The sequence below is a fragment of the Mucilaginibacter flavidus genome (assembly GCF_024055575.1).
Taxonomy (GTDB): Bacteria; Bacteroidota; Bacteroidia; order Sphingobacteriales; family Sphingobacteriaceae; genus Mucilaginibacter; species Mucilaginibacter flavidus.
Map to the genome: position 1 here is coordinate 57,672 of NZ_JAMXOE010000019.1, position 57,252 is coordinate 114,923.

General features: G+C 43.2%; 57 protein-coding genes (2 of these 57 running past the window's edge). 31 read left to right on the top strand and 26 right to left on the bottom strand.

Going from position 1 to position 57,252, the window contains the following annotated elements:
- On the bottom strand, window positions 1-403 hold the 5' portion of the coding sequence (locus NAF19_RS22605; protein ID WP_252792618.1) for a protein tyrosine phosphatase family protein. 59 nt of this gene lie to the left of the window's left edge; only the first 403 of its 462 coding nucleotides appear in the window; it begins with the start codon at window positions 401-403; its stop codon lies off the left edge, out of view.
- A 335-nt stretch (window positions 404-738) separates the two neighbouring features.
- On the opposite strand from NAF19_RS22605, the gene NAF19_RS22610 reads away from it, so the two are divergent.
- The 3 genes from NAF19_RS22610 (at window position 739) to NAF19_RS22620 (ending at window position 3,638) form a co-directional block, all read left to right on the top strand.
- Entirely contained in the window at window positions 739-1,512 is a 774-nt protein-coding gene (locus NAF19_RS22610) for a hypothetical protein (RefSeq protein WP_252792619.1), read from the top strand.
- Window positions 1,513-1,766: 254 nt separating this feature from the next.
- Window positions 1,767-2,540, top strand: a complete 774-nt coding sequence (locus NAF19_RS22615) for a hypothetical protein (protein ID WP_252792620.1) — start codon at window positions 1,767-1,769, stop codon at window positions 2,538-2,540.
- 312 nt (window positions 2,541-2,852) lie between these two features.
- Window positions 2,853-3,638 carry a hypothetical protein gene (locus NAF19_RS22620; protein ID WP_252792621.1) on the top strand — a complete coding sequence of 262 codons (786 nt, stop codon included), beginning with the start codon at window positions 2,853-2,855 and terminating at the stop codon, window positions 3,636-3,638.
- A gap of 88 nt (window positions 3,639-3,726) precedes the next feature.
- On the opposite strand, the gene NAF19_RS22625 is transcribed toward NAF19_RS22620, so the two are convergent.
- From NAF19_RS22625 to NAF19_RS22635, 3 genes are read right to left on the bottom strand one after another with little or no spacing between them, the layout of a single operon-like run.
- A complete protein-coding gene (locus tag NAF19_RS22625) occupies window positions 3,727-5,646 on the bottom strand; it encodes a GMC family oxidoreductase (RefSeq protein WP_252792622.1) in 1,920 nt (639 codons plus the stop codon).
- 39 nt (window positions 5,647-5,685) lie between these two features.
- On the bottom strand, window positions 5,686-6,156 hold the full coding sequence (locus tag NAF19_RS22630) for a hypothetical protein (RefSeq protein WP_252792623.1): 471 nt from the start codon (window positions 6,154-6,156) through the stop codon (window positions 5,686-5,688).
- A gap of 27 nt (window positions 6,157-6,183) precedes the next feature.
- Window positions 6,184-7,515 (bottom strand): hypothetical protein, encoded by a 1,332-nt coding sequence (locus NAF19_RS22635; protein ID WP_252792624.1) that lies wholly within the window; start codon window positions 7,513-7,515, stop codon window positions 6,184-6,186.
- Between the two features lie 273 nt (window positions 7,516-7,788).
- On the opposite strand from NAF19_RS22635, the gene dctA reads away from it, so the two are divergent.
- The 5 genes from dctA (at window position 7,789) to NAF19_RS22660 (ending at window position 12,473) form a co-directional block, all read left to right on the top strand.
- Window positions 7,789-9,027, top strand: a complete 1,239-nt coding sequence (dctA, locus tag NAF19_RS22640; RefSeq protein WP_252792625.1) for a C4-dicarboxylate transporter DctA — start codon at window positions 7,789-7,791, stop codon at window positions 9,025-9,027.
- A 20-nt stretch (window positions 9,028-9,047) separates the two neighbouring features.
- Window positions 9,048-9,248 carry a hypothetical protein gene (locus NAF19_RS22645; RefSeq protein ID WP_252792626.1) on the top strand — a complete coding sequence of 67 codons (201 nt, stop codon included), beginning with the start codon at window positions 9,048-9,050 and terminating at the stop codon, window positions 9,246-9,248.
- A gap of 331 nt (window positions 9,249-9,579) precedes the next feature.
- Window positions 9,580-10,452, top strand: a complete 873-nt coding sequence (gene sucD, locus NAF19_RS22650; protein WP_252792627.1) for a succinate--CoA ligase subunit alpha — start codon at window positions 9,580-9,582, stop codon at window positions 10,450-10,452.
- Window positions 10,453-10,589: 137 nt separating this feature from the next.
- Window positions 10,590-11,459 carry an FkbM family methyltransferase gene (locus NAF19_RS22655; protein WP_252792628.1) on the top strand — a complete coding sequence of 290 codons (870 nt, stop codon included), beginning with the start codon at window positions 10,590-10,592 and terminating at the stop codon, window positions 11,457-11,459.
- 21 nt (window positions 11,460-11,480) lie between these two features.
- A complete protein-coding gene (locus tag NAF19_RS22660; RefSeq protein WP_252792629.1) occupies window positions 11,481-12,473 on the top strand; it encodes a hypothetical protein in 993 nt (330 codons plus the stop codon).
- Between the two features lie 240 nt (window positions 12,474-12,713).
- Here NAF19_RS22660 and NAF19_RS22665 read toward each other — a convergent pair whose 3' ends face one another.
- Entirely contained in the window at window positions 12,714-14,525 is a 1,812-nt protein-coding gene (locus NAF19_RS22665; protein ID WP_252792630.1) for a MutS-related protein, read from the bottom strand.
- 285 nt (window positions 14,526-14,810) lie between these two features.
- Here NAF19_RS22665 and rlmH point away from each other — a divergent pair, with 285 nt between their 5' ends.
- The 3 genes from rlmH (at window position 14,811) to NAF19_RS22680 (ending at window position 17,359) form a co-directional block, all read left to right on the top strand.
- Window positions 14,811-15,284, top strand: a complete 474-nt coding sequence (gene rlmH / locus NAF19_RS22670) for a 23S rRNA (pseudouridine(1915)-N(3))-methyltransferase RlmH (protein WP_252792631.1) — start codon at window positions 14,811-14,813, stop codon at window positions 15,282-15,284.
- A gap of 106 nt (window positions 15,285-15,390) precedes the next feature.
- Complete coding sequence (locus NAF19_RS22675; protein ID WP_252792632.1) at window positions 15,391-16,317, top strand: aspartyl/asparaginyl beta-hydroxylase domain-containing protein; 927 nt, start codon at window positions 15,391-15,393, stop codon at window positions 16,315-16,317.
- A 118-nt stretch (window positions 16,318-16,435) separates the two neighbouring features.
- Window positions 16,436-17,359 (top strand): cation diffusion facilitator family transporter, encoded by a 924-nt coding sequence (locus NAF19_RS22680; protein WP_252792633.1) that lies wholly within the window; start codon window positions 16,436-16,438, stop codon window positions 17,357-17,359.
- A gap of 177 nt (window positions 17,360-17,536) precedes the next feature.
- On the opposite strand, the gene NAF19_RS22685 is transcribed toward NAF19_RS22680, so the two are convergent.
- The 4 genes from NAF19_RS22685 to NAF19_RS22700 all read right to left on the bottom strand — a co-directional run bounded on the left by NAF19_RS22685 (window position 17,537) and on the right by NAF19_RS22700 (window position 19,197).
- Complete coding sequence (locus tag NAF19_RS22685; RefSeq protein WP_252792634.1) at window positions 17,537-18,043, bottom strand: DUF5606 family protein; 507 nt, start codon at window positions 18,041-18,043, stop codon at window positions 17,537-17,539.
- Window positions 18,044-18,130: 87 nt separating this feature from the next.
- A complete protein-coding gene (locus NAF19_RS22690) occupies window positions 18,131-18,568 on the bottom strand; it encodes a peptidylprolyl isomerase (protein WP_252792635.1) in 438 nt (145 codons plus the stop codon).
- 137 nt (window positions 18,569-18,705) lie between these two features.
- Window positions 18,706-19,029, bottom strand: coding sequence for a hypothetical protein (locus tag NAF19_RS22695; protein WP_252792636.1), 324 nt, complete (start codon window positions 19,027-19,029; stop codon window positions 18,706-18,708).
- Window positions 19,030-19,038: 9 nt separating this feature from the next.
- Window positions 19,039-19,197 carry a hypothetical protein gene (locus tag NAF19_RS22700; RefSeq protein ID WP_252792637.1) on the bottom strand — a complete coding sequence of 53 codons (159 nt, stop codon included), beginning with the start codon at window positions 19,195-19,197 and terminating at the stop codon, window positions 19,039-19,041.
- Between the two features lie 261 nt (window positions 19,198-19,458).
- Between NAF19_RS22700 and NAF19_RS22705 the strand changes: the two genes are divergently transcribed.
- Window positions 19,459-20,640, top strand: a complete 1,182-nt coding sequence (locus NAF19_RS22705) for an asparagine synthetase B (protein ID WP_252792638.1) — start codon at window positions 19,459-19,461, stop codon at window positions 20,638-20,640.
- Between the two features lie 165 nt (window positions 20,641-20,805).
- Here the strand turns inward: NAF19_RS22705 and NAF19_RS22710 are convergent, their stop codons facing one another.
- From NAF19_RS22710 to NAF19_RS22740, 7 genes are all read right to left on the bottom strand, one after another.
- Window positions 20,806-22,914 carry a putative porin gene (locus NAF19_RS22710; RefSeq protein WP_252792639.1) on the bottom strand — a complete coding sequence of 703 codons (2,109 nt, stop codon included), beginning with the start codon at window positions 22,912-22,914 and terminating at the stop codon, window positions 20,806-20,808.
- Window positions 22,907-23,728, bottom strand: a complete 822-nt coding sequence (locus NAF19_RS22715; protein ID WP_252792640.1) for a purine-nucleoside phosphorylase — start codon at window positions 23,726-23,728, stop codon at window positions 22,907-22,909. Before NAF19_RS22715 ends, NAF19_RS22710 begins: the two co-directional genes overlap by 8 nt.
- Complete coding sequence (lpxK, locus tag NAF19_RS22720) at window positions 23,691-24,824, bottom strand: tetraacyldisaccharide 4'-kinase (RefSeq protein WP_252792641.1); 1,134 nt, start codon at window positions 24,822-24,824, stop codon at window positions 23,691-23,693. The genes NAF19_RS22715 and lpxK overlap by 38 nt, the downstream gene beginning before the upstream one ends.
- Window positions 24,825-24,907: 83 nt before the next feature.
- A complete protein-coding gene (locus NAF19_RS22725) occupies window positions 24,908-25,243 on the bottom strand; it encodes a hypothetical protein (RefSeq protein ID WP_252792642.1) in 336 nt (111 codons plus the stop codon).
- Between the two features lie 37 nt (window positions 25,244-25,280).
- Window positions 25,281-26,036: a Type 1 glutamine amidotransferase-like domain-containing protein gene (locus NAF19_RS22730; RefSeq protein WP_252792643.1), complete on the bottom strand. Its 756-nt coding sequence runs from the start codon at window positions 26,034-26,036 to the stop codon at window positions 25,281-25,283.
- Between the two features lie 17 nt (window positions 26,037-26,053).
- Window positions 26,054-26,506 carry a hypothetical protein gene (locus NAF19_RS22735; RefSeq protein ID WP_252792644.1) on the bottom strand — a complete coding sequence of 151 codons (453 nt, stop codon included), beginning with the start codon at window positions 26,504-26,506 and terminating at the stop codon, window positions 26,054-26,056.
- Entirely contained in the window at window positions 26,503-26,700 is a 198-nt protein-coding gene (locus tag NAF19_RS22740) for a hypothetical protein (protein WP_252792645.1), read from the bottom strand. Before NAF19_RS22740 ends, NAF19_RS22735 begins: the two co-directional genes overlap by 4 nt.
- Before the next feature lie 340 nt (window positions 26,701-27,040).
- Between NAF19_RS22740 and NAF19_RS22745 the strand changes: the two genes are divergently transcribed.
- The 3 genes from NAF19_RS22745 (at window position 27,041) to NAF19_RS22755 (ending at window position 29,546) form a co-directional block, all read left to right on the top strand.
- Window positions 27,041-27,772 (top strand): hypothetical protein, encoded by a 732-nt coding sequence (locus NAF19_RS22745; protein WP_252792646.1) that lies wholly within the window; start codon window positions 27,041-27,043, stop codon window positions 27,770-27,772.
- Window positions 27,773-27,917: 145 nt separating this feature from the next.
- A complete protein-coding gene (locus NAF19_RS22750; RefSeq protein WP_252792647.1) occupies window positions 27,918-28,619 on the top strand; it encodes a PspA/IM30 family protein in 702 nt (233 codons plus the stop codon).
- 174 nt (window positions 28,620-28,793) lie between these two features.
- Complete coding sequence (locus NAF19_RS22755) at window positions 28,794-29,546, top strand: hypothetical protein (RefSeq protein ID WP_252792648.1); 753 nt, start codon at window positions 28,794-28,796, stop codon at window positions 29,544-29,546.
- Between the two features lie 117 nt (window positions 29,547-29,663).
- On the opposite strand, the gene NAF19_RS22760 is transcribed toward NAF19_RS22755, so the two are convergent.
- The gene (locus tag NAF19_RS22760; protein WP_252792649.1) at window positions 29,664-32,093 is read right to left on the bottom strand and encodes an ABC transporter permease; all 2,430 of its coding nucleotides are present in this window, start codon (window positions 32,091-32,093) and stop codon (window positions 29,664-29,666) included.
- Window positions 32,094-32,657: 564 nt separating this feature from the next.
- On the opposite strand from NAF19_RS22760, the gene NAF19_RS22765 reads away from it, so the two are divergent.
- Window positions 32,658-33,566 (top strand): serine hydrolase, encoded by a 909-nt coding sequence (locus NAF19_RS22765; protein WP_252792650.1) that lies wholly within the window; start codon window positions 32,658-32,660, stop codon window positions 33,564-33,566.
- A gap of 66 nt (window positions 33,567-33,632) precedes the next feature.
- Here the strand turns inward: NAF19_RS22765 and NAF19_RS22770 are convergent, their stop codons facing one another.
- Window positions 33,633-33,980, bottom strand: coding sequence for an MmcQ/YjbR family DNA-binding protein (locus tag NAF19_RS22770; RefSeq protein WP_252792651.1), 348 nt, complete (start codon window positions 33,978-33,980; stop codon window positions 33,633-33,635).
- Between the two features lie 143 nt (window positions 33,981-34,123).
- On the opposite strand from NAF19_RS22770, the gene NAF19_RS22775 reads away from it, so the two are divergent.
- From NAF19_RS22775 to NAF19_RS22790, 4 genes are all read left to right on the top strand, one after another.
- The gene (locus NAF19_RS22775; RefSeq protein WP_252792652.1) at window positions 34,124-34,930 is read left to right on the top strand and encodes an alpha/beta fold hydrolase; all 807 of its coding nucleotides are present in this window, start codon (window positions 34,124-34,126) and stop codon (window positions 34,928-34,930) included.
- A 103-nt stretch (window positions 34,931-35,033) separates the two neighbouring features.
- The gene (locus NAF19_RS22780) at window positions 35,034-36,251 is read left to right on the top strand and encodes a BamA/TamA family outer membrane protein (protein WP_252792653.1); all 1,218 of its coding nucleotides are present in this window, start codon (window positions 35,034-35,036) and stop codon (window positions 36,249-36,251) included.
- Window positions 36,252-36,381: 130 nt separating this feature from the next.
- Entirely contained in the window at window positions 36,382-36,738 is a 357-nt protein-coding gene (locus NAF19_RS22785) for a response regulator (protein ID WP_252792654.1), read from the top strand.
- A 965-nt stretch (window positions 36,739-37,703) separates the two neighbouring features.
- The gene (locus tag NAF19_RS22790; protein WP_252792655.1) at window positions 37,704-38,066 is read left to right on the top strand and encodes a response regulator transcription factor; all 363 of its coding nucleotides are present in this window, start codon (window positions 37,704-37,706) and stop codon (window positions 38,064-38,066) included.
- A gap of 44 nt (window positions 38,067-38,110) precedes the next feature.
- Here the strand turns inward: NAF19_RS22790 and NAF19_RS22795 are convergent, their stop codons facing one another.
- Entirely contained in the window at window positions 38,111-39,205 is a 1,095-nt protein-coding gene (locus NAF19_RS22795; protein ID WP_252792656.1) for a hypothetical protein, read from the bottom strand.
- 272 nt (window positions 39,206-39,477) lie between these two features.
- Here NAF19_RS22795 and NAF19_RS22800 point away from each other — a divergent pair, with 272 nt between their 5' ends.
- From NAF19_RS22800 to NAF19_RS22840, 9 genes are all read left to right on the top strand, one after another.
- On the top strand, window positions 39,478-42,594 hold the full coding sequence (locus NAF19_RS22800) for a tetratricopeptide repeat protein (protein ID WP_252792657.1): 3,117 nt from the start codon (window positions 39,478-39,480) through the stop codon (window positions 42,592-42,594).
- A gap of 14 nt (window positions 42,595-42,608) precedes the next feature.
- On the top strand, window positions 42,609-44,441 hold the full coding sequence (locus NAF19_RS22805) for a porin family protein (RefSeq protein ID WP_252792658.1): 1,833 nt from the start codon (window positions 42,609-42,611) through the stop codon (window positions 44,439-44,441).
- Window positions 44,442-44,501: 60 nt separating this feature from the next.
- Window positions 44,502-45,551 carry an HU domain-containing protein gene (locus tag NAF19_RS22810; RefSeq protein WP_252792659.1) on the top strand — a complete coding sequence of 350 codons (1,050 nt, stop codon included), beginning with the start codon at window positions 44,502-44,504 and terminating at the stop codon, window positions 45,549-45,551.
- Window positions 45,552-45,554: 3 nt separating this feature from the next.
- Window positions 45,555-46,265: a MotA/TolQ/ExbB proton channel family protein gene (locus tag NAF19_RS22815; protein WP_252792660.1), complete on the top strand. Its 711-nt coding sequence runs from the start codon at window positions 45,555-45,557 to the stop codon at window positions 46,263-46,265.
- The gene (locus NAF19_RS22820) at window positions 46,262-46,660 is read left to right on the top strand and encodes an ExbD/TolR family protein (protein WP_252792661.1); all 399 of its coding nucleotides are present in this window, start codon (window positions 46,262-46,264) and stop codon (window positions 46,658-46,660) included. Before NAF19_RS22815 ends, NAF19_RS22820 begins: the two co-directional genes overlap by 4 nt.
- A gap of 90 nt (window positions 46,661-46,750) precedes the next feature.
- Window positions 46,751-47,557, top strand: coding sequence for an energy transducer TonB family protein (locus NAF19_RS22825; protein WP_252792662.1), 807 nt, complete (start codon window positions 46,751-46,753; stop codon window positions 47,555-47,557).
- A 162-nt stretch (window positions 47,558-47,719) separates the two neighbouring features.
- A complete protein-coding gene (locus NAF19_RS22830) occupies window positions 47,720-49,027 on the top strand; it encodes a bifunctional folylpolyglutamate synthase/dihydrofolate synthase (RefSeq protein ID WP_252792663.1) in 1,308 nt (435 codons plus the stop codon).
- 258 nt (window positions 49,028-49,285) lie between these two features.
- Window positions 49,286-50,275, top strand: coding sequence for an L-glyceraldehyde 3-phosphate reductase (gene mgrA, locus NAF19_RS22835; RefSeq protein ID WP_252792664.1), 990 nt, complete (start codon window positions 49,286-49,288; stop codon window positions 50,273-50,275).
- Window positions 50,276-50,364: 89 nt separating this feature from the next.
- Window positions 50,365-51,342, top strand: coding sequence for a Gfo/Idh/MocA family protein (locus tag NAF19_RS22840; RefSeq protein WP_252792665.1), 978 nt, complete (start codon window positions 50,365-50,367; stop codon window positions 51,340-51,342).
- Between the two features lie 138 nt (window positions 51,343-51,480).
- Here NAF19_RS22840 and NAF19_RS22845 read toward each other — a convergent pair whose 3' ends face one another.
- Window positions 51,481-51,657: a DUF6496 domain-containing protein gene (locus tag NAF19_RS22845; protein WP_252792666.1), complete on the bottom strand. Its 177-nt coding sequence runs from the start codon at window positions 51,655-51,657 to the stop codon at window positions 51,481-51,483.
- A gap of 202 nt (window positions 51,658-51,859) precedes the next feature.
- On the opposite strand from NAF19_RS22845, the gene NAF19_RS22850 reads away from it, so the two are divergent.
- On the top strand, window positions 51,860-52,969 hold the full coding sequence (locus NAF19_RS22850; protein ID WP_252792667.1) for an AI-2E family transporter: 1,110 nt from the start codon (window positions 51,860-51,862) through the stop codon (window positions 52,967-52,969).
- Window positions 52,970-53,050: 81 nt separating this feature from the next.
- Here the strand turns inward: NAF19_RS22850 and NAF19_RS22855 are convergent, their stop codons facing one another.
- Window positions 53,051-53,644: a tetratricopeptide repeat protein gene (locus NAF19_RS22855; RefSeq protein WP_252792668.1), complete on the bottom strand. Its 594-nt coding sequence runs from the start codon at window positions 53,642-53,644 to the stop codon at window positions 53,051-53,053.
- Between the two features lie 162 nt (window positions 53,645-53,806).
- On the opposite strand from NAF19_RS22855, the gene NAF19_RS22860 reads away from it, so the two are divergent.
- A complete protein-coding gene (locus NAF19_RS22860; protein WP_252792669.1) occupies window positions 53,807-54,418 on the top strand; it encodes a porin family protein in 612 nt (203 codons plus the stop codon).
- A 91-nt stretch (window positions 54,419-54,509) separates the two neighbouring features.
- Here the strand turns inward: NAF19_RS22860 and NAF19_RS22865 are convergent, their stop codons facing one another.
- The 5 genes from NAF19_RS22865 to NAF19_RS22885 form a co-directional block, all read right to left on the bottom strand.
- The gene (locus NAF19_RS22865) at window positions 54,510-55,040 is read right to left on the bottom strand and encodes a GNAT family N-acetyltransferase (protein WP_252792670.1); all 531 of its coding nucleotides are present in this window, start codon (window positions 55,038-55,040) and stop codon (window positions 54,510-54,512) included.
- Between the two features lie 45 nt (window positions 55,041-55,085).
- Window positions 55,086-55,469 carry a VOC family protein gene (locus tag NAF19_RS22870; protein WP_252792671.1) on the bottom strand — a complete coding sequence of 128 codons (384 nt, stop codon included), beginning with the start codon at window positions 55,467-55,469 and terminating at the stop codon, window positions 55,086-55,088.
- 254 nt (window positions 55,470-55,723) lie between these two features.
- Entirely contained in the window at window positions 55,724-56,101 is a 378-nt protein-coding gene (locus NAF19_RS22875) for an AraC family transcriptional regulator (protein WP_252792672.1), read from the bottom strand.
- A gap of 3 nt (window positions 56,102-56,104) precedes the next feature.
- The gene (locus tag NAF19_RS22880; RefSeq protein ID WP_252792673.1) at window positions 56,105-57,169 is read right to left on the bottom strand and encodes a DNA polymerase beta superfamily protein; all 1,065 of its coding nucleotides are present in this window, start codon (window positions 57,167-57,169) and stop codon (window positions 56,105-56,107) included.
- Window positions 57,166-57,252: the 3' portion of a nucleotidyltransferase domain-containing protein gene (locus NAF19_RS22885; RefSeq protein WP_252792674.1), read on the bottom strand. The gene runs 669 nt beyond the window's last position; the window shows 87 of its 756 coding nt (coding positions 670-756); its start codon lies beyond the right edge, outside the window; it ends in the stop codon at window positions 57,166-57,168. The genes NAF19_RS22880 and NAF19_RS22885 overlap by 4 nt, the downstream gene beginning before the upstream one ends.

A 57,252-nucleotide genomic window follows, 5' to 3' on the forward strand; every position in this document is an offset into this window, starting at 1 on the left:
AAATGTCGTCGGGTTGCCAAACGTCTTCAATAAACGATTGCATTTGCATGGTATCCAGTTCGCCCTTGTTAAAAAGATAAAGCCCGGTAAATGCCGATGCACGGTAATTTGCTGCACAGTGCACCATTATTTTTTTACCTGCGTGCTGGTCCATATAATCGAAAAAGGCTAACAGCTCGCTCAATTGCGGGTCATCAAACACAACGGGAATTGGCAAATAGTCAATTCCGAGCCCGGCAACAATAGTTTCTTCACCTGGCAATGCAAACTTACCCGTTGGCATCGCCAGGTTTATAATTACCTGGTAGTTTTCATCAGCCAGTTGCTTTAACTGGATTTCGGTAGGTTGCCCGGCGCAGGTCAGCGAATTGTTTACCTGTTTAAAATTATAAATGCTGCTCATGTTACAAATTTAGTGTTTTCTAAAGCTGGTTACAGGTCAGCAGTCACGTCTAATTGGTTTTTGGTGATTTTATTGTTTTCTACTGATAAACAGTATTTTAAATTGGTTTCCTAACGGTGCAATTCTGTTTCTCACCGCGTTTTACTTCCAACTGCTCACCTCACAACTGCCAACTTCCCTAATCGTTTGCCCAATGGTAAAACATTAGTTATCTGTCGGTTAAATGTTATAATTATTAAGTATTGAAAGACTTTTTTTTACAAATAATTTATAATTATCGGAGTTTATGATTATTTTTATTTCGATAAATTATTACAAACTAATCTACAAAGGGTATGAAACTAAATTTACGTAAAGCATTGCCATTGCTAATGGTAGTTGCATTATTTTACTCGGCTTGTAAAAAAACCGAAAATAAACCGGCTACTGCCGCCAATACTACCGACGCAATTGGTGCAGCTATCGCAAAAAATCTTGTACAGTCATTATCGGGTGCCTACGGTGGTGCCAGTATTAAAGATGGCGTAGGCGCTTCATCGGCAATTGCCGCCGCTTCGCCTAAATTGAAAACCCAGGCAATAGGTTGTGGTTTTTATATTGATAACAGTTTAGACGTTAAGTTTAACCAGGGCGACTCTATAAAATCGCATACTGTTGGTACAGTAAATTATTTCTTTCTTTGCGACAACCAAAGGACTACAGGTTACAACTTGTACGATTCGCTATCGACAACCGGCAAAGGCCCCGGCTACGATTTCTTTTTTGCACTTGTGCAGGATTTTAAAGTACGCGGTTTAAATGTCGACAATTCAAACTTTACTTTGAATGGCCGTTTGAAATCATATGTTGATTTTGATTACAAAATCAAACCAAAAAGTTCATCATCGGTTCACAATATATTTCACTTTATTGATGCCCAGGTTCATGCAGCCGACAATTATGATATTGTTGACGGTAGTGCAACTTTCGAATCAATTGGCGAAACCAGTACAGGTGCATGGGATTACAGCGGTACTATCAAGTTCCTGGGTAACCATAAAGCTAAATTAACTTTCCTTAGCAAAGTTTATCTTATTGATTTGCTAACTGGTGATGTAACCCCGGCTTAATCAACCTCAATTAAATAAAAAAGCCCTTACCGGAAAACCGGTAAGGGCTTTTTTTATTTACCAGTGTCGTCCTGAGAGTGGCGCCTTTTAAAATAAAGGCTGATAATACCGGACAGGCATTTAAGAACGTACACGAGTTTAGCAACCTGCTTTGGGAATTTGACTCCCCAAACAACGACTGCTTATTGGCAAAACGGTATGCTTATTGCAACACCTCTGTCAAATACTAATTAAAAACCAAATCAGTAATTATTATGAAACTAAACCTACGCAGCGCATTGCCATTGCTTATCATCATGGCATTGTTTTACTCAGCTTGTAAAAAAAACGAAAACAAACCGGCCTCGGGCCCGGGCAATGATGAAGTTAGTGCGGCTATTGCCAAAAACCTTGTGCAGTCGTTGTCAGGCGCATATGGTGGTGCCAGCATCAAGGATGGTGTTGCTCCATCTGCAGCTATCACAGCTTCGTCGGCAAAGCTCAAAACACAATCAGAAATTGGCTGTGGCTTTTTTATCGATAACAGCCTCGACCTTAAATTTAACCAGGGCGACACCATTAAATCGGAAACTGTTGGCTCTGTGAATTACTTCTTTCTTTGCGACAACCAAAGGACCACAGGTTATAACCTTTATGATTCATTATCAACCACAGGCAAAGGCCCTGGCTATGAATTCTTTTTTGCCCTTGTGCAGGATTTTAAAGTACGTGGCTTAAATGTTGACAATTCGAACTTTACATTAAACGGCCGTTTAAAATCGTATGTTGATTTTAATCATAAAACAAAGCCAAAAAGCTCATCATCTGTACATAACATATTTCACTTTATTGATGCCCAGATTCATGCTGCCGACAATTATGATATTGTTGACGGTAGTGCAACTTTCGAATCAATTGGCGAGACCAGCACCGGTGCATGGGATTACAGCGGTACCATCAAGTTCCTGGGTAACCATAAAGCTAAATTAACTTTCCTGAGCAAGGTATACCTTATTGACTTGTTAACAGGTAGTGTTACTCCTGCTTAACTTGTAAGTGGTTAAAATAAAGAAAAACGTTTCCGCAAGTGCCGGGGAGGGGCTTTTTTATGGTGATGTGATCAACAAACGTTTATATAATTGTAGAAATGGGGAATTGGGGCAAGGAAAATATTTCCCATTACCCACGTCTTTTTTAGTTTAAAAGTGCAGATTTGTGCGGTGGCTGCAATGGTGTATTTTTGCTTGTAACGATGTTGTTGACAAAAAGAAATAAGTCGAAAAGGTTTGAATAGATTTTTTTACCGACCTTTACAACACGAAAGACCAAAGTTTACTTTATCACAATTTTAATTCTCCCAAATGAAATTAAGAGTTCTATTTTCTATTATGCTGCTTGCAGGTATGGCAGTGGTTTATACAGCCTGTAAAAAATCAGATGCCGCAGCTTCGGGCCCGGCGTTAACCGCGCCGCAGGTTGCCAGTCAGGTGGCGCTTGACATCACAGCCGACCTTTTCGGGGGCTACGGCGGACTTGATTTTTCCGGCGGATTGCAAGCGCCAACAGGTTTCGGCGTTAAACAACACGCTCAGGGCCGTTTATTACATGCTATGAGCAATCCTTTTTGCGGGTTGGTGATTGACACTGCTTTAAACGCCACCGAAACTGTAGGAGTTGATTCGACCGTGTCGGTGTCGGGTCATATTTATTTTGCGTTTAGCTGCACAAACGATAATGTTACCGGCTTTATCACCAAAGATGATTTAAATATTGGGGTAACAACACCGCAATTTTCTATCGTCGCTAAAATAAACGAAAACCTGACCGTTGCATCTATCGACCCAACAAACGATAATTCAAAACTATCTATGAATGGTTCGCTTGCATCAAGCGGAACTTATAACTATAAAACAGCTAAAAAAAGCGGCACAAAATCATTTAACTATGTGCTTACCCGTTTAGTGCTTGATCCGGACAATGATGGCGATATCACAAGCGGCTCCGCGTCCTTTATAACCAAAGGTACGGGCTCGAACGGCAGCTGGAGCTACACTGGTACAATTACCTTTTTAGGGAACCATAAAGCTACCATAACCATTAACGGCAAAACTTATAATGTTGACCTAAGAACAGGTGCGACGAGTTAAACAAGCCAGTAATGACATCAACAAACAAAAGCCCTGTTCAAAAATATTGAGCAGGGCCTTTTTGTTCCATCGCATATCTCAAACTATCTTAAGCGAAACTTTGTATAATGGCATCTGCCGCTTTAAAAGCGAGCGCCGTCATGGTTAAGGTAGGATTTGACGTTGCTGTGGTAGGCATCGAGCCGCAACCTACAATGTACAGGTTGTCGTGGTCCCAGCTTTTCATATTTGCATCGGTTACGGAGTCGTCCCTGGTAGTGCCCATGCGGTGCGTACCCATAACGTGACCGGCGCCCTGTGCATAATATTTTACACCTTCATATTCAAACACTCCGCCGTTCCCAACTGGTACGCCGGTGTTATTTTCCACGCCTAGCGTATTGAAAATAAAGTCGGTTGCAGCGGCCGCGGCTTTAAAGCCTTCCATGGTGTAAACGTCGAAATCGTAATATATCTCGGGCCGTGGCACGCCCAGGTTGTCGAAACAGGTTTTAGAAGGCACGATATAACAATTGTCTGCATCGGGCAACTGCTCAATCAAAAAACCGATACGGAACTGGCGCGTAAAATTACTTTGTATACTTTGCCTTAACGCGGTGCCGAATATTCCTACCGTTGGCGCGCCCGATTGGTCGGGCGGCATTGGGCTTACCATATCAATTACCTGGTTATAAGGCGCACCGCCGGGCCAGTTCCATCCCTCGTTACCTATTTCTATACGGAAAGAGGCGCGCTCACTGCGGAATGCGCCGTCGCGGGTGCCCTCAATGCCCGACGTCGACAATGGTCCCCTGAAAGGGTATACCGGCTTTGGCATGAGGCCCCAACCCAGGTACATAGGGTGGTCCATCAGGTTTTTACCTACCTGGCCGCTGTAATTGGCAACACCTGCCGGTATTTGCGTGTTGGACATCAGCAGTAGTTTTGCAGCCTCGATAGCGTGGGCCGCAACTATGTATTTGGTACCCGTTGCGGTAAATGTACCGGTGCAGGGGCCGCCGGTGGTTTCGTATGTTTTGTACTCCACACCGGTCACCTCCATCGTGGTCATATCCAACGTGATATTGGTTGCAACCGCCTGGTAAATAATATCAACATTGCCGGTCATTAGCGCTTTGGCCATTGTTACGGTAGCATCGTATTTAGCCTGAATAGGGCAAATGGGTGTGCAATTGGTATTACCCTGGCACTGGCGGCGGCCATTATCATAAAACTCGCCGTTTTTCATTTGGTTGGGTACGCCGTTTCGCCCCGCCGGGGTGCCTGTTACTTTTAACGAACTGCCGTCAAAAGTTTGGTCGGCCAGGCCTGCATCCATCGTATTATCAAGTATGGTAGCCGGTATTTTAGCCATAGGATAAACGTATCCCTCGCTAAAAGTTATACCGTGAATTTGCTGCTCGTCAACGTCGGCCGATACGCCGATTTCAAACTCGGCCTGGTCGTAATAATCAGAGAGATCCTCATAACCTATGGGCCAGTCCACCGCCTGGTTATACACCGTTTTTAATTTAAAATCGTTGGGGAGCATGCGCAGTGAGGTGCCCAGCCAGTGCCATGACGTACCGCCGCCCCGCCGCTCGTACGTGCTGCCGAAGGGTACGGGACCGCGCTGGATAAAGTAACCCTTATCTATAGATGTTTTTGGATCTGCACAATCAATAGTGGCCGGAGGTGGCGCACCGGCAGGAAGCTGCGCCGGGTTATTCAGGGTAAATGGCGGAATTGGTTGTATATCTAAAACCGCAGGCCGTGGCGCATTATAATTCTGCACATATGGCGATTCGGGTGTTTTGGCCATGGCCATAAAAAAATCGTTCATAAATTCGGCGCGATTACCTGTTACCAATTGGTTTTCGTCAGGGTTGGTAACAAGCCCATCAATAGCAATACCCGCTTCAAGCACCAGTACCTTTTTATTGGCCGATGCAAGCCTGTATGCCAATGCGCTCCCGGCCCATCCGCCGCCTACTATCACCGCATCATATTGTTTGGTTGAATTATCCATGGTTTAAATATTTTATAGGTTAGGTTGTAATTTGCTTGGTTAATTTATCTGTGGCAGGGTTGGGATATTGGCCCAATAACCATACTCGCCTACGCTGTAACCCATAGGGTGTGCACCCATTTCGCCCCAAACCAGGCCGTTGGTATACGCCAGCGGCGAAACAACATGGTCGATATTTGGTGATGTGAATGAATTGGGGTTTTTAGCGAGATCGTACCAGGTACCAAAAAACCAAAGGTATATGATGTTTTGCGCCAGCCGGGTTATCGCAAGGTTTTCAATTATCTTTACCTGCACGGCAGCCGGCAGGCTGGGTGGCGGTGTTGCTGATATGCTATTCCATACCTGCGTCAGCTCATCGAGTTGGGCCGCGGGTATATTATTGCTGGCAAGGCTTAGCTCTGCAAATAACGTTTCCGATATTTGCTGTGGATCATTTTGGGGTTTCAAGGTTGCGGCCGGATAGCCGGTTAATGCAGCAGAAAGGCTTACAAATTCATCAAGTGTCATATGGATAGGTTTTAGACAGTAAAAGGTTTATTTTTTTAAAGATTTCGCCGTTTTTAAAAGATAGGTAAAGTCCGATGGCCTCCCCGCCCAGGTTACCGAGGCATTGTGGCAGCCAATGCAACTTGAAGTAACGCCGGGGCTGTACACGATTTTTCCATTCACTACACTGCCCTGGTCATATGTTTCTAATGTGGCATTTGCCATATAAACCGGGAAAGGGTCGCCGGTATTGCTTTGGGTAGGGTGTACGGGCCATTGTGTGCCAATCAGCTCGTAATATTGCCACACGCTATGAGGGTTAATAGCCACCAATATTTTGTGGATGGAGTCGTTAAGCGCATTTGTGCCGGTATCGATAGGGGTAAGCCGTGCCACCTGGCTTGATATTTGGCCGGGTATGCCGGGGTTCCAGGGCTGAGCCGGGGCTTTATTAAGCGCTTTATCGCCCGCTGCCGTGTTGTAATAGTTATAATGTTTGCCGCTTACAGCTTTGCCATAATCGGGCGCATTATCAACCTGCTCAAAAGTCGACCATATCCATTGAGGGGATATCGTCGTTCTTGTGCCGATATGGAAGCCTACCAGGCCAACCCATGCTTCATAGCTGCTATCCCGGATACCTCTTGATGGCAATGCCGGGATGTGGATGATGGCTTTAACTTTGTGAAACCGCGAGGTGTCATCGCCTTTGCCCAGTATTTTCCAGGAGGCTTTTACCATTATCGCCCCATACGTTTTTTTGGTATTATCGCCTTGAGGGAATAAAACTGAATCTGTAAAAGCCTGCTGGCCCTGTATGTTGTAGAGTTTATGCGTATCGATGTAATCAAACATTTCCTTGTTCATGGCAATTTCGAAGCGGTTGTATTGCCCGTTCTGGTCAATTAGCGGGCCTGTTAGGAAAGGCTGGAAAATGGCGGTCATGTTAGCCGGGGTTTTGCCTGTTTGCGACAGGTTTGCTTCTTTGCCTTGCAGTGCTGTGTCCCACGGGGCAGGTGGCAGGCCGTTATCAAGAAATACTTCGTAGTTCTTTTTCCAGGTTTCCCATACGGTAGGGTTATCACCAAACTGGCCGATTACCCCATGGCCCTGCGCAGGCCAGCAAATGGCGATGAATGAATCCCACGAAAAAACGTCGAAACTTCTGCGTATTGTCGTTTCGAGTACTCCTGTTCCTTTCGGGGGGAGCGTTACGTCAAAAGGCAATACCGGGCTGAGTGGTGTTTTTACCTGGCCCGAGTCTGCAACGGCAACGTTTGTTTTGCTGCCGCCTGTGTTGTTCCCGCAGGAAGCAGAACCGATATAAGCTACAATAGCGGCAAAGGCAATTAATAAGGCGATAGTTTTGGTCTTTCTCATCAGGTTAGGTTAATTAATATTAATGAAGTGCAGACTGTAATTTACCGACGGCAAATTACGCTGGTTAGTTATGTTGCAAATAGTTTGGGATATGCCAGAAATATTGATTTCTTTCATAGTGATAAAGTTATTTAGGTGTCGATTAGGTTTTAATCTTAACCAAATCTAATTAATAATTATTGATATTTAACAGGCTGTCTTATTTTTTATCAACACTGCTACAAACTTTTTCCGGAATCATCATAACACAACGAATATTCGTATTATTGGGTGATGAAGAAACTACTCCTTAACCTAAATTTCCAGGTAATTGCAGCCATTTTGCTGGGTGTTATTGTGGGCTTCTTTTTTAAATCGTTCGGGCCTACCGCCCAAACCATCAGTAAGATGTTTATCAGCCTGATAACTATGCTGATAGCGCCGATTATATTTTTAACAATTGTGCTGGGCATTGCCGGAATGAGCGATATGAAAAAGGTAGGCAGGGTAGGCGGCAAGGCGTTGTTGTATTTTGAAATTGTGAGCTCGTTTGCCCTGATAATAGGTATTATAGTTGCCAACCTGGTAAAACCAGGAGCGGACTTTATAAATACCACCAAAGTTGACGCTGTTAAACTGGCCGGCTTCCAAAAGGCCGCTGCGGAAATGCATTGGGTTGATTTTGTAACCCACATCATTCCATCAAACGTATTTGATGCATTTGCTAAAGGCGATATTTTACAGATACTGTTGTTTGCCATATTATTCGGCTTAGGGCTTAGCAAAATGGGCGAAGGCGGTCAAACAGTCATCAACCTGTTCGAAAAAATATCAAAAGTATTTTTCAATATAATGCACATGGTGATGCGGCTGGCACCAATCGGTGCATTTGCGGGGATGGCTTACACAATAAGCACTTATGGCGTTAAAACACTGCAGCCGCTTGGGTTATTAATGGCCTCGGTTTACATTACCATGTTCCTATTTATATTTGTGGTGCTTAACATTATCTGCTACCTGTATAAGTTCAGCCTTTGGGAATATTTAAAATTTATAAAGGACGAAATATTGTTGGTATTGGGCACTTCTTCCTCCGAGACAGCCTTACCGGGCATGATGGAGAAGATGGAGAAGTTTGGCTGCTCAAAGCCTGTCGTGGGGTTGGTAATACCAACGGGCTATTCATTTAACCTGGATGGCACCACCGTATACCTCTCTATGGCGGTCATATTTTTGGCCCAGGTATTTAAGGTGCCGTTATCGCTGGAACGGCAAGTAATGCTAATAGGGATATTGATGATAACATCAAAAGGTGCGGCTGCAGTAACTGGCGGAGGTTTTATAATACTTACCTCTACTTTGGCGGCATTAAAATTTATACCGGTCGAGGGTGTGGCGATATTGTTCGGGGTGGATAGGTTTATGTCAGAAGCGCGGGCTATTACTAATATGATAGGGAATGGGATAGCGACGATTGTTATTGCGAAGAGTGAGGGGGAGTTTGCCCCCCGGCCCCCTAAAGGGGGAGTTTGACGCGATTTGACTTTTTAGATATGACCTATTTAATAATAACGATATTGAAACTTCCAATAGGGATTGCCGGCGTAGGGTTATCCCTTGTTTATTTTATCCCTGGACTAACCAACAAAGACCAGAAGAAAACCAGGACAGGAATACTAATATTTGTGTCGATAGTATTATTGTTTGTTATGATAACAATAATTGAATTTGTGGTAGCATTGAAACATAGCTGATCAACAATTGTTAACATATCCCGCCAGACCAACAACTGCCGAAATGGTATTTACATTTTTTTGCATGTAAAATAACATAAAATATTGATTGTTAAGCTTTTAAAATTAAAATAGTCTTAAAACGTGTCAACCCCTAGTATTATCTACTACGCATATTGGCACGGCTGCTTAAGCACCCATTAATGATTTGCACAATAGCAGCGCACCGGTCATATCCGCCCTTTATTTTAAATACCTAAACGCCAAGGTTGGTCAATTGTAAAATTGTTCTGCTATTGCAGGGTATGGGGGCAAATTTTTTTTAGCTTTGCGCTACAAATAAAAAAATCCAATGAGTGTACTCGTAAATAAAGATTCTAAAGTAATAGTTCAGGGTTTTACAGGTAAAGAAGGCAGTTTCCACGCTTCGCAAATGATTGAGTACGGAACGCAGGTTGTAGGTGGTGTAACGCCGGGCAAAGGCGGTCAGCAGCACCTGGACAGGCCTGTATTTAATACCGTAGCCGATGCAGTTGCTGAAACAGGTGCCAACGTATCCATCATATTTGTACCCCCGGCTTTTGCGGCAGACTCTATAATGGAAGCAGCCGAAGCAGGTATTAAAGTTATTGTTTGTATTACCGAAGGTATCCCTACAAAGGATATGATTATGGTAAAGGAATATATTAAGGGTCGCGACACCCGTTTGATCGGTCCTAACTGCCCCGGCATTATTACTGCGGACGAGGCGAAGATTGGCATTATGCCGGGCTTCATCTTCAAAAAGGGTCATGTTGGCGTAGTTTCAAAATCGGGTACCTTAACTTACGAAGCAGTAGACCAGGTGGTGAAAGCCGGCCTAGGCATCACTACAGCCATCGGTATTGGCGGCGACCCGATCATAGGCACAACCACCAAAGAAGCAGTTGAACTGTTGATGAACGATCCCGAAACACACGGCATTATTATGATAGGCGAGATTGGTGGCGGTATGGAAGCTGAAGCAGCACTTTGGATCAAAGCAAATGGCACTAAGCCGGTTGTAGGCTTTATTGCCGGCCAAACAGCGCCTCCGGGCCGCAGAATGGGCCACGCAGGTGCAATTGTTGGCGGCGCCGACGACACTGCAGCAGCAAAAATGAAAATTATGCGCGAGTGCGGTATTCGCGTGGTGGAATCACCAGCTGAAATTGGTGCAGCATTGGCAGAAGAATTGGCTAAATAGAGGCCCCCTAACCCCCTAAAGGGGGAACAAAAAAGATAATTTAATCCTGGCTTTGGCCGGGATTTTTTTTGCGAAAATTTTGCGCCGGTGAATCGTTTGCAACCAAATTAATCCATTAGTATCATTACTTTTACGGCATGGGCAATAATCTGTTTAACAAGTTTGTAAAATCAATCGACAGTAATAATCGCGGCGGTTTAGGCTGTTATTTGAGGCGCGTGCCGGTTTTACCGGCTATTTTGCTGCAGAAACTTAATGTTAACAAGGTGGTAAAAGTGCCTTTGTTTTTTGGCGAAAATATGCACGTGGTTACCGGCGAGACGGTATCGTCGCATATTATTTCGTTTGGCTACGCCGAAATAGCTTTAACGGCTTTGATGTTAAAGGCCCTGGAGGATGGTGATACCTTTGTTGATGTGGGCGCCCATTTTGGCTACGAGGCGTTATTGGCTTCAACCCTTGTAGGAGCGAAAGGCAACGTTACCTCGTTTGAGCCAAACCTGTTTTCACATAGCATTGCTACACTGAATTTAAAAAACGTCAATACCCGCTTATATAATTATGCTGTTGGCAGTTACGATGGCGTGGCAAAAATGCTTAATCATGACGTTTCCGGTTCGGCTTTTAACAGCGTGGTTAGCGACACCACAGCCGGAAATGTTGTAGAAGTACCAATAAAAACCCTCGATACGGCGCTTGCAGGCCGACCAAAACCCATAGATTTTATTAAATGCGATGTTGAAGGGTTGGAAGTAGAAGTTATAAACGGCGCCGCCGGTATACTTAAACAGGATAAACCCCTGGTAGTGCTGGAAGCCGACATGCCCGAAGATGGCAAACCATCAGCCCGTGCGCTGGATCTGGAAAAACTTATGGGGCAATACGGGTACCTGGCTTATAACTTCGAGCTGGATGGCGAAGTGTTTAAAGTTGGTAAGCTTGGGAGCGTGCCTGCCAGTCATGCTAATATTTTGTTTATGCATGAGAGTAAGCGGGTAAATTTTTAATAACCAATACCAATAATAACAATGTCAACAACCCGTATCAGATGCCCTAAATGTGATTGGGAGCCAATTGCGCACCCAATTTGGATGTGCAGTTGCAGTCATCGTTGGAATACGTTCGATACCGCCGGCCAATGCCCGGCCTGCGGCAAAACATGGAAGGACACCCAATGTTTGTCATGCCATAATTTTAGCCCCCATATCGATTGGTACGAAACTGTTGAAACACCTAAACCGAAGGATAAGGAAAAATTCGTTTGGTTCTGGCAAAAGAACGACAAGCCGCCAATTACCGAAGATGACAGGTTGTGGATAGAAGAAAATTTACTGTGGCTTGTGGAATTGTTTACACCGGAAGTGTTCCTTTCGATGAAAACGGTTACGCCTGATAAGCAATACTTCGATCGGAATTTTACCGGGACAGAAGAAGATGTTGAGTTCATACTTAAAAAGGTGGCAGCAATAATGAATATCAAGCCATGGGAAATTCAGCTGATGTTCTTTTCAGATATGCCGACCAAATTTTCAGCAGGGATAGTTGCCACGCCGGCTAAGGAATTAAAAGGCGGCTGGACCAGTAAAGGCAGTGAACTGCTAGACAAAGGCTTTGGTAATAAAGAAATATGGATATCAATGGGGCAAATGAACGACCCTATAGGTTTGATTGCCACCATTGCGACTGAACTTGCTAAATACAAACTGCAAAGCGAATACGCTATTGACGACGATGTTGATATAGTGGCTGATATAGCGGCAATGGTATACGGCTTTGGAATTTTTAAAGGCAATTCCTATTTCAAGTTTGCACAATGGCAGGGGAATACCCGCCACGGCTGGCAAATGCAAAAAAGAAGCGGTTTACCAGAACCTATAATAGCTTATATAATGGCCTGGCTTGCCTATCACAGCAACGAGGACACTGGCTGGAAACAATACCTCAATAAAACCATGGAAAAGCATTTTGAGCAGTGTTATAAATATATTGAGGAAAATTGGGAAAAGGTGAAGTGGGAGTGAATTAATTTGGGTGTAACCCTATTTCGTTTTTACCGATTACCCCCTCAAGGCATTGCGAACAAGGAACGAGCGTGGCAACCGCGAACATTGCATAGCGGCTTTGCATAGTTCGTGATTGCTTTCCCGAAACAAGTTCGGGACAGGGCTGTACCTCAATGACATGAGGGTTTGGCTACTGCTCACTGCCAACTGCTAACTCACTACTGCCAACTGCTACTGCCTACTGTCCACTGCTACTGCCTACTCCTCCCCCACATCAATCCCAATCTGCTTAAGCAACAGTGAAGCGTTGAAGGTTTTACACTCGCCGTCCTTAATTTTATAATCAAAAACCATTTCGCCGTTTATAACCTGTATGTCGAAGTAAAAGTTGCGAACATAGTTCGGGTGGGATTGTTCAAGTTCGGCGATCTGTAAATCGTGGGTGGCAACCATGCCCACGCCTTTCTTTTTTATCAACTGCTCTATAACAGCTTTCGAGCCGCGGTATTTGTCAACCGAGTTTGTACCCCGCAGCATTTCATCTATCAAAAAGAAAACTTTGTTTTCCGTCTCCACCGCTCCCAGCAGCATTTGCAAACGGTCGAGCTCTGCTTTAAAGGTAGAGGTACTTTCGTTCAATGAGTCCTTTATACGCATGTACGTGATAACGGTAATAACCGATACCTTCATCTCCGTAGCACAAACCGGGGCGCCGCAAAGTGCCAGCACCGTATTAATACCTATGGTACGTAAAAAAGTACTTTTACCGGCCATGTTTGAGCCGGTGATGATATCGATTTTAAACGTATCTGTAAGTTCATAATCATTAGCTACACGTTTGTCTGCGCCTATAAGCGGGTGGGCCAGGCTTTTGGCCGTAAGGGTGTAACATTCGCCCTCGACAATTTGCGGGATGCACCATTCCGGGTAGTTTATTCTCAGGCTCGACAGACTTATCACGGCCTCAAATTCGGCAACAACATTAAAAGCTGCCTCAATATGCACCAGGTTGCTTTTCTTCCAGTTTTCAATGGCTATCAGTTGGCGAATATCCCAAAGAAAAATTGCATTTAAAATAACCAGCATAACCATGTTAAGCCGGTAATTAAGCTTATTTATCAATTGCGAAAGCTGCTCCACTTTGCCTGATATACTTTCCCCATTTTCGTTTTTTATTTGTATTGCCAGGCCTTTTAAATAAGGCGATTGCCATTCCTCGTTCTCGATACATTTAAACGCAAGCACAAAATGATGCAGCGTAGTACCTATCTTACCGGCAATTAAATCCGCCTTTTGCACCAGCGATGCCTTTGAGCTTACTATACGAAAATTAACAAGCATTATAAGCGGCGGAATATAGCGTGCAGGTGCATAAAATATACTGGCAATTGCTAACGCCAGTAAAATATAGGGCGAAGCCTGGCAATAAATAGCAAGCAGCTTTTCGCCCTGCAGGGTAACGGGTATTTTTAAATAAGCAACCAGGTTTTTTATTTGCTCGCGGCTTTGTTTCAACGAAAATAACAGGTGCGCCTGTATATCCAGCTTCCAGTCGTTTTTACCGGCAATTTCATCAACCGCCTGCTGGCGCTCAATTATAACGTATTTAGCGGCAGGCTGGTGCAACCACGAAGCCAGCTTAGCCATACCGGGGAAGGTTGCAGCACGGTTTACCAGCTGGTATAACGAGTAACTGCCAAATATATCGAGGTCGGCGGTGTAAATATGTTTGTCATCGTTAAACATCGCCCCATCGTCGTAAATATTTTTGCAGCTTTCAATAGAACCAATTTCATTCTCATTAACCCGTTTAATATCTAAAAAATAGTTCTTCAGGGTTTCAAAGCCATTTTGCTTGTTCACCAGCCAGCTAAAGCAAATCACTAAAATAACCAGTGCAACAGCAGCTATCGCAATTTCATCGGTGCTTACGGCTATACAAACCGCAGCTATGAAAAGGCCGAAAGCCACGAGCCTGAGCAACGAATAATTATTGGCCAGCTCTTTATATTTATCGGCTTCCTTTTGAGCAAAATCGGCGCGCTGCCGGTAGTCGGTTAGTATATCCATTTTTTGTTGAAAGGTTGAAATGTTACAAGGTTGTAAGGTTTTAGCCCCCATTTATTGCCTTGAAATATTCGAGGCGCAATTTATAACATTCCAACTTTACAACCTTACAACATTTCAACAATATCCGTTTTTGTTGTAAAGTTGAAATGTTACAACGTTGTTAGGCTCCAATTTACATCAACCTTGCAGTATCCGGGCAAATTTATATCAGTCCAGCTTTATAACATTTCAACATTACCCTAACTTTGCAACGTTTCAACTTTACAACATTTCAACATCCTGCAAATGAAAATTACTTTCCTAACCGTTGGCAAAACCGAAGATACTTACCTCAAAGACGGCATTGAAAAGTATGTAAAGCGTTTAAAACATTATACAAAGCTGGTATTTGTTGATATTGACGAACTTAAAAACACCAAGGCGCTAACCCAGGAGCAGCAAAAAGCTAAGGAAGCTGAGTTAATACTAAAAAAAATAACAGCACTTGATTATGTTATCCTGCTTGATGAAAAGGGTATGCAGTTAACGTCGCAGCAGTTTGCAGCTTATATCGATAAAAAAGCAGTAGGATCAGTAACCAGCCTTGTTTTTATTGTTGGCGGGCCGTATGGGTTCGATCAATCTGTTTATGCCCGGGCTAACGATAAACTGTCGCTATCGGCCATGACCTTTTCGCACCAAATGGTACGCCTGTTTTTTATCGAGCAGCTATACCGCGCATTCACCATTATTAAAGGCGAACCTTATCATCATTCCTGACTTATCAACAGACAGTCAGTAAACTGTAAAAAACGCACTAATTGCAGGCAAAAACGCCCTCTGTGTAGCGTATAGCCCTATTTTTGGTAAAAAATGCGTTACAGTTATGCAGCATCTTCTTATCGAACTCGTTTCCTTCAAGTTTATATTGTTCTACATATTAATTATTTCAACAATAATAGTTCATTACCGCGGTAAGGTTAGGTTTAAGTTTTTCAGGCAGTTAACCGACCATTCAACCTTTATGGCGCCGATAAATATGCCCATGTACGCTTTCACTGCTGTAGAGAACAAGCCCTACATTGCAGCTGATAACTTCCCGCAGCTTAACCAGCTAAAAGACAACTGGCAAACTATACGCGACGAAGCCTTGCAGCTTGAGCGTGAAGAACTGATAAAAGGGTCGGATAAGTATAATGATATGGGTTTTAACTCCTTTTTTCGCAGGGGTTGGAAGCGTTTTTATTTAAAATGGTATGATGATTTTCATCCTTCAGCCAAAAAGTATTGCCCGCAGACTATCGAGTTGATAAAAGGAATCCCCGAAGTAAAAGCCGCTATGTTTGCCGTGTTGCCTGCCGGCAGTGAATTGCTGATGCACCGCGACCCTTATGCCGGCTCATTACGTTACCATTTAGGGTTGATAACCCCCAACTCCGATGCCTGCCATATTGTGGTAGACGGCCAAAGTTATGCCTGGCGCGATGGCGAACATGTGCTGTTCGACGAAACCTACATCCACTACGCCGAAAACAAAACCGACACTGACCGCATCATTCTATTCTGCGATGTGCAGCGCCCGGTAAAAAATATGTTTGCCCGCGGCTGGAATGCATTTTTTGGCTGGTTTATTATGGCAGCTGCCGTATCACCAAATATGGGCGAGGACAAAACCGGTAATATCAATAAAGCTTTCAGGTACGTATACTCAATACGGCTGCTGGGCAAGCGTATAAAGGCTTACAACCGTAATTTGTATTATGCGGTTAAGTATTTGCTGATGTTGGGGATACTGTATTTGATCTTCTTTTAATGCGTTTTTTACCTGCAAGCGGGAGACGCGAAGCATCGCGTCTCTACATCTTTTTTATATCAATTTACTTCAGACTTTCGGACTTCCGACTTTCGGACTAAATCCTTACTTTTGCGGCATGTCAGCAGGTCACGATCATTCAGGTCACCACCATCACGATCATGCCCCCAAGCTTGATCATCTTAATGCCGCATTTATATGGGGCATCATTTTAAATTCGGCATTTGTTGTTATCGAAGTGGTTGCGGGTCTGTATACCCATTCGCTATCGCTATTAACTGACGCCGGCCATAATTTAAGCGATGTAGCCAGCCTGGCCCTTGCTTTATTAGCTTTTAAACTTACAAAAGTAAACGCTAACGATAATTATACTTACGGCTATAAACGCTCCACTATAATAGTTTCCTTTTTTAACGCGGTAATACTATTTGTGGCGGTTGGCTTTATTATTTACGAAGCCATAATGCGTTTTATGCATGCTGAAGTTGTGTCTGGTGGCACCATGGCCTGGGTTGCCTTTATTGGGATAGGTATAAATGCCTTTACCGCCTGGCTTTTTGTTAAGGATAAGGATACCGACCTGAACGTTAAAGGCGCCTACCTGCACATGGCAGTTGATGCTATCGTATCGTTCGGCGTTGTTATATCGGGACTAATAATTTATTTTACGAAGTTATATTGGATTGACAGTGCAGTATCATTGATTATCGCCATCGTTATTTTAAGGGGAACCTGGAGCCTGCTTAAAGATAGTCTTCGATTAGAGATGGACGGCGTACCCAAAGCCATGGAGCTTGAAAAAATAAAGGCCGAACTGATGAAATGCAAGGGTATTATTGATGTGCACCACATGCACGTTTGGGCCCTAAGCACCACAGAAAACGCGCTGACCGCCCACCTGGTTATTAAACCCGAGCTACTGCCAACCTTCAACAGTATCAAAAAAGACCTCAGGCACCGCCTGCAGCACATGGATATTAACCATGCTACATTTGAGCCCGAAATTGAGGAAGAGGATTGCAAGCAATTGAATTGTGATTGATATCTGAACCTTGATTCGCTTGATTAAAGGATTTTCTTGATTTTTATTTGTTATTTGCCTGCGTCAGGCATCCTTTAATCCCATAATCAAGCGAATCATGGTTTAGACAAAAAAAGCCTGAGAAATTCCCCGGCTTCCTCCAGAGACACAAGTATTGTGTCTCTACAAAATAAATCTTTATGCTTTCTTAGCAGCTGCTTTTTTCGCTTTTGGCTTTGCGGGCGCTTCTTCGGTTGCTGCAACTGCTTCAACCGGCGCTGCTGCTGGTTCTTCGGCAGCTGGGGCAGGTTCAGTTGCGGGATCGGCCTCGTTGAACAACGGAAAATCCTTTAATACCTGGTACCAGCTGATAATTTTTTTCATATCAGATGCATACACTTTTTCCTCGTCATGATCCGGCGCTACTTCGCGGAAGAAGGTACGTAGTGCCTTGCCGTCAGCCTTGGCATCCGGTACGCTTGCGGCGGTTTTCATCCGCTCAAAAACATCAACCAGCTTAATATCGTCCTCAAGTCCGAAGATGGTTATCTCGTGCAATGCAGCAAGCTTAGCAGTTGATAAGTTTGCAATCAATTTGGCGCGCTGTGCATCTAAACTCTCTAAAATATAGCCGGTTTTATTTTGTGCCAAAGCTCTCCACAAACCAGGCTTACCTGATACAGCTACAATTCCCTGTAAATTCATTTATATGTATTTATGTGAGTGGTGAGTTGAGAATGGTGAGTAGTTTTTGAATTGCCAAACCACTCACTACGCTCCACTCTTTATTCACTATTCCTCAATAACGTCGATTCCTAATATTTTATCACCTTGTTTAATGGCGTCAACCACTTCAACATTTTCAACCACTTTACCAAATACGGTGTGGTTGCGGTCTAAATGGGCAGTGTTATCGCGGCTATGGCAGATAAAAAACTGCGAGCTGCCTGTGTTGCGGCCTGCGTGAGCCATTGATAAAACACCGCGGTCGTGGTATTGGTTGTCGCCTGTAAGCTCACAGTCGATACGTGTGCCAGAACCACCTGCGCCTGTACCTGTTGGGTCGCCGCCCTGTATTACGAAATTAGGGATAACCCTGTGGAATGTAACGTTGTTATAAAAGCCCGACTTTGCCAGGCCCAGAAAGTTTGCAACCGTGTTTGGTGCATCCTTGTCAAAAAACTCAACGGTCATGTCGCCTTTTTCGGTTTTGATAATTGCTTTGCTCATCTTTTTTAAAAATAGTAGGCAAAGGTAGTAAAAAAGGTAAAAGGAGGAAAGGTTTTTTGGGTGAGAGATTAGTGGTTAAAGGCGGAAGGTTTTTTTGAAAATACTAACTTATGCATGCAACCAAGTATTCAATACGTTTAGTTTGTTTGCATTGCAACATGCATTGATGACTTGCTCGTTTCAAAATATTCTAGAATTGTGCGGTATAATTCATCGGTATTGAAAGCAATATAATTGGGGTATATACTGGCATCGTTACCACCATCTGTTATTCTAAAAGTTATTAAAGGACCAACATGCGGCAATGATGAATATTCTATAGATCGTATGTCTTTCCAAAAAATAATTTCCCTGGTATATTGAAGTTGCATCCAACCTTTTACAAAATATTGAATCTTTTCCCTGTCCAGTTCCAACGCTACCTTTCCCTTTAAAAAAGGCACCCCTGCCTTTATCAACATATAGGAGAACTAGCTAACCAGGACTAAAATCCCGCAGCCAACATAAATCCAGTTTGTTGAAGGTGCAATATTTGTGGTTACCAGGTAGAAAAGAAATGAACAAAACAAAATTTTTGCCATACTGTACGCCATCGGCAAATAACTGTATTTATATTTTTTAGTCTCCATATTTAAGTTTTTCAATTGATTGGTAAATCCTGCCACAGGCTATTTAAGGTGAATATATTACTTTTGATTGACAAGAGCTTGCAATAATAATAGCTTCACCAATTATTCGTTACATTTGATCATCAATACCGAAAAGTGTTCAATAAAATGCGTAGACAAATCTCCTCCCCTTTTTCCTTTCGCCTTTCAGCTTTCACCTTTCTGCTTTTAGCTTTAACCCATTTACCAATCCTCACACGGGCTGCCTCTATCCTAATCCCTATGGATGAGGAACAAAAGGATCACCTAAAATCGTACGGCATAGCTTTCTGGACGCTTAAAAACGGCGAGGAAATTGACTGGCTGCTTAACTACCGTGGCGGCAGCTTTATGATGAAGTATGATAAAAAGATTGAGGACGAATGTAAAATACGCGGTGTAAGTTACCAGGTTTTAGCAGATGCAAAAGCGGACCAGATATTAACAGAAGTGAGCGATCCATCCGTAAATATGGATGTGGTTAAACTGGAGAAAGCGCCTAAAATGGCAGTGTATTCGCCAAAAAACAAACTACCCTGGGATGATGCCGTTACGCTGGTATTAAAATACGCCGAGATACCTTACGATGTTGTTTATGACGAAGAAGTAATTAAAGGCGATTTACCCAAGTACGACTGGCTGCACCTGCACCACGAGGACTTTACCGGGCAATACAGTAAGTTTTACGGCGCGTTCAGGTACGAACAATGGTATAACGATGATATACGCATACAAGAACAAACTGCGCATAAACTTGGCTTTAAAAAGGTGTCGCAAATGAAACTGGCTGTTGCAGAGCATATCCGCGACTTTTGCGCCGGTGGTGGCTTCCTTTTTGCCATGTGCTCGGGTACAGATACGTTTGACATCGCCCTGGCATCAGCCAATACCGATATCTGCGAACAGATGTTCGACGGCGATGCCGCCGACCCTGCCGCACAATCAAAGCTTGATTTTAGCCAAACTTTTGCTTTTAAAAATTTTACGCTGGATATGAACCCGATGTCGCACCAGTTTAGCAATATCGATGTTACTTCAACCCGGCAGGTAGAGCGCACACGGGACTTTTTTACCTTGTTTGATTTTTCGGCCAAGTGGGATGTAGTGCCAAGCATGCTTACCCAAAACCACGACAAAGTGATAAAAGGCTTTATGGGCCTTACCACCGCCTTCAATAAAAACTACCTTAAGCCCGGCGTAACCATCATGGGCGAAACGAAAAGCAATAACGAAGCCCGCTACATACACGGTGAATATGGCAAAGGCCAATGGACATTTTACGGTGGCCACGACCCCGAAGACTACCAACACATCGTTGGCGACCCGCCAACCGACCTGAAGCTGCACCCCAACTCGCCCGGCTACAGGCTTATTTTAAATAACGTGTTGTTTCCGGCTGCGAAGAAGAAGAAGCAGAAGACGTAGCCCCCAGCCCCTAAAGGGGAGCAGAACACCGTTATACGGCTAAATATCGAACTCTGAATAACTAATGTCCAATAATGAAGTAGCAAACTTCGAAATTCATCATTCAACATTCGATGTTCGATATTGCTTTCAACGCCCCCTTCAGGGGGCCGGGGGGACTCGCCGCTAGTTATAAAACGCCCACGATATCCCAATCTTCAGCATATGATCCTGCTGCGGGTAGCGGTTTACGGTGTAGTAGCCTTTGCTGAACAGCCCCTGGTTGGCGTAATCGTACATTACAAACAGGTTGGTGCGCTGCAGGGTGGCTTTCAAAAATATGGTTGCCACAGGGTATGATGAAAAGCTTACGTTTGCTCCATTGTAAAACTGACCAAGGCCAGGTGCATATGAAGGGGCTGTGTACGATGTATTGTAACGTACGTCCATACCTATGTTCGAATACAGCACTTTAAATAAAAGGGCCTTATAATAGATGCTGGTATAGTTATAAAACTGTGGTGTGCGCAGGGTTTTCTCGTAATCGGTTTTTTGGTAGACCAGGTAGGTATCAAAATGCCAGCGGCGCCAGGCTATACTTTTACCTACACTTAGCTTTATCAAATTGATAGGACTGTTTAACTGCGCAGGATGGGCGTCGATACCATTGTTTTGGGCGGTAAAATACAGATAGTCGGATATTAAAAAGTATTCAGCCTTAAAATCGAACTTTAGCGGTGCATTTACATAGTTAAACGACACGCTGTTGGTTTTTTGATTGCTGAACTTGTTATGAAAAATAAAGTGATTGGATATCCAGCTGGTGTACACCAGCGGCGCCGAACTGCTTTGGGAATACCCCTCCAAAATTATTTTGCCTGCCTTATTATTACCGGCAAGTGTTACTTTGGCATCGTATAAAAAGTCGCCGAAATCGCGGCCCTGGAAAACTTGCTGAACATTGGCTTCCAGGAATGCCCTGTCGCTCAGTTTATAGCTTAGCTTCCCTTTAGCCGTCAGGTCCTGGAAGGAATTTTTTTGTACGCGGTAAGGCAACACAACTTTTGCTCCATATTGGTTTAATACTGTATCGCTTACAAACTGGCCGTAACTAAAAATATCCTGGGTAAGCCCTACATCAAGCTTCAATTCGTTTTTAACAGCCTTTTCGCTTTTACTGCGGAGGTAAAAACTATATGAAAAGTCGTTTTGCAGGTGCGTGACAGAAAGCGAGTCGCGCGAGCGGTTGGAGCCATAGTAATAATCGGGAAACACATTATACTGATCGGCGCCATTTTGCAAAAACTCATATTTCGTCGCGTCGTACTTGAAAGTAAATGCCACGCGCTGCGTCGGCAATATCGATGCTTTGCCTTTGCCGGTGCTTACGCTATCGATATGCCCTATGTAATAAAACTGTTTTAAATAAAATGAGCCGCCTTTCCAGTTTTCAAATGCCGACTGCAGCCTCACAGGTTCGGAGCTTTTATCGATCGACCCGGTTACAAAAATAGAATCGTTTAATATCGAACCGGTTACGGGCGCCTTAAGGTTATTATAAATTAAGTTGGATAACAAGTTATACCGCTTGCTTTTTGATTCGTACCAGGCAAAAGCGGCAGCATTAACATCGCTAACATTTTGCGCCAAAACATTGTTGTAGGCATAGTAACCCCTCGAACCTGTAAAATTTAAATTGAACCCAACGTTAAGCTGCGGGTTAACGTTTTGCGTATGCAATATTTTAAATATCTGCTCTTTAACCCCGGTGTAGCCAACCAGGTAAAGCTGCGTGTAGGCCACCCGGGCCCGGTAATAATTTATATTTTCGGGCCGCAGCATATAAGGATCGAGCTCGTGCAGGCCAGTCTCGAAGCCAATAGTACGCGATGGCTCAAACAATAAACTGCGCGCCGAGAGCCCGGTATTACCGAGGCTTATTTTGGGCGAACGCGGCTGTAAAAGCGGGCTGTAATTTTCATAGTTATACAGCGCGGTATCCAAAGCAAATAATACCGTGCTATCGCGCAAAAAACGTTCGCTGGTAACCCTGATGAATTTCGAGTTAAAAACAACGCTGTCTTTTTTTCGCTCTTGTTTTTTACGCAGCGAATCGAGTTGCTGGTCAGTGGTCAGTATTTTGCCGCCCCGGGTACTGGTATCGCGCAAATTTGTCTGCCCATCGCCCTGCTGCTGACCGGGATAATTTTGGTTACCGCGCCTTATTTGCGAAAAAGCAGCCTGCGTACAAACGCAGATAAGTAATAATAAGATGTATTTCAGTTTATCAGGCATTAAAACCGGCTATCAATTCTTTAAGTATCAATGTCATTTTTGGTTCGGCAACGTGTGCAACGGCCAGTATTTCTTCCAACGATACCGGCTTTAAAACTTCGGGAAAACCCTCATCAGTTAATACCGAAATGGCAAAAACTGTTAAGCCCGCATGCCTTGCAACAATCACTTCGGGGACAGTACTCATCCCAACGGCGTCGCCACCTATTATACGTAAGTACTTATACTCGGCTTTTGTTTCAAGGTTAGGGCCCGTAACCCCAACGTAAACTCCCTTGTGGCAGGTAATATTGTTTGCTCTTGCAATATTTAATGCTTTATCAATTAAATCACGCTCGTAAGGTTCGCTCATGTCCGGGAACCGGGGGCCGAGTTCTTCCTCGTTGCGGCCGGTAAGCGGGTTGTGGGGCTGCAGATTTATATGATCCTCAATGACCATCAAGTCGCCTTTTTTAAAGTCGGGGTTTAACGAGCCGCTGGCGTTCGACACAAATAGTGTTTTTATACCCAGCATTTTCATCACCCTAACCGGGAAGGTAATTTGCTGCATGTTATAGCCTTCGTAATAATGAAGCCTGCCTTGCATGGCAACCACTTTTACGCCGTTTAGCTTGCCAAAAATTAGCTTGCCGCTATGAAACTCCAAAGTCGAGATCGGGAAGTCGGGGATGTTTGAATACATCAGCTGCTTTTCAACTTCAATTTCGTTAACCAGGGCGCCCAGGCCGGTGCCTAAAATTATACCCACTTCGGGTTCAAAATCACCAATGCGGCTTTTAATGTATGCTGTGGTCCTTTGTATGCTCTCTAACATAATCTAAAACAATTTTATCAAATTGGCTGCCGCTGTTATTTAAAAACTCAACCTGTATCGGCATTACAAAAACAGGCAGTTTTTCGTCGTTTTGCCCGCCCTGTTTTAACCACGATTCTTCTAAACGCTGTGCATCCTTTTCTGTTGTAATAATTATTTTTTTTTGCGATGGATGGGCAGCGTATTCAGCGGCAAGTTTAGCAATATTTTTTAAGGTAAACGGGTGATGATCGGGATAATTATGGTGGACAATGTTCGGGGTGTTGTTACTTAAATATTGTAACAGCGGCTGCGGATTGGCAATACCGGTTAGTAAAAACACAGTAGTGTCCTTATCGACAGTTATATCCGCCTCATTTCCGTTCAAATCATGCAGACCCTGATAAGCTATCGATGTAAAAAATAATTGCTGATATGGCAATGGTTCTATCTTATGCGCCAACTCAACCTGCTCGTCATGGGTGATAGATGCAGGGCATTTGGATATAATAATAACCTGCGCCCTCCACCTACCGCTGAAAGGCTCGCGCATGTTGCCGGCCGGCAACAAAAAGTGGGGCTGGTTAATGCGGGTATAATCAAATAGCAGGATGCTCAAACCTGGTGTAACCGCGCGATGCTGGTAAGCATCATCCATTAATATTAAATCGTGATTGAGGAGTAATTTAATTAATCCCGCTACCCTATCCTCGCAAACCGCAACCGCAATGTCCGGAAATTTTTGATGGAACTGGGCGGGTTCGTCGCCGATTTTTTGAGAAAGTCTAAAGTCTTGAGTCGAAAGTCCTGAGTCTTTTTTTTCTTCTTGATTCTTGACTCTTGACTCTTGACTCTCTGCGACTAAATATCCTTTTGTTTTTCTCCCGTAGCCCCTGCTTAATGTAGCAAGTTTATAATCTGACTTTAACAAGCGGATAAGATACTCCGTCATCGGGCTTTTGCCTGCGCCGCCAACTTCGAGGTTGCCGACCGAGATAATGGGTTTGGTGAACTTATAGCTTTTAAATAATCCCGCATCGTAAAACCAGTTGCGCATAATAACGACCAATCCGTACAGTAATGAAAAAGGCAGCAACAGCCAGCGCAGGTATTTCATAGTTGGGTGCAAAGATAACCGGGATTAATGGATTTTAAGGATTTGAGGCGGATGTATTCTAAAATTACGCTTGATGAGATGAGTTATGAGGTTATAAAGATAAGCCACTCTTGTAATAGTTCCTTATAGTCCTCAATTCCTAAAAACGTGTCACCCTCTCCAACTTCAACGGTGTTGTTGCTGGCATAGATATAGAGCGGTGAACCAAAAACTTCGCCCCAAAAACCGTCTGCTTTATATCCATTTCGTACCCTGTCGAGTGCATTTATTTGGCTGACCGTGTGAATTTTATCGCTTTGGCTGATATGGATCGCCAAATCAAAATAATCCTCTAATTCGCTTCTCGCCTCAAAAAATATTGTTCCGCTTGAACTAACTAATTTTTTAAAAACCAAATGATACTTCTCCCGCTTTGTCATTATTCTTCTATAAATATTTGAGAGGATACTAATATCTTCATTTAATCACTTCAGCTACCGGCAACAACTTCTCATCCACCTTCCCATCAATTACCGATACATAATAAGTATTGCTCTTATCATCTGCAGCTACCGACTTAACATATTTTTCGTTTTCAAAAACTATCCCGGCCATATCGTCTATAGCGTAGCCGGGGCTTAGTTTGCCTTTCAGGATATTTTCAAAATACAGCGGTTTGCGCAGGGGCTCACTGTGGTAATGCGGGCAATGACTGGTTTGTATAAAACCAAGACACTGTACTATGGACAGTTCCTTAGGCCGCGAATCTGTAGTGCCGCCCTGGAACCAGCATAACGAACCTGCGCTGCCGCCAGCCAGTATTATGCCTTTGTTATAAGCTTTGCGCAACACGGTATCTATTCCCTGTGCTTTCCAGATGGCCATCATGTTTAGCGTATTGCCGCCGCCAACTACAATGGCGTCCATGCTTAGTAAATTTTCTTCAAATGTTTTTTTCTCGGTGTACGAGGCTACATAGGTATGCTGCAAATAAGGCCGCATTATTAAACCTTCGCATGCGCCATACCAATCCACAATGTAATTAACATCATCGCCTGTAGCCGTGGCAACAAAGCATATTTTGGGGTTTGCCTTTTTGGTAAGGGTAATAACATATTGCATAAACTGCTTGTTATAGTTGCCGCCATAGGCAAAAATAGTGCGGGTGGGTTGTTGCGCCATTGCGGCGAAGCAGTACGCCAATAGTAGTGCCGAAAGATATATCTTTTTCAATTCAAATGTTTTTTTGTCTACTCTGATTTATTATTAAGCAGGTCAATATCTCCCCAATCTTTCGCACGTCCTGTTGCCATTTTATTAGCGATGAAATCCTGTATATTGATAAATGAAATAGTTAAATCTTCCTCATGGCCTATAATCCGGCCGGCATAGGCTTCTTCAAAATTAACACCCGATATCGCATTCAAAATAGCTATCCTTAAAGGAGGATAACCTAACTGGGTGACGTAATTTTCTTTTAAGAAATCCTCTTTGATGAGCCGTAACGATTCAAACCCAAAATCTTTGAGAACATTAACCATTTTGTCAGCATTTTCAATACTTGGCTTAATCCAAATATCTAAGTCACCCGTATGTCTTGGCCGTCCATGAAAAGCCAGGGCATGGACACCGACAACCATATACTCAACACTGTGAATGTTAAGCAATTCAATAAAGTCGATAAAATCCCTTTCAAAAATCATGAGGGTCGGGAGGTGATAACCCTGGCCATTTTTTCGGGGAAAGAACCGTTTAACCAGGTGTAATAGTTCTTTCTCAGCCGGGTTACTTCGGCCAATCGTTCTGTAATACTTTTTGACCGCCAAAAAAGCAAATCAGCGTGGTCCTCTTCTTCCACTTTAACATGATTAACCACCTTAGCCATTTTTCTTTCCATTAGCTCAAATATAACACAGCATTTTTTATTAACATAAATATAACGATAAAAACTCAATTCAATATAAAACAGGGAAAAGTCAGGCTATAAATCCCCTGTCAGCATGAATGTCTTCATAATGTAAGTTAACTAATTTATAGCAAACACCTTAACCAATTCTTTTTCAACTTCCGGACTTTTCCGACTTTCCGGACTAATAAAAATTTCTTTATATTTTTGTAACATACTGCCACATCCCTATCTCTAAATATGGTAACTAAAACAAAAAACAGCCAACCGGCACAAACAACAACGATCAATGCTGCTATAGCCGGTCAAAAAACAACTCATTAAAATCATCATGAAAAAAATATTCATAGCGCTAACCCTGTTAGTATTTATGGCCTCTGCGTGCAACCAAAACCGCCCGCAGCAAAACAATGTAACTATTGAAAATAATACCACAGCAGGTTTCGATGTAAACAAGCTGGCGCAATTTGTAAAAACCAGCACCGACCCGGCTACGCTTGAAAAGGCCATAAATGACCCGGCAAACCGCATCAACAACCTCGACCTTGACAAAGACGGCAATATCGACTACCTGAAAGTTCAGGAAGCCGACGGCAACAAGCTGAAGGTTTTAGACGATGTAAGCAATTCCGAATCGGTAACAGTTGCCAGCATTAACGTAAGCCCCGACAACACCAATAACACGGCAGATTTAAGCATACAGGGTAACCCGAACTATGTGGGGTATAACAATTATTACCACTCGTCGTTTTCGTTTGGTGACATGTTATTGCTGAGTTACCTGATGCGTCCGCACGCTTATTACATGCCGATGTACCACTACGGTTATTATCCGTCATCGTATGTACATACACGTACTTACGGCACATTCAGGCCTACAAGTTCATCGTCGATGTCATCGAGGGCGAGCAGCCGCAGCAGCTTAAGCAGCCCGGTAAGGTCACAGCGGTCGTTTGGTACACGCAGCAGTTCGGGCCGGGTACGCAGTGGCGGGTTCGGGCATAGCAGCAGTTCGGGACGCAGTGGATTTGGAAGAAGCAGGGGCTTTGGCAGAAGAAGATAATAATGACACAAATTTCACGAATTAAGACGGATTTCACGAATTCGTATAGATTGAAAAAGGCGGCCTAATGCAGCTTAAAATTCGATACAATTCGTGAAATTCGTAAATCAAATAATATAAACACTAAACATCTAAATTTAAGAAAATGAGCATATTCGACAGGTTATTCCGCATTGGTGCGGCAGAAGCAAACGCAGCAGTTGATAAATTAGAAGATCCGGCAAAAATGGCCGACCAGATTTTACGCGAGCTACGCGCCAATTACCAGCAAGCCATACAGGGCGAAGCTGAAATAAAAGCAATGGCCCTGCAACATCGTGCAAGCGAACTTAAAAGCCGCAACGCCGCTGATGAATGGGAGAAAAAAGCAAATGAGCTTTTAGACCGTATTGAAACAAAGCAGCTTGATGAAGCTAAAGGCAACGAACTGGCAAACAAAGCCGCTGAGGCACATGTTGCTGCCGAAAATGAAGCCAATGAGTACGCAAAGATGGCCGAAAAAGAAGAAAGCGCTGTTGCCGTAATGGACCTTAAAATAAAACAGATTAAGGACCAGATTGCCGAAACTGAAAGCCGCTCACAAATGATACAGTCGCGCGCTAAAACTGCGGAGGTTTCTGAAAAGATCAGCAAAACATTATCGAGCGTTGATACCGACGGCCTGATGGCTACACTTAACCGTATGGACCAAAAGGCATCGGCGCAGGAATTCCGTGCAGCTGCTTACGCGCAGATTGATGATTCGGCTTTATCAACCGAGCAGGAAATAAATAAAGCTTTGGGCACAGGTTCGTCATCAAATGCACTGGAAGCGATTAAAGCTAAAAGGACGAAGTTGTTGAATTAAAAACCCCACCCGTCATTGCGAGGAACGAAGCAATCTCTGCACAGGACAGTCAGGAAACTTAATGTTTATTGCATCCTGTATGCCGAATGCACGTTTCCCCAAATATCGTACTTCATTGATTAGCATGTGAAGAGATTGCTTCGTTCCTCGCAATGACGTTTTTTTTTTACCCCCATGTATTTAACAAACGATAATAAAAAATCATTTAAAGCCATTATCATTTTAAACGAGATGATAAATGGCACACACCAGTTTCAAACCGTTGCCAATGGCGACGACAGTGTGCTGGAGCCCTTGTTTATCGACCTTATGTCGAAAGGTTATATGACCACCAGTGGCATGAACTACCAGGTTACCGCCAGTGGCCGCCAGGTGTTCGATACCTTTATGAAGCGCTATACCGAGTACCTGAAAGTTTACGATATTTTCTCGTACGTCGACCTGGAAAAAGGCGAATTTGCCTTTGAACGCTACTTCGATTTTGAGACCGACGACGCATGGTTTAGTTATACCGATAACGAACGCTTTGACGACCTGCGAATTGCTGTAGCCATATTTAAAAAGGTTGATCCGGCAGAGATAGTGTTCATGTCGTTCATTAACGAGAACCGGTTTGATACTACATCGGCAGGTTGGCAGATGGATTTGGTTTCGGACAATAACTGGAGCGAAATAGAAGAAATATGTAATGCCGCTATCAAACCCGAAGAAGTTGGCGAAGATGCAATGGTTGACATGATAAACCAGGGCACTGAACTGATGATAAAGCTGATGCAGGAGGAGGAAAATCAAAAGCAGGGCGGCAACAATTTTGGCGGCGGTAATAACGGCGAAATAATAGAACAAGAAACTGTTACTTATTACGAACCCTATTACGACCCATATTATATTTCACCGATTTGGTTAGTGCCTTTATTTCTTTGGTAGGTTAGTTCATTAGTTCATTGGTAACAAATCTGCTAATATCGTCCGAATCAGAATTTACAGGGTCGGTATTCATCCTGTAAATTCTGATTTAATTATTCGACTGCCGACTGCTACTGCCTACTCGCTTTTCAAACTCTTCACCGGGTTCATTAAAGCTGCTTTTATAGCTTGTGAACTTACGGTAATAAAAGCTATAATAACGGCCAGTAAACCCGCTGCTGCAAACATCCACCAGCTTAACGTTATCCGGTAACTGAAGCCCTGCAGCCACTTAGAGCCTCCGTACCATGCTAACGGCGTTGCGATGACGAATGAGATAACAACCAGGATTAAAAAATCTTTAGACAAAAGCTGTACGATGCCTGATACACTTGAGCCTAAAACTTTACGGATGCCAATTTCTTTGCTTCGCTGTTCGGCGCTGAATGCTGCTAACCCGAAAAGACCAAGACATGATATTATTATAGCTACCAGCGTAAATGAATTGATAATTTGCGACTGAATAATCTCGTTCTCGTATAGCTTCTGTACCTCATCATCAAGAAATGAATATTCAAATGGAACGGCCGGCATATCTTTTTTCCAAATCTCACCAATCCGCGTCAAAAGCTCTTTGTAGTTCGAGCTGCTTACTGATATTGTCATGGTTGGCAGGTCGGCAGGATTGGCGTCATAAACCAGCATAAAAGGCCTCACGTCTTCGTGTAGCGAATTGTAGTTAAAATCTTTCATTACCCCTGCAACGGTAACATAAGTTGCAGGCTGATTGCCGTATCGCGAGTATAGCCTTGCTCCTATAGCGGTTTGGGAGTTTAAATTCAATCGTTTCGCAAGCGTTTGGTTAATAAGCACTTTGCCAGAGTCGTTCGGCAGAAAGTCACGGCCACTCAACAATTTAATCCCGTTGGCTTTCATAAAAAACTGGTCGCAGGCTATATTTTGTGCATCGGTTGCAGTTTGCATATTACCACCGGCAGGATACACCCCGTGGTCGTGCATCACAAACTGGCTCAGGTAATTATCGGCGCTCGTAACTGCCTTAACGTCGGCCAGGGTTTTTAAATCATTAGCCAGGGCCGGCGTTTTCATCTGCGAATCCATGGTGTAAAAGTTAAACACCAGTTTTTGGTTTTTATCAAAGCCCAGGTCTTTCGACTTGATAAAATTTAACTGGCTATAGATGATGATGATGCCGGTAATAAGCACGATCGACAGCACAAACTGGAACACCACCAGCGAGCGGCGGATACCAGCAGCTGAAATTTTACTTGTAAAATTTCCTTTAATAACCTTTATCGCCTCGAAAGCAGAAAGGTAAAATGCGGGGTAGCTGCCGGCAACCAGGCCGGTTATTAAAACAAGGCCTGCTAGCATCAGCCAAAGGCGGTAATCAGCAAAAAAGGACAAATGAATATCGGTATGCGTAATGCCGTTTAAATACGGAAGGGCCACCCATAGTAAGGGCAAGGCAATAATCACCCCTATAAATGCGAGCAGGAACGATTCGCCTAAAAACTGTTTTATCAAATCGTATTTACCTGCGCCGATTACTTTACGGACGCCAACTTCTTTAGCTCTTTTAGAGGCTCTGGCGGTTGAAAGGTTCATGAAGTTAATACAGGCAATTACCTGTATCAACACCGCAATTAATATCAGTATAAAAAGAAACGACGGGTCGGCGGTTTTGCTTGGTTCTACGTCAAAACCACCGGTGGTATGTATGGCTGCAATATTTTGTAAATGCAGTTGCTTTTGCATACCCATGGCCTGCATTTCTTTACCCGCATATTTATTCAAAAAAGCGGGTAGCTTTTTCTCCAGGGACTTTGCGTCAGCATCGGGGCGCAATTTCACATAAGCATAAAGAAAATTATTACCCGCCCACTCGTGGTTATTTGCGAATGATACGCCAACTTCGCCGCTCTTCATCGAGATAAACATATTACCCTCCAGGTGCGAGTGGCCAAGGCTTTGGTCGATAACTCCGGTTATTTTAAAATCATGCTTGCCGTAGGCATCGTTAATGTTTATCAATTTACCAACCGCCTGGTCGCGTCCGAAAAGTTTTTCAGCGGTCGATTTCATTATTACAATCGAATAAGGTTCGTCCAGCGCATGGGGCGCGTGCCCCTCAACAAAGTTGTAGGTAAAAATATCGAAGAAAGTAGAATCGACATAGAATGCACCAGTCTCGTAAAACGCCTGCTCTTTGTAGCGCAACAAATGTTGTTTGGCGCCGAGCATATCAGTTTTTATGGCGCGGGTGAAATTCTGCACCTCAGGAAAATCCCTTTTCATTGCGGGGGAAATGGGCGGCGAGGAAGCACCGCCATGGTGTTTATCGCCTGTAAGCGCCAGGTCGGTTGTGATGCGGTAAATGCTTTTTGCATCTTTATGCTGCTTATCAAAACTGTATTGCTCCTGCACATATAACAGTATATACAGGCAGCACAGCGTGCCGGCAGCTAATCCAAAAATATTGATAGCGCTGAATGTTTTGTTCTTTAACAAAAAGCGAAAAGCGGTTTTTAAATAACTTCTTAACATAGTTCATTGGTTTAATGGTTCATTAGTTCATTGGGTGTTCGCCTGCTTAAACTCATTACCGATTAATATCTATTGAACTTCGGCTAAGAGAATGCCAAAGGATTAATTTATTGATAATTAATACATTAACTCATTTTGTTAATTTATTTCCGTCCGTTTTTGATACAATGGATGTACGTGTTTGAACTATGATTTATTGGATTTGTATGATTTTGGGATTTTCGCTGTTCCCACCCTTCCGTGCTTGCCCTTTCCCAATTCGCGTTTGTTGGAGTTGTCACCATGTGTGTTCGGAAGAATTATTTTGTCATTCAGATCGATAGTTACAGCTGGCAAAGCGTTCCATTTTTTCATGCGGAACACCCCGAACGCTATGAAACATGCTCATTATCAAATATTTATGATTTTACAAAATCCACATATGTAAATTACTGATAATCAGATATTAAGGAATAATATATTTTATCCATACTTATAACTATCTAATAGCAAGGGTGTTCCATTCTTTTACATAGTTTTATTAGCGGCACACCAACAAGAGCAACAATCACGTATCTTAGTTTTATGAAATACAAATTTTTACTATTTGCCCTCTTAGTAACATCAGCCTCCTTCGCCCAAACCGATGCAAAACTTACTGCCAAACTGCAGGATGCTGTTAAGGGCTTCAACGGCCAGGTGGGCATTTATGTACATAACCTTAAAACAGGTAAAACCGCCGCCATGAATGCCGATACACTTTTCCCGACGGCCAGCATGATAAAGGTTAGCATTCAATGCGGACTGATGGATAAAATTGAAAAAGGCGAAATGCAATACAACCAAAAGCTGGTTTACCGTGACTCGCTATTGTATAAGGGTGAGGATATTTTAGGTTCGTTTAAGGATAAAGATACCATTGAAGTGAGCAAGGTTGCCCTGCTGATGATTACTATGAGCGATAACACCGCCAGCGTTTGGCTGCAAAAACTGGTTGGCGGCGATTATATAAACAACTGGCTTGACAAAAACGGCTTTAAGGTGATGCGCGTTAACTCGCGTGTTCCGGGCCGCGAAGCTATCCGTGCAAAATATGGCTGGGGCGTTACCACACCTTTTGAAATGTGCCGCCTGTTTACCATGATACGCAATGGCGAAGCAGTTAGCCCGGCAGCCAGCGAACGTATGTACCGAAACATGGGGCGCATATTTTGGGATGATAAAGCCATATCGCAAATACCGCCTTACATTCAAACGGCATCGAAACAAGGCGCTCTGGACGAATCGAAATCAGAAACTGTGATTGTTAACGCCCTGCATGGCGATTACGTGTTTTCTATCATCACTAATCATAACAAAGACCAGCGCTGGACAGATGACAACGAAGCGGCTATGCTGATAAGAAAAGTATCGGCGCTGTTATGGCATTATTTTGAACCGGATAGCAAATGGGCGCCACCTGCAGGGATGGATAAGTATATGAAGGACGAGTAGTGATTAGAGGTTAGTTGATTTGAGATTGGGAGAAGTCGGAAAGGTCCGAAGGAAAAGGAACGTGGCTTAAACGCCTAACTCCTTTCTCATCTTCGCGGGCAATTTTTCGGCAATTAGCTTGTACGATTGTTTTAAATAAAACTCCCATTCCTGCCAGCTTAATCGGTCGATATCATCGATATGTACCCATTTGTAGCGGGCAACGTATCCTTGCGGCGAGAAACCTTCTTTTGATATAATGGCTTCAAAATCCTCGGCGGGCACTTTAACTGATGCGGAAACGGGCACGCTATCCGGTGACGTAAACAGGAACGTTTTACCACCCACGTTAAAACATAAATGCGAGCCCAGCTTTATATCTTCGGTTACGCCGCCAAACTGGTGGCAAAGGGCTTGTATGTCTTCTATAGTCATTGCTGGGTGGTTGATTAAGTTGCAATCTCAGTGCTTTTTTATTGTTTTAAAATTAACAATATTTAAAAACTAAATAACGTTTTCTATTTTGTGCAGACCAACGAACTTACCTTAATCAACTTAATCTAACCCAATCAACAAATATGCTTAAGCCATTAACTTTAATAGCAACGTTCTTCTTAATACTCAGCGCCCGCGTGTTTGCACAAACTGCTGCCGATGGTGCTTACTATACCTCGTTCGACAGCACAAAAATTTATTACGAGGTAAAGGGAAACGGCTACCCGGTAATTTTAATTCATGGCTTTTCTGGCACGTCACAAGGGTGGAAAAGCGGTTTGCTTTACAATGATTTAATAACTGCGGGGTATAAAGTGATTATTTTGGACCAGCGCGGAAATGGCCGGTCGGACAAGCCGCATACCGATGCTGGGTATAATAATGATGCCGAAGCTAAAGATATAATGGGACTTGCTACCCATTTAAACCTTAAAAGTTACGATGTTGTGGGTTATTCACGTGGTTCCATAATTGTGTCGAGGCTCCTGGTGCTGGATAAGCGGCTGCATAAGGCCGTAATGGGCGGCATGGGCGATGCTTATATCAACCCTGAGTGGCCACGCCGCGTACACGCCTACAAAGCTTTAATGGGCGACACCAGCCAGCATGATGTTGATGATATGATGAAGTATATTCGCTCGCAGCCTTTTGATGTGCTTGCATTAGCTTACCAACAAAAGTGGCAGCCATCAACCAGTAAAAAAGAACTCGCAGCCGTGCGCAAACCGGTACTGATCATCCGCGGCAGCGATGACAAAGAAAGCGGCTCGGAAATTGCCCTGAATAAGCTTATCCCCCATTCGGAGTTAAATTATGTGCCCGGCAACCACAATACGGCCAGCAAAAATACCGAGTTTTCGGCAGCTGTTACCGGTTTTTTTAAAGATTAGCTTTGGTAGACAGCAATAGGTTTGTTATACTTAACAACACACTTAAACAGAATATTATATCCGCAGTAAAACAATATTTTTCATTTTTCCTTTTAAGTAAGAGATGAATAAAATATTTTTTACCACACTTTGCTTTTTGCTCCCCATTGTAATATTGGCACAGGCACCAACCGACACTGCTAATATAAAGGTTGATACAACCGGGCAGCGGGACCTTATAGATATTGCCACCAGGCTTTTTAAATTTAGCCCCCGGTCAAATAAACAGGAAAAAAAGCAAGTATACTTTTCAATTCTTCCAATTTCGACATCGGTTCCCGGCGGGAGTAAAGCGCTGGTAACATCAACAACCGCAGGCTTTTACCTTGGCGACCGTAAAACCACCTATTTGTCAAGTGTAACTTTTGCCCCTTATTTTAACTTAAAGGGCCGGTATGGCCTGCCAATACACTCAAGTATCTGGAGTCCGGATAACACTTACAATGTTCAGGGCGACATCCGCTTTTTAGTTTACCCACAATATACCTGGGGCCTGGGCGGCAAACGTGGCGAAGATGAAAAGCTTTTGGTCAATTTTGATTATATCCGCTTTTATCAAAGTGTGCTTAAACGCATAAAGCCTTATTTCTATGTGGGCGTCGGCTACAACCTGGATTATTATTTTAGTATAAAACCCGATGCGAACAACCCCAATGTTACCCTGCCAGAATTTACCGGGTATCCGTACGGGACTACGGCCGGGCAAAATTCATTCTCTTCCGGACTAACCTTAAATGCTGTATATGATACACGCCAAAATTCCATTAACCCGCTGCCTGGTATATTCGGAAACTTTATTTACCGGCACAATGCGGGCTTCTTAGGTAGCGACAACAACTCCCAATCACTGTACCTCGACTTTAGGAAATATATTTCGTTAACAAATGACGGGCCCAAAAATGTAGTCGCCTTTTGGAGTTACTACTGGACTACTATTTCGAGCGGGACGCCATTCCTTTCTTTACCGGGTATTGGCAATGACCCATACCAGCGATCGGGCCGGGGTATTGAACAAAACCGTTACCGCGGACAAAGCCTTATTTACTTCGAGGCCGAATACAGGCGCGATATAACTTACGACGGTTTATTTGGCTTCGTAGTGTTTACCAACTTTAATAGCGCCAGTGAACCCAATACGCGCCGTTTTGCCTATATTAACCCGGCAGCCGGGGCAGGACTCCGTATTAAATTCAACAAACGGTCAGACACGAACATAGCACTCGACTACGGTTTCAGCAAGGGTTATAATGGTTTGATAATTGGCCTTGGCGAAGCCTTTTAAGTAATATTTTCAATACGATAGCCAACTGAAATACTAATATATTATATTTACTCTGTATCGAATCAGTTTTTAGCCCATACTCATCCTTTAGTGTACCCTGGTACAATTCATAATTTATTTTTAGCATTTAATGGCAAAACGCATTTTAGTATTGGATGATAACCAGGATATACTGGATATAGTTCATGAAACACTTACTTACGAGGACTTTGAGGTACAGGGAACATCGCGCAGCGATGCGGTAATAGCCATGGCCGAAACTTTTAATCCCGACCTTGTCATACTTGACTATCGTGTAGCCGGTGTTAACGGCGGCGAACTTTGTCTTCAAATAAAATCGCACCCACAATTTAAGGATGTGCCGGTTATAATCTATTCAGCGTATGTTAACAACAACAACGAACTGTTGGCTTATGGTTGCGATGCCATTATTAACAAACCGTTCGACTTAACTGAACTGGTTGAAAAGGTTAATAACCTCCTTTAAATTCATAGTATCTTCGTTTTTTTGCGTTATTTATTTAATATTATTACGTTATTAAGTTTATTATTTTTTCGAGATTTTTGTAATTTTCCTATTACATTTAACGAAAACACCCCCCCTATCTACAAATTATGACAGCAGCGAATGAAAAACCCGAAGCAATTAAGGCGGGACGAAAATCATATTTCTGCCCAAAATGCAATACCAAACTCACCGACAGAGTTGGCCGTAGCCTACTAGTTAAAATTTTTTTATTCTGGATGCCCGTGCGAAGATTTGTTTGCTATACCTGCCGGAAAAAAACATATTTTTTTAATTGACTGTATCCCGAAGCAATATTTTTACGATTTTAATAAACCAAACATTTATTATTTTTACTTTTGAATATACTTTTTTTTTAAATTTTAAGGTTATTGTAAATTTTGACCAAAAAGAAATTCAAATCTGAAGATTATAACTGCCCGCACTGCGGCACACCGTTTCATTTTAAAATGCGCAGAAGTTGGTTTATGAAAAGGCTTTCCTATTTCTTTCCTATGCGAAGACTTTTTTGTGCAAAATGTGTAAAAGCATCGTACGTGTTTTTAAAGAAGGAAGATTCCCTTTAACTTATCTCTTTAGTGCTTAGCTACCACTAACCTCCAGTACTGCAAGAGATTTAATGTTCAGTTTTTTTGAACAGTAGTTCAGAAATGTGAACACAAATGTGTCTTTAACCTATACAGCGCAACTGAATCGCCACCTTATAGAAAAAACGAACTATTTACTTATAAACATTTTTTTAAGGTAAAAAAAAGCATAATCAGCAGTAATATCTAAGCTGTTAACAAAAAATAAGCGCCCAGGTGCATATTATGGTACATTAATTGCGCTTTAGGTAATTAAATAATTTTACTTGCAGTGACGTTATAATTTAGGCCAGGTATCACATATCCCCTTAATTATTAAACTTTTATTAATGAACTAAAATGCGAAGGATATTAGCGGTTGATGATGATAGGGATATATTGGATGTTTTGCAATATATTTTGGAGGAATCGGGATACGAGGTGGAAACCCTTTCAGACGGACATTTTTTATTTGAGAAAATCAAGGCCCATACGCCTGATTTAATTTTACTGGATATTATGCTGGGAAATATGGACGGCCGCGACCTTTGCCGTGCAGTAAAAGCCAGAGATGAAACCCATGACATTCCTGTTATTTTAATATCGGCCAGCCACGTAGCTGGTACCGTTGGCCAAAAGGGCGCACCGGACGCTTTTATTGCCAAGCCATTTGATATTGATGATTTGTTGGATGTAATAAAAGTACAGCTGGCTGCGGCTTGACCAGTTAGCGATTTTCAGCATACATTTTAAACTGCGACTGTAAATTATTTAATCCCCAACGCTTTCAGCTCCTTATCAATCCTTAAATTCCACCCACCCTGTTCTGCGGTTTCTGTTCCATGCCTTGTTTCGTCATCATATTGTTTCTGTATTATGTTCATTTCGCGGTAAGTATCAAGATATTCCATGTTAACTGTTCCCTCATAATTATCAACGGTAAGCTCACCGGCTGCAAGTTTCTGTTTAAAGTGTTCCGACACAATTTTTACAATATCAAAATGCCTTTGCTCGTGGTTTAAAGTATAATCACTACGGCTATCATCCTTAGCCCAACAGGCGCTTTTAGGCAGGCAGGTTTTTACCGTCAAATGCAGGTTTACTATTCCTTTAACAATTTCGGCGTGCAGATCATAACCAATAGTAGGAAAAACTTCTGCAGAATATTGGCTGGTTGGTATTTTCGATTGAAAATCGGCCCAGGTTAAAGGGCGTTTAACTGAGTAATAGATACTGTCGCCTTCGGGCTTTTCTTCATAATCGCTAAAAGTAATTTTAACGCCATGCGCCAGTTTGATGTTGGTTTCGGCCTGCTGGTTCATCCACGTATTTATATAAACCAACCCATTTACCAATACCCGCTGTAAGGTTGGGCCGATGTTTTGGGTTTGGGCGGCATCGCGGTTATAAATCGCAGTGCCACTATAATCTGCCAGGTGAATTTTATCATCATCACCCTTATCCAAATAAAAAGAAAACGTGAGCACCACCCGCCCTTCAACCAGGTTATTTGGCAGGGCGGTTTCTTTTATGCCGATTTTTTTAAGGCCGATAATCAGGGGCCGTAGTTCCTTATTTTTGGGCAGATTGGTATTAATAAACTGTTTAATGCCGGGTAAAGCGCCGCCTTTAATGTCGACCGCGTAAGGTTTTGCGTTTGGTCCGGCCGGTAGTAGCGACGCTATCGCGCTTTTATTAGTTCGTTCGTCAATAACATCTTTTATATAAAATTCTTTTGGGGTGACAGGAACACGTTCATCTGTGAAGATGAAGGCATCAAGTTGCTGGGGATTGGTTTGTAAGGCGGATAAGATTAAAATCAGGATACAGTATAATTTACTGTATGCAAAAGCAATATTCATTGTCACAATATAACGTTTTTTGTAATGGCGTATTGCACGCCACCTCGCTATTACGGTTTTTAACGGTTGCTATAAATAAACCACAGGGTGTGTGCAATGAGCACCTACGTATTACACCATTGCCATTCCCAACACTAAGTAAAGTTTTCCACACCTATACCATGTATAAAATATGCTTCGTTAGAATCAATGTTCTCCACACTATGTGAATTACTTATGTGGAATATCCCCTTTGGGTTTAGCTATTTTCGCAAATCGTTAGTTTGCTCCTTATGATAAAACTTAAGTACATCTCCTTTCTTGTTCCTATATTTTTTGTTTTCTCCGGCTTTGCTCAACAAAATCCCTCATTTGATGTGTACCGCACCTATCACGCTGCTATTGAGCTGCTTGATAAAAATAAATACGTAGCGGCAACAGAGCAATTCAGGCTGGTTGAGGCCTATCGGGTAAAAACAAGTACCCAGCCGAAGTTCGAATCGGAACTATCAATTATAAAAGAAAACGCGCAGTATTATGAGGCTTTATGCGCGCTTGAGCTGGGCAATGACGATGCCGAAAGCATGTTTTTACGCTTTATTAAGGAGCACCCCGAAAACCCGCTGACCAAAATTGCGTACTACCAGATAGGCCGCTCCTACTCTCGCCAGGAAAAATATACCGAGGCTTTGCAATGGTTTGATAAAGTACAGGCCGGCGAATTAAGCGGCAGGCAAAACATCGAATACAAGTTTCGTAAAGGTTACGCCTACTTTGCTACCAACGATTATAAAAACGCACAGACGTTATTTAGCGAAGTGAAAAATGTGCGTTCGCCATTTATGGACGATGCCATCTATTATTTTGCTTACATAGCCTATTTGAACAAAGACTATCACCTGGCACTGGTAAATTTCGAGCGGCTCAAAAATTCGAAGAAATACGAAAGCAGTTACCCATACTATATTACCGCAGTTTACTTTTTAGATCAGCGGTATGATGACGTGCTGAACTATGCTGTCCCTATTGTAAAAAACACCCACCAACAGCACGAAACAGAAATGCTGCGCATAATAGGCGCTTCTTATTTCGCTAAGGCCAATTATGATAAAGCGGCCGAATATTATTCGCGGTTTGAGGACGAAGACAAGGGCAAAACGCAGAATACCCAAGATAGCTACCAGATGGGCTATACTTATTTTAAAGTGGGCAACTTTTCCAAAGCCGCCAGCGAACTGGTAAAGCTGCAGCAAAGCAACGATGTGTTTAGCCAGAACGGTAACTACACGCTGGGTAATGTGTTCCTGAAAATGAACAACAAGCAAAGCGCCCGCAGTGCTTTTTTTGCTGCGTCAAAACTCAGTTTCGATGCGCAATTGCAGGAAGATGCTTTGTACGAATACGCCAAACTATCGTACGAACTTGATTTTAACACCCAGGCGCTTGATGCTACCCGCCTTTACCTCAAAAACTATCCACGCTCAACCCGTACCGACGAGATGAAAACCTTGTTGGGCGAGGAGTTATTAAACTCGCACAATTACAAAGAAGCAGTTGAAATACTGGAGCCTATCCCTAATAAATCGGCCAGTGCTCAGGCTGCCTATCAAAAGGTAACTTATTACCGCGGGCTGGAGTTTTACAACGAACGCGCCTTCGAAAACGCCATAGGTATTTTCCTTCGTTCGCTGAAAAACCCGGTTGACAGGAACATACAGGTATTAACCACGTACTGGATGGCCGAGGCAATGTACGAGGTTAGGAAATATGGGGAGTCGGTGGAGAACTTTGAGAAATTCCTTGACTTTGATGAAGCGCGCGAAACCGGCGTTTACAACTATGCTAATTATGCCCTTGCATATGCAGCTTTTTATGGCGAGCAATATAAAAAAGCGGCTACTTACTTCCAGAAGTTTTTGCAGGGCGAAGAAAAGGATCCCAACACTGTAAATGATGCCGTTACCCGCCTTGGCGATAGTTATTTCGTAATGAAAAACTACGACCGGGCAATGGAATATTACAACCGCATTATCGAGAAGAAATCATCAGGCCAGGACTATGCCTTGTTTCAACGCGGTATGATACAGGGTTTGCAAGGTGCACCAGATACCAAGATAAGTACATTGACCAACCTGCTCAATACGTACCCTAATTCGGATTACGCGGATGATGCTTCGTTTGAGATAGCCTATACTTACTTTATAAAAAACGACGGCGAAACGGCAAAAACCGGCTTGCAGGAAATGATAAAAAAATACCCGAGCAGCAGTTACGTGCCGCGGGCACTGGTTACCATCGGCATTATCGACTATAATGCCGACAGGGATGATGCGGCTGTTGAATCGTTTAAAACAGTTATAAAGGATTACTCATCCAGTGACGAGGCTAAGATGGCCCTGAAGCAGGTTGAGAAAATCTATACCGATAAAGGCGATGCACAAACGTTTATCAATTACGCAGCCACAACGCCGATTGCCAATTACACCACGGCAGATCAGGAGAACATAATGATAACAGCTGCTAACAACTTGTATGCGCGCAGCGACTGGCAGGGTGCTGTTGGAGCTGTAAATGCTTACTACGATAAGTTCCCGACTAAACCTATTTATGACAAACAGGCAAGATTTATACGCGCCCAAAGTTTGGTAAATTTAAACAGGTCGGCCGAGGCGGTTAATGATTACAATGTAATTTTGAACGATTGGACAAGCCGATACACCGAACAGTCGTTAATCAGCATGGCGAAGCTTTATATCGGTCAAAAAAAATATAATGAGGCTATCCCCTATTTAAAAAAGCTGGAAACAAACTCAGAGTATAAAGCCGATTATACATTCGCCATAAACAACCTGCTGCAATGCTATGCACAGATGGAAATGGCGGATGACGCACTTAACTATGTTAAACTGGTACGTGCCAACGAAAAAACTGCACAGGAAGATAAGTTTAAAACCGGTTTATTTGCCGGCCAGGCTTACCTTCAAAAAGGCGATACCACAAATGCTGTAAAGGAGTTTAACTACACATTAACAAACACCAAAACAGTTGCTGCCGCCGAGGCAAAATATAACATTGCTGCAATAGAGTTTGAACAGGGTAAGTTCAAAGCATCGCAAAAAACATGCTTTGAATTAATTAAGGAATTGCCAAACTACGATTACTGGGTAACAAAAACGTTTATCCTGCTGGCTGATAATTACGAAGCGTTGAAAGATATTTTCCAGGCGAGAGCAACGTTGCAAAGCGTTATTGACAATTACAAAGGCGACGACGACATCATCCCAACGGCCAAACAAAAGCTCGACCAAATGAGCGGCGGTAAAGCCGATGGCACAGAACAGAAAAAGCCGGACGACAAGAAACAGGATGAGAAGAAACCAGGGGAAAAGAAACAGGATAACAAAGAATAAAAATGAGACGAGCAATGAAATTTAAATATATATACGCGCTGCTTACCTTAGTACTAGCTTTATACTTTGTTCCTGCTGTTGCACAAACAAAGCACAAAGGCAAAAAGCCGGCTGCAAAAACAGCAGCTAAAAAGCCGGCGCCTAAGCCGCCCGCTAAAAAAACGGCAAAAGCAGCACAGCAAAAAAGCAGCACCAGCCTTGGTGATGCCGTAGCAAAAGCAGCTGCCGATACTACCAAAAAAGGCAAAGGTAATGATGCGATACAAGGCAACCTTTCCGAAGAGATTGTGGTTACCACAGCCTACAAACCCGTATTGGCCGACGCGGTAAAAATACGCCGGAATCCTGATCTGGAAGATAAAACGCCATTTAAAGCACCGCTGGTTTATATCCCCATAGATAAAAGGCTGGAATTAAACACTAGTATTAAGCCTCTTGACGCCATGAAAAGGCCGGCGGAACAGGATTCGGTACCGACCAACAATTATGTAAAGGTTGGTTTGGGTAGCCTGAAAACCACGTATGGCGAAGCCTATTTTGCCAATGGCCGCGATAATGCGCTGCAAGTTGGCGGCTACTTAAAACACTTTGCCCAAAACGGCAACCTGTATAAACAAAATTCGGCTAAAGAAGAGGCGGGAATATTTGGCAAAAGCATTGGCGAACTAAACAATATAAGTGGCCGTATTACCTACGATTACAACAGCAATTATTTTTATGGTTTCAGCCAGTTTAATCCGCCGGTAACAACCCGGGATGACAAGCAACACTTCAGCACTATTGGCGCCGAGGGCGAGCTGGCCAAAAATTACCGCGATATTGAAAATGATTTCACCTATGCTTTAAAACTCAAGGGATACATTTTTAGCAACACCTACCAGGCCCGGGAAAGTAACCTGGTACTTTCGGGATTCTTTAACCAAACTATTAAACAATTTTATGCAGGTTTGGCCGCATCACTTGATTTGAGCACTCAAAAAGATAGCGGCTACAGTTATAACAACAGCCTGATAAAGTTAAACCCTTACATCAAATTCCAGGGTGATAATTATAAGATCGATGCGGGCGTAAACATTGTGGACCAATTTGGCTTCAATTCTGCATTTTACATATTCCCTTCGGCAAGGGCTGAGTTGCAGGTGATACCTAAATACGTACGCATATTTGTTGAGGCAAAAGGCGATGTTAATAAAACATCCCTGCATGATTTTGCCATGGCCAACCCGTTCATAGGCCAAAATATCGACATAAAAAACTCAGTTGACCAATTGGATATTGCTGCAGGTATAAAGGGAACCCTCGCCCCGGGCTTCGGCTTTAAGTTCACGGTCTTCAGAAACGAGATTAAGAATATGCCATTATTTGTGAGTGATTTTAACCTGGCAACGGGCTATAACAGGTTTAAGGTAATTTACGATGGGGGCCGGTCGCGCGTTAACGGTTTAAATGGCGAACTTGACTACAAGGCCTCAGAAGACGTGGATGTTTTTGCGAGAATTGAGTTTAAAGACTATCAAATGGCAACCGTTGCAGAACCGTGGAACCTTCCGAAACTTGTTTTTAAGGGTGGTACGGTTTTCAAAATTGATAACAAAATAAGCATATCAGGTACAGTAACGTATCGTGGCGGAGTAATGGATCCGTCGCCTCTAACTGTTGGTACGGTGACCAGGCCGATATCTATCGATGCTTTTGTTGACTTAAGCGGCGCCGTTGATTATAAGATAAATAACCGTTTTTCGGTATTTGTACATATAAATAATATTTTAAACGCAAACAGTCAAAGGTGGTTATATTACCCTGATTATGGGTTTAATATATTTGGCGGCGTTGGTTATACTTTTTAAGCTCTGCCTGTTGGGCAGACAGGTTTTTGATATTTTATAATAAACCGTACTTTTAGCGCGATGAATTTAGCCGACTATTTAAGTGAATTACTGGCGCAGTACGAAGAAGTAAGCGTGCCGGGCCTTGGCTATTTTGTACGCGAGCGTGTAAATGGTTTTTACAATGACAAGGACAGTAAATTTTACCCGCCCTACCACCGGGTAAAGTTTGTGCCACAGCCAAAGGAAGATGATGTTTTTACGCAATATGTTGCGGATAAAAAGAACATCTCGCTGGCTTCGTCAAAATACTTTGCCGAAAAGTTTGTTGCCAAGCTTAAAGAGCAGGCACTAACTGGCAAATATCTTTTTGCCGACCTTGGTCTGTTTTATACCGCCCAGGACCAGCTTGTTTTTAAAGCAAACGAAAAAATAACCGACGACCCTGCCTTTTACGGCTACCCGCCACTAACTGTTTTTAAACAGGGCCAAACAATAAACGACCAATACACAAAACCAGCCCTCGCTGATCCGGCTGCTGTTGCTGCATCACAACAACCAAAGCCAGTTCAACCTGTGGTAGATGAGCCTTATTTTGAAGAAGAGGCTGAACGCAAAAGAGGGCTAAGTATTTGGATGATTATTTTAATTGCTGTAACAGCCCTTGCTTTAGCTGTGTTTGGCGTTTATAAGTTCTATCCTCAAGTGTTCGACAAAATTGGCGCTGCTTACCACAGTATTACCGGAAAAACAGATGCTGATGTGCCGGTTTACAGGCACGAGGTTAAAGCCGATACTACCACAGTTAAAAAACCAGTTGTTGTTAAAGATACCGTTACTAAAGCCGCTACACCTGCAGCACCAGTGGTCGACACTGCCAAACACGTACGTTTTGATTTAATCGCAACCAGCTCTAAAACTGAATGGCGCGCAAATGCAGAAGCGCAGAAATTTAAGGCGAAAAATATCGACGATGTTAAAGTATTGTCAAAAAAAGAGGCCCCTGGCACCCGTTTTAAAATATCTGTAGGAACATTTACAACAGCCGATGCTGCCGAAGCGGCAAAGAATGTTTTGGTAAAAGCCGGTAAAATTCCCCAGGATTCATATATAATTCAAATTAACCAGTAAAGGATGACATTATTACTCATACAGGCACAAGTAGCCGATACCGCACACAAAGTTGTTGATTCACTAAGCCGGACAGGCCAGGTTACCCCACCACAGGAGCTGCGTTTTGGCGACTTGCTGATAAGCGGCGGTGTAATCATGATCCCGATAGGGATACTGGCAATTTTGGGCCTCGTGATATTTTTTGAACGGTATTTTACGATACGTAATGCATCAAAAAATGAGTCGAACCTGATGTTGCAGGTTCGGTCGAGCATCGTAACAGGGAACCTTGAGTCGGCAATTGCTATTTGCCGCAACAGCAATACGCCGCTTGGCCGCATGCTGCAAAAGGGTTTGCTGCGTATTGGTCGCCCTATTAAGGATATTGAAGGTGCCATTGAAAACGTAGGCAAACTGGAAGTATCAAAGCTGGAAAAAAACATAGGCATATTGGGTATTATTGCCGGTATTGCTCCGATGTTTGGCTTTTTGGGCACCATTTACGGGGTTATCAAAATCTTCTATGATATCTCGAAAACGGATAACATCAGTATGGGCGCCATATCGGGCGGTCTTTATGTAAAGATGGTAACATCGGCAGGTGGTTTGTTTGTTGGTATCGTAGCCTATGTATGCTACCACATTTTAAATATGATGGTTGATAAGGTAATATTAAGGCTGGAGACCGACGCCATTGAATTTATTGACCTGTTAGAAGAACCGAGCAAATGAATTTAAGAAAACGGCACAGGGGAGCTTCGGCCGAGGTACATACCTCGGCAATGAACGACATTATGTTTTTCCTGCTTTTGTTTTTCCTTATTGCATCCACAGTAACCAATCCTAACGTGGTAAAACTGTTGCTGCCAAAATCATCATCAGGAAAATCAATTTCGAAGAAAACAGTTAATGTCTCGATAGACAAAAATTTACAATATACCGTTGATAAAAAATCAGTAGCAGTAACCGATTTGCCAACGGTACTGGCGGGCTATAAAAATCTAACTACTGAACTAACCATTGTATTAAGTGTTGATAAAACCGTAGCAATACAGGATGTGGTATCGGTAATGGACGTGGCACAAAAATTGAACATTAAGCTGGTGCTGGCAACGGTGGCAAAATAGAATTAGTGGGCAGTTTGTAGTAGGCAGTTGGCAGTTAAAAGCTGTTTTCATTGACTGCAAACCGCAAACAGTCAACTGCAAAGTAAAAGAATGACGATTCAGGAAGAAGAAAATAATTATCCCAAAGCGTTTTTACTGACCGGTATTATACTTGGTGTGGTAATGGCTTTGTGCTATTTTATTGTTTTTATAAGCCCGCCAAAAACCGACGATGGCACGGGTGGGATACTTGTAAATTATGGCACCGTTGACGAAGGTTCGGGAACCAACCAGGCAAGTATGGAGGAACCTTCGGTGGCCGAAAAAGCCAATAAGCAGCAACCCGATAAAGTAACCCCCGCCCCTCCTACCGAGCAAAAAACACAGGTTGAGAACAGCGACAAAGATGTAGTTACTCAAAATACGGAGGACGCGCCGGAAGTTGCAGCAAAATCGAAAAAGCCGAACAATGTTGCAGTGACGCAGCCAACTAAGTCTGCTGCAAAACCCGCACTTAATCCAAATGCATTTTATCGCGGCGCTACCAACAAAGGCACCGGCGAAGGCGATGGTACAACAACTACGCCAGGCAACCAGGGAAGCAAAAATGGTTCAACACTAAGTGATAATTACGGCCCGGGCGGCTCGGGTAATGGCCTCAGTATGCCCAACTGGACTTTCGTAAGCGCTCCCGACCCGTCAAACATTAACAGGGTGCCAGGTGTGGTGGTAATTGATTTCGTGGTTGACCCTACCGGAAGCGTGATATCTGCCAACTATAACCGCGCCAAAACCAGGGCCGATCTTAGCCTGATACAAAGTTGTATCGATGCTATAAAAAACACGAAATTCACTTCATCAACCCAGGCCTCCGGCAACCAAAAGGGACAGTACACTTTTAGATTTAAGGTGGATTAGGGAGAAAGTCCATGGACCATGGACGATAGACCATAGTTTTTATTGTTACAAATATGTACCAGATGTACCAAATTTACTATGGTCTATGGATCATCGACTATGGACTACTTGATGCACATAAAAGAATGACCTAAATTTGCCATGGTCTATGGACCATCGACTATGGACTACAACGCAACCATCCAATACCTCTACAGCCAACTGCCGCTTTTTACCCGTGACGGCGCGTCGGCATATAAAGCTGATTTAACCAATACCATCGAACTGCTAAAGCGGATAGATAATCCACAGCATAAGTTTAAAAGCGTACACGTGGGTGGCACTAATGGCAAAGGCTCAACATCGCATATGCTCGCAGCTATTTTGCAAACTGCCGGCTATAAAACCGGCTTATATACATCACCACACTTAAAAGATTTCCGCGAGCGCATCCGTATAAACGGCCAAATGATCAGCGAGCAAACGGTAATTGATTTTGTAGAGGCCCATACTGCCGATTTTGACGAAATAAAGCCGTCGTTTTTTGAAATGACGGTGGCGCTTGCCTTTGATGTTTTTGCAAAAGAACAGGTCGATATCGCCATTGTTGAAGTGGGCCTGGGTGGACGCCTGGATTCTACTAATGTAATTACCCCGCTCCTATCCATCGTTACTAATATTGGTTGGGACCATATGAACATTTTGGGCGATACGCTGCGGTTAATTGCAGGCGAAAAAGCGGGGATTATTAAGCCCAGTACACCGGTTGTTATTGGGGAATACCAGGAGGAGATTGCAGATGTATTCACAAACAAAGCTGCTTTGGAAGGTGCACAGATTCGCTTTGCCTCTAATGTTTGGAATACAGAGGTTGGCAGGCATAATGCAGAAGATAATTTGAATGAATTTTTAGCTGTTCAGGTTATTCCGACGTCAGACTCCGGACTTCGGACTTCAGACTTCAGACTTGACCTAACCGGTTCCTATCAGCTTAAAAATATAAAAACGGTGCTTTGCGCGGTTGATGAATTGCGTTTGCTGGGATATAATATAACCGACGAACACTTAAAGACCGCGTTAGGCCAGGTAAAAACCCTAACCGGCTTACACGGGCGCTGGGAGGTTTTGAGCAAACATCCATTAACTATTTGCGACACCGGGCACAATCCCGAAGGTATGCAGGAAGTGCTGCAAAACATTGCCTCAGTGAAGTATAACAAACTGCACTTTGTTTTAGGAATGGTGAATGATAAGGACAGCAGCAAAATATTAACCATATTACCTACCAAGGCACGCTATTACTTTTGCCGGCCCGATATTCCCCGCGGGTTGGATGCCAAAGCACTATGGTTAAAAGCTGCAGGCTTTGGCCTGGATGGCGAAGCTTACTCATCAGTACCCGAAGCGCTGAAAGCCGCGCAGGAAAATGCGGAAGAAGGTGATTTGGTTTTTGTGGGTGGTAGTACTTTTGTGGTGGCAGAGGTGGTGTAACGGTCTGATTACCATCGCAAAATCGTCATTGCTGTAAGGAACGAAGCAACCTCTACGCAGGACATTCAAGTAACGAAATATTTGTGCAGACCTAAATACAATTGATAGGTCACCACAGTTATAATGCTTCTTGATTAGCATGTGAAGAGGTTGCTTCGTTCCTCGCAATGACGCGGCGGTGAGAGCATTTCGACTAATAAAAACACCCAATTTCTTACCAAAAAATATTACTTTTAGCGCTCAAATAACAACAACCAAATGACTTATCTACCCTCATCTGAAAGATACAAAAACATGCAATACCGCCGCTGCGGAAAAAGCGGAATTATGCTACCGGCTGTTTCGCTGGGTTTGTGGCACAACTTCGGCGGTGTTGATGTGGAGGAAAACTTCCGCAAAATTTTGCACCTGGCTTTTGATAGCGGCATCACTCATTTCGACTTAGCTAACAACTACGGCCCGCCTCCGGGATCGGCCGAAGAAAACTTTGGCAAGCTTTTGCATGAAGATTTTCGCGGCTACCGCGATGAGTTAATTATATCAAGCAAGGCAGGCTACACCATGTGGGACGGTCCTTATGGCGACTGGGGCTCAAAGAAGTACCTGGTATCCAGCCTCGACCAAAGCCTTAAACGCATGAGGCTCGACTATGTGGATATATTTTACCACCACCGCCCCGACCCGGAAACCCCGCTGGAAGAAACCATGGGCGCGCTGGATTTGATAGTTCGCCAGGGAAAAGCATTGTATGCAGGTATATCAAACTATCCTGCAGATGAGGCCGATAAAGCCATCAGCATACTAAAAAAACTGGGCACGCCATGCCTTATTCATCAACCTAAATACTCCATGTTTGAACGCTGGGTTGAAGGCGGTCTGCTGGATGTATTGGAAAAAGACGGTGTGGGTTGTATCCCGTTCTCGCCATTGGCACAAGGTTTATTGACAAACAAATACCTGCATGGCATCCCGGCCGATTCGCGTGCGGCAAAGGCTACCGGTTTTCTGCAAGAGAGCCAGGTAACTGAAGAACGCATCAGCCAGATAAAAAGGTTGAACGATATTGCCGTACAGCGCGGGCAAACATTGGCACAAATGGCACTGTCGTGGTTGTTAAAAGATAACCGGGTAACATCTGTGCTAATTGGCGCCAGTCGGCCAGAGCAATTAGCTGATTCGTTGAAGTGCCTGGATAATATCGTGTTTTCGACGGAGGAATTAGGAAAAATCGAAGAAATATTAAAATAAAATCAAGAGCCAGGAATCAAGAACCAAGATAGGAAGGTTATTCTTCGCTTGGTTCTTGGCTCTTGATTCTTGGTTCTTCTCACAATGATATGTCTAAAACAAACTGGGGAATTATAGGTTGCGGCAATGTAACCGAAAAAAAAAGCGGACCGGCATTTAACAAAGTAGCGAACAGCAGCCTTGTAGCTGTGATGCGCCGCGATGCCGATAAAGCTGCGGATTATGCGCAACGCCACGGTGTTGGCACCTGGTACAGCGAAGCAGATAAATTGATGGCCGATAACCGCATTAATGCGGTTTACATTGCCACTCCTCCTGCCTCGCACACGCCCTATGCCATAACTGCACTTAGCAAAGGATTCAATGTTTACGTTGAAAAACCTGTTACCCGCAACGCTGCCGAAGCCCGGCAAATTGCCGAAGCGGTAAACCAGCACCCCAACCAAAAATTAACCGTTGCCCATTATCGCCGTGGGTTGCCCATGTTTTTAAAGGTGAAACAGCTGCTGGATAGCAAATTGATTGGCGATGTCCGCACCGTGCAAATACGGATGTGGAAAAGCCACAGACCCGGCTCGGCGGTCGACGTGGTAAACAACTGGCGGGTACACCCGGAACTATCGGGCGGTGGTTATTTTCACGACCTTGCCCCCCACCAGCTTGATTTAATGCTGTTGTATTTTGGCGAACCGAAGAGGTACTTTGGCTTCTCACTTAACCAGGGTGGCAATACCCCCGCCGACGACCATGTGAGCGGGCAAATATTGTTTAAAAACGGCGTGGTTGTAAATGGCTCCTGGTGCTTTAATGTCGCGGAAAACCAGATCACCGATTCCTGCGAAATAGTCGGCACAAAAGGAAAAATCACCTTCCCCTTTTTTGGCACTTTCATCAACTGGAAAACGGATGACGATGAGCAAACACTAAACTTTACCCATCCTGAACATATCCAGCAGCCCATGATCGAAAAAATTGTGGCTTACTTTAACGACGAAGGGCCAAACCCTTGTTCTATTGAAGAGGCAATTGTGCTGATGGATATTTTGGACGCGTTTACTGGAAAGTAATTGATTATTTTGTCATTGCGAGCGAGGAACAGCCTGTCCCGAATTTATTTCGGGAAGCGCGGCAATCGCGAACTTTACAGGGCAGATCTGCATAGTTCGCGATTGCTTCGTTCCTCGCAATGACAATGTTTTTAAAACTTACGCTTTCTTCTTCGGCACTTTCGCCCCTTCTTTACGTGCTTCAGATAAACCTATTGCGATAGCTTGTTTTTTACTGGTTACTTTTTGGCCGCTGCCGCTTTTAAGTTTGCCTTCTTTCATTTCGTGCATGGTTTTTTCAACCTTTTCCCCTGCTTTTTCTGAATACTTTGCCATGATGTGTTTTATAATAGGTAAATAATTTAGGTATAAAGCAAAATGCCTGCCAAATAATGTATCATTGAAAACGGCGTCCAACGACGCAAAGTGCTGCATCTCTACAAAATCACGGATAAAAAAATATTATTATTCAATTATCATTATCTTCAAACCAATAAACTATTATTGCGTTGATACGTCTACTTAACATCCCCTGATTATGCCTGCAAGAAAACCTGCACACCCGTTTTACGAAAGATTATCGCTGGTTCTTATTGGCCTGTTGTCGCTTGGCTATATCATCATCCAGGGCAAAGAGGTACTCGACCCTTTAATTTTCGGCTTTTTATTTGCCATCCTGCTTTACCCAACTGCCAGTTTTTTGGAGAGAAAATTGCGGTTACCGCGCGCCATCGCTTCCCTGGTTGCCATTCTTTTGATGCTGGCATTCATTAGTATCGTGCTCTACCTGGTTGGGTCGCAAATATCAAATCTTGCTAGTGACTGGCCGCAACTTAAAGGTCAGGTAAGCCAATCGCTCGACGACCTTTCCGAGTGGGTGCAAAAGGCCTTTCAAATAAATGCAGCTAAACAAATGAATTATTTGCATAGTACACAGCAAAAAATAATGGCATCAGGCACTGAGGTAATAGGTACTACGTTCGGGGCCATATCATCGCTTGTACTTTTTTACCTGTTCATACTCATCTTTACCTTCTTTATATTGCTTTACCGCATCCTGCTTATAAATTTTATCGTATGGGTATTTACCGATAATTATGAGGCTGTTGTGCGCGATATTGTTCAAAACATACAAAGTATACTGCGACAGTACATTTTGGGCCTGCTGCTTGAAATGTTTGTAGTTGCCTGCCTGGCTTGTACGCTGTTCTGGATAATCGGTGTAAAATATGCCGTATTACTCGGCATCGTTGTGGCACTATTTAACCTGATACCCTACCTGGGGATTTTTACGGCCCTGTTTTTAAGCACCCTCATAACTTTTGCTACCGGCGGTATTAATTCGGCGGCCTTAGTGGCGCTTTCGGTGCTGGGCATTCACCTTGTCGATTCAAACGTTTTATTGCCGACCATTGTAGGCTCAAAAGTAAAGTTGAATGCGCTGATTACCTTTTTAGGAATAATTTTGGGCGAGATGATTTGGGGATTGTCGGGTATGTTTTTATCGATCCCGATAATAGCTATTTTTAAAATTATATTCGATCGTGTTGAAAGCCTTAAACCATGGGGCTACCTGCTGGGCAGCGGACAGGATGAGAAAAGGTCGACCATGAAAACGATGAAGCCGGCAGCGGCAGATAAAGCTTGAGGGAGTACAACAGTCGGAATAGTCAGCAAAGATATAAAGGTGCAAACCATCCGTGCGTCATTGCAATTACGTGGTGGAGAACTACTTATCCTCCAATAAATCAATACAATGCTTAGACAGTTCTTTCAAACGGACATTTAACGTATTTAGTCCTTCTGTATCTTTCAAATTTTGATAAAGGGACTTTATTTCATCGAGGGTTTCGTCGCTGGGGTCGCAAGCCTGGGCTTTTTCAAGATGAGGTAAAGCTTTACGGGCTGCTGTTTCGTAGTCCCCCTTTAGTTTTTCAGTCAAACCGGCATCGGATGATGCGTTTAACTTATCCTTTATTTCTTTGGCCTGCGCCAGGTAAATGTATCCGATGCCCCGGTGCACCACATAATAATCGGGTACGGCGGCTGCAACTTTTTCGTAATAACCAAGCGCTTTTTGCGGCTGGTCATTATTCTCGTAAACCTGGCCAATGGCAAAGTAAAAATTTATGCGCGTTTTTTCGGGCAGCTTATCGGCAGCAGGTAATATGGCTTCACCCAGGCCGAGCAGTTTCTCAGTTTCGCCCTGGAAACGGGCAAGGTTAAAATCCAGGTACCTACTGTATACGGAGTCGGCCGATTGCGCTTTGGCAACAACGCTTATCAATACAACAAATAAGAAGATGCATATTTTTTTTAGCATGGCCAATGTTTGTTTCCAAATATAATATTCTAACGTAATTAATGTGCTGCTATTCTTTTACCTGCTTAATTTTAATAAAGGCGGAACCGGTAACCCTTATTTTCTATTCTAAGCACTACTCGCCACATAAACAATACCTTTGCGCGAATTAGAAACCATATTATGCAGAAAATTTTTATTACTCTACTTATTGTATCGGCTATTTGTACAACGGCGCTTGCACAAACAAAGGGCAATACCGAGTTTGGCGTTAATATCGGCCTTAATGGCGCGACTGTTACTACCGAACAATACACCAACACATCGTATCGTACAGGGTTTAACGCAGGTGTTTCGGGTGAGTATTATTTTTCAGACCGATGGGGAGTTAAAGTTAAATTATCATACGAGCAAAAAGGTTGGAATGATGGCTCTATTGGCTATGGGAATGATCCATCTTTTTCTACGAATTATAAGCTGGACTATATAACTATCCCCATAATGGCTAACTGGCATTTTGGAAGGACCCGAAACTGGTATTTGAATTTTGGCCCTTACGTTGGTATATTGATAAATGCTAAACTAACTGCCAGCGCCGATGATGCAAAAGCTTTGTTTAATACAGTGGATGGTGGATTAACCGCCGGCATTGGTATAAAATTCCCGGTGGCACCACATACCAGGCTGTTTATTGAAATTAACGGACAAGGTGGGGCGAGTGACATAGTTAAAAACAATACGGATGCGGCATTAAGAAACAGTGTATCGCAGATAAATGTCGGGCTTAATTTTTAAGCGTACTTATCCACTAATTCAATGCTTCGGATCTGGAGCATTTTAGTTTTTTATCGCAAGGATAGAAATGTAGCAAAACATCGCAGCGTTTCTATCCTTTCTTCATTTTTACAATTCCTAAAACTTCGCCATCAGCTAAAGGCGCATCAATTCGTTCGATTGCATGGTATCCCATCACTTGATACAATGGTACCCCGGGTAAAGTTGCACCCAGTTCAAAAGTGGTAAAGCCATTGCTTTTTGCAGCGTCCTCGCAAACATTCATAATCAATCGGCCTATTCCCTGCCGGGCATAGTCGGGATGAACAAAAAAGGCACGGATGCGGGCGGAATCTGTTGCAGGGTTGAGCAATGGATCTTCTATATCTTTATGCTGGTCGCCGCCATAAAGGGTGTTGCGTTTGCTCCAGCCACCACAGCCAACCAGTACACCGTCTTTTTCGGCGATGTAATAAGTTCCATCTATTATCAACTGGGTATCAATACCAAAAATGTACTTAATGGCGCTTTCTATTTGATTAGGGGTGTAATATTCGGTGCTCAAGCCACGTACCGACAGGGCTATCAATTCATTTAATTGGGGGATGTCTTGCCGGGTGGCAAGGCGGGTGGTCAGTGGCATTGCATTTAGAGATTTGACAATTTTAAAAAGGTTGTCAAATCTAAACTACACCTGGTAAATCTGCAAATTATTGCCACAAGTGTCGTCAAACACGGCTAAAATAACCGGCCCCATTTGAGTTGGTTGCATGCTAAATTTGACACCCAGTCCTAGCAGTCTTTCGTATTCCTTTTGAGTATCGTCTACCTGGAATGCCGTAGCCGGGATGCCGGCAGCGAACAATTCCTTTTGGTACACTTTGGCCGGCTCAAAGCCCAGTGGTTCCAATACCAATTCGCAGCCGTCCTGCTCTTCCTTTGATACTACGGTGAGCCATTTATGCTCCCCCATCGGAATTTCCGTTTTTTTGACAAAGCCTAATATTTCCGTATAAAATTTAAGCGCTTTGTCCTGGTCGGTAACTGTTATGCTGCTTAGTTTTACCTTCATTTAATTTGTGTTTTAGTTTTTAATGGTTGATGTTGCCCATCGTTACGACACAAATTTGAGTAATTATTTGTGAGAGGTATTATCCAATATTGCTTTTATCGCGGCTTTATTTGCCAGGCGAAAGGCGTTGTTCCGTATAACGCCCCCTCTAAATCTCCCCCGGTTGGGGAGACTTTAGCTTCGCACGCGTTTATTTTTTTAAGTCCTTCCGCTAACCAGCGGAGAGGATTTAGGTGGGGCTAACCGTATTGCTTTTATCGCGACCTTATTTGCCACGCGAAAGGCGTTGTGCCGGTTATCGTTTTGAATAACCTGGTAAAGGAAGGCACACTTTCAAAACCAACCTCGTAACAAACAGCCGCAACCGGCATGCCTGACTTCAACAACTCTTTAGCCGCAGCTACCCTTACCCGTTTTAAATGCTGGTGCGGCGTTATGCCGTAATATGTTTTGTACAACCTTATAAAGTGGAATTTGGAAATGAAGGCTTCGCCGGCGATGTCATCAAGGCTAAGGCTTTTTGTAAAATTGGTATCGATGAACTTTTTTGAGCGGATAACCTGCGCGAGTAAATACTCTTTGGGATAAAGATTGTTGTGGAGGGATAGGACTTGTTGGTGGTAGTAGGTCATAAATCAATAAAATTCTTCCCGTATCTGTATTAAAATATGTTCTGCTTTTTTAACGTCAGGTTGGTTGGGTAAATCTGATTCTTCGTACAGTTTCTTTATTCGTTCCATTTTTTCCTCAACCATTTGCATAAGTGCATCAAATTCAAATTTGCCACTTCGTATTTCCAGCAAAAACTCGCGGTCATCACGGTATACTTTTACCTGTTTATAAAGCGCAATTTCCTCTGCCATATTCAACAACCTGAAAGTATGCATCATATTTTTGGCGTCGTAGCTTTTACCGTGAGACAGGGTGCTTTCATAACGCACCTGGTTACGTTGTTCTTCCCATTGTATATATTCTTTATATTCTTTGCAATAGGTTGAGTACCCGTCTTTATTAAAGGTGATGTTTGCGAGTGGCTCAATACCTGCCGGAACCGAACTTAGTTGTACGTCGTCGGCCTCATCGCTGGATACTATACCCCTAAACCATTTTCCATCGGTCAGCTGCTTTTCGCTGTATAAAAGGTAAACATTTCGAAAATGGTCGAGATTTACTAACCCGCATTGTTGCTGCTCTAAATTGTTTTCCGTCAGCCATACATTTAAAGGCATGCTGCCACTTTTGTAAATAACATAGCAGAAATCCAAAACAGATTTTCGCGCTTTATCTACCGGTTTATTAATTTTTTTGTTGAGTCCTTTCGCCTTCTTAATTTGGGTTTGTGCATAACCGGCGAAAGTATCGAGGCAAAGTTTTGACAAAAAATCATCCGGCCTTATTAAATCCATCAAGGGGTGGCGGTATACAACACAATTCGCCGGTGTATTCAGTAATTCCAGTATGTTGGGGTTGTTTTTTGTCAGCAACTCCAAAAAACGCTTTATCTCAAAATATACTTCATCGTTGCTTTCATTAGCTACTTGCTCCTGGTAGTCAAAACCATATAATTCAGCTTGTGGTAAAATAAAAATTCCTTTTTTATCCACGTCCGAGTGGGGTAAATTAAGGTTATAAGCCTGGCTGCCGCTGATACAATCCAGCAGGATAAATTGCCGTTGCAGCAAAAGTTGCGGATAGGTCATTGTAAAATATATTTTCTGAATATAGCATCCAGTTCATCAGTTTGTTGATGGTTTGACGCAACCGTGCCTATCGTCTCTTTACA

What these genes read in the sequence shown, in the direction of transcription:
- NAF19_RS22805 (WP_252792658.1), top strand. Translation starts at nt 42,609, where the DNA reads ATGAAATTTAAATATATATACGCGCTGCTTACCTTAGTACTAGCTTTA.
- NAF19_RS22850 (WP_252792667.1), top strand. Translation starts at nt 51,860, where the DNA reads ATGCCTGCAAGAAAACCTGCACACCCGTTTTACGAAAGATTATCGCTG.
- NAF19_RS22790 (WP_252792655.1), top strand. Translation starts at nt 37,704, where the DNA reads ATGCGAAGGATATTAGCGGTTGATGATGATAGGGATATATTGGATGTT.
- NAF19_RS22775 (WP_252792652.1), top strand. Translation starts at nt 34,124, where the DNA reads ATGCTTAAGCCATTAACTTTAATAGCAACGTTCTTCTTAATACTCAGC.
- NAF19_RS22765 (WP_252792650.1), top strand. Translation starts at nt 32,658, where the DNA reads ATGAAATACAAATTTTTACTATTTGCCCTCTTAGTAACATCAGCCTCC.
- NAF19_RS22690 (WP_252792635.1), bottom strand. Translation starts at nt 18,568, where the DNA reads ATGAGCAAAGCAATTATCAAAACCGAAAAAGGCGACATGACCGTTGAG.
- NAF19_RS22660 (WP_252792629.1), top strand. Translation starts at nt 11,481, where the DNA reads ATGTCAACAACCCGTATCAGATGCCCTAAATGTGATTGGGAGCCAATT.
- NAF19_RS22740 (WP_252792645.1), bottom strand. Translation starts at nt 26,700, where the DNA reads ATGGAAAGAAAAATGGCTAAGGTGGTTAATCATGTTAAAGTGGAAGAA.
- NAF19_RS22860 (WP_252792669.1), top strand. Translation starts at nt 53,807, where the DNA reads ATGCAGAAAATTTTTATTACTCTACTTATTGTATCGGCTATTTGTACA.
- NAF19_RS22745 (WP_252792646.1), top strand. Translation starts at nt 27,041, where the DNA reads ATGAAAAAAATATTCATAGCGCTAACCCTGTTAGTATTTATGGCCTCT.
- NAF19_RS22795 (WP_252792656.1), bottom strand. Translation starts at nt 39,205, where the DNA reads ATGAATATTGCTTTTGCATACAGTAAATTATACTGTATCCTGATTTTA.
- NAF19_RS22635 (WP_252792624.1), bottom strand. Translation starts at nt 7,515, where the DNA reads ATGAGAAAGACCAAAACTATCGCCTTATTAATTGCCTTTGCCGCTATT.
- NAF19_RS22710 (WP_252792639.1), bottom strand. Translation starts at nt 22,914, where the DNA reads ATGCCTGATAAACTGAAATACATCTTATTATTACTTATCTGCGTTTGT.
- NAF19_RS22810 (WP_252792659.1), top strand. Translation starts at nt 44,502, where the DNA reads ATGAATTTAGCCGACTATTTAAGTGAATTACTGGCGCAGTACGAAGAA.
- NAF19_RS22785 (WP_252792654.1), top strand. Translation starts at nt 36,382, where the DNA reads ATGGCAAAACGCATTTTAGTATTGGATGATAACCAGGATATACTGGAT.
- NAF19_RS22680 (WP_252792633.1), top strand. Translation starts at nt 16,436, where the DNA reads ATGTCAGCAGGTCACGATCATTCAGGTCACCACCATCACGATCATGCC.
- NAF19_RS22825 (WP_252792662.1), top strand. Translation starts at nt 46,751, where the DNA reads ATGACGATTCAGGAAGAAGAAAATAATTATCCCAAAGCGTTTTTACTG.
- NAF19_RS22615 (WP_252792620.1), top strand. Translation starts at nt 1,767, where the DNA reads ATGAAACTAAACCTACGCAGCGCATTGCCATTGCTTATCATCATGGCA.
- NAF19_RS22705 (WP_252792638.1), top strand. Translation starts at nt 19,459, where the DNA reads ATGGATGAGGAACAAAAGGATCACCTAAAATCGTACGGCATAGCTTTC.
- NAF19_RS22770 (WP_252792651.1), bottom strand. Translation starts at nt 33,980, where the DNA reads ATGACTATAGAAGACATACAAGCCCTTTGCCACCAGTTTGGCGGCGTA.
- NAF19_RS22815 (WP_252792660.1), top strand. Translation starts at nt 45,555, where the DNA reads ATGACATTATTACTCATACAGGCACAAGTAGCCGATACCGCACACAAA.
- NAF19_RS22625 (WP_252792622.1), bottom strand. Translation starts at nt 5,646, where the DNA reads ATGGATAATTCAACCAAACAATATGATGCGGTGATAGTAGGCGGCGGA.
- NAF19_RS22655 (WP_252792628.1), top strand. Translation starts at nt 10,590, where the DNA reads ATGGGCAATAATCTGTTTAACAAGTTTGTAAAATCAATCGACAGTAAT.
- NAF19_RS22780 (WP_252792653.1), top strand. Translation starts at nt 35,034, where the DNA reads ATGAATAAAATATTTTTTACCACACTTTGCTTTTTGCTCCCCATTGTA.
- NAF19_RS22695 (WP_252792636.1), bottom strand. Translation starts at nt 19,029, where the DNA reads ATGTTGATAAAGGCAGGGGTGCCTTTTTTAAAGGGAAAGGTAGCGTTG.
- NAF19_RS22610 (WP_252792619.1), top strand. Translation starts at nt 739, where the DNA reads ATGAAACTAAATTTACGTAAAGCATTGCCATTGCTAATGGTAGTTGCA.
- NAF19_RS22715 (WP_252792640.1), bottom strand. Translation starts at nt 23,728, where the DNA reads ATGTTAGAGAGCATACAAAGGACCACAGCATACATTAAAAGCCGCATT.
- NAF19_RS22840 (WP_252792665.1), top strand. Translation starts at nt 50,365, where the DNA reads ATGTCTAAAACAAACTGGGGAATTATAGGTTGCGGCAATGTAACCGAA.
- NAF19_RS22875 (WP_252792672.1), bottom strand. Translation starts at nt 56,101, where the DNA reads ATGACCTACTACCACCAACAAGTCCTATCCCTCCACAACAATCTTTAT.
- NAF19_RS22820 (WP_252792661.1), top strand. Translation starts at nt 46,262, where the DNA reads ATGAATTTAAGAAAACGGCACAGGGGAGCTTCGGCCGAGGTACATACC.
- NAF19_RS22685 (WP_252792634.1), bottom strand. Translation starts at nt 18,043, where the DNA reads ATGAATTTACAGGGAATTGTAGCTGTATCAGGTAAGCCTGGTTTGTGG.
- mgrA (WP_252792664.1), top strand. Translation starts at nt 49,286, where the DNA reads ATGACTTATCTACCCTCATCTGAAAGATACAAAAACATGCAATACCGC.
- NAF19_RS22645 (WP_252792626.1), top strand. Translation starts at nt 9,048, where the DNA reads ATGACCTATTTAATAATAACGATATTGAAACTTCCAATAGGGATTGCC.
- NAF19_RS22830 (WP_252792663.1), top strand. Translation starts at nt 47,720, where the DNA reads ATGGACTACAACGCAACCATCCAATACCTCTACAGCCAACTGCCGCTT.
- NAF19_RS22865 (WP_252792670.1), bottom strand. Translation starts at nt 55,040, where the DNA reads ATGCCACTGACCACCCGCCTTGCCACCCGGCAAGACATCCCCCAATTA.
- dctA (WP_252792625.1), top strand. Translation starts at nt 7,789, where the DNA reads ATGAAGAAACTACTCCTTAACCTAAATTTCCAGGTAATTGCAGCCATT.
- NAF19_RS22665 (WP_252792630.1), bottom strand. Translation starts at nt 14,525, where the DNA reads ATGGATATACTAACCGACTACCGGCAGCGCGCCGATTTTGCTCAAAAG.
- lpxK (WP_252792641.1), bottom strand. Translation starts at nt 24,824, where the DNA reads ATGAAATACCTGCGCTGGCTGTTGCTGCCTTTTTCATTACTGTACGGA.
- NAF19_RS22630 (WP_252792623.1), bottom strand. Translation starts at nt 6,156, where the DNA reads ATGACACTTGATGAATTTGTAAGCCTTTCTGCTGCATTAACCGGCTAT.
- NAF19_RS22755 (WP_252792648.1), top strand. Translation starts at nt 28,794, where the DNA reads ATGTATTTAACAAACGATAATAAAAAATCATTTAAAGCCATTATCATT.
- NAF19_RS22620 (WP_252792621.1), top strand. Translation starts at nt 2,853, where the DNA reads ATGAAATTAAGAGTTCTATTTTCTATTATGCTGCTTGCAGGTATGGCA.
- NAF19_RS22855 (WP_252792668.1), bottom strand. Translation starts at nt 53,644, where the DNA reads ATGCTAAAAAAAATATGCATCTTCTTATTTGTTGTATTGATAAGCGTT.
- NAF19_RS22700 (WP_252792637.1), bottom strand. Translation starts at nt 19,197, where the DNA reads ATGGAGACTAAAAAATATAAATACAGTTATTTGCCGATGGCGTACAGT.
- NAF19_RS22750 (WP_252792647.1), top strand. Translation starts at nt 27,918, where the DNA reads ATGAGCATATTCGACAGGTTATTCCGCATTGGTGCGGCAGAAGCAAAC.
- NAF19_RS22845 (WP_252792666.1), bottom strand. Translation starts at nt 51,657, where the DNA reads ATGGCAAAGTATTCAGAAAAAGCAGGGGAAAAGGTTGAAAAAACCATG.
- NAF19_RS22760 (WP_252792649.1), bottom strand. Translation starts at nt 32,093, where the DNA reads ATGTTAAGAAGTTATTTAAAAACCGCTTTTCGCTTTTTGTTAAAGAAC.
- NAF19_RS22880 (WP_252792673.1), bottom strand. Translation starts at nt 57,169, where the DNA reads ATGACCTATCCGCAACTTTTGCTGCAACGGCAATTTATCCTGCTGGAT.
- NAF19_RS22735 (WP_252792644.1), bottom strand. Translation starts at nt 26,506, where the DNA reads ATGATTTTTGAAAGGGATTTTATCGACTTTATTGAATTGCTTAACATT.
- NAF19_RS22725 (WP_252792642.1), bottom strand. Translation starts at nt 25,243, where the DNA reads ATGACAAAGCGGGAGAAGTATCATTTGGTTTTTAAAAAATTAGTTAGT.
- NAF19_RS22800 (WP_252792657.1), top strand. Translation starts at nt 39,478, where the DNA reads ATGATAAAACTTAAGTACATCTCCTTTCTTGTTCCTATATTTTTTGTT.
- sucD (WP_252792627.1), top strand. Translation starts at nt 9,580, where the DNA reads ATGAGTGTACTCGTAAATAAAGATTCTAAAGTAATAGTTCAGGGTTTT.
- rlmH (WP_252792631.1), top strand. Translation starts at nt 14,811, where the DNA reads ATGAAAATTACTTTCCTAACCGTTGGCAAAACCGAAGATACTTACCTC.
- NAF19_RS22675 (WP_252792632.1), top strand. Translation starts at nt 15,391, where the DNA reads ATGCAGCATCTTCTTATCGAACTCGTTTCCTTCAAGTTTATATTGTTC.
- NAF19_RS22870 (WP_252792671.1), bottom strand. Translation starts at nt 55,469, where the DNA reads ATGAAGGTAAAACTAAGCAGCATAACAGTTACCGACCAGGACAAAGCG.